This is a genomic window from Patescibacteria group bacterium, from assembly GCA_028707065.1.
Classification (GTDB): Bacteria; Patescibacteriota; Patescibacteriia; order Patescibacteriales; family WJLG01; genus JAQTUZ01.
Genome location: JAQTUZ010000012.1, coordinates 1 through 44,923, shown reverse-complemented (window position 1 = coordinate 44,923; position 44,923 = coordinate 1). Strand labels below are relative to the sequence as shown.

The following is a 44,923-nucleotide window of genomic DNA, read 5'->3' as shown; positions in this document are numbered from 1 at the left end:
CAGCGCCAAAATGTCAACTGATTTTTTATAAATAGACAGCCTGCCCGCCTCGATCCGCGCCACGTCCAGGAGGCCGTTCACCAAGCCGATCAATAGTTCGTTGGAAATAGCCAAATCGCGCAGATACCTTTTTTGCTTATCGCTTAGGCCTTGGGTTTGCGACGACATTGTTTCCAAAATCCATTTTGACGCCGAAAGCGGGGTGCGCAGCTGGTGCGAGGCCAAAGAAAGAAAATCGCTTTTAGCCTGATCCAGCGCTTTTTCTTCGGTGATGTCCCGAAAAACATTAATGGCCCCGATCGTTTCCCCTCCTAAAATAACCGGCGCTACCGCCCGAGAGACCGGAAATTTCTTCCCCCTTTTTCCCACGTAATAATAGGGCGTGATGGCGGAAAAAGTCTGGCCCGTTTTCAGGACAGCGGCGAAATCGCTTTTTTCCAAAGGAAGCTTATTGCCCTTTTCGTCTTCTTTATGCAAAACATCAAACCATTTTTTTCCCATCGTTTCTTCTTCGGTATAGCCCAGCATTTTCAAAGCGGCTTGATTTATCAAAATTATTTTTCCCTCTTTATTCACGGCAATCACGCCGTCGGCAATGCTTCCCAACAGCGCCTCATCCTTGGCCGCTATTTCCTTTAATGATTGCTCCACTTTCTTAATGCTGGTTAGATCGACCAGAATACCCCTGATCCCATCCATTTTATTTTCTTGAACCGCATAGCTGGAATAAACAAGCGCGGGGAAAGTGTTACCGTCTTTTCTTACGGCCAAATATTCATTGGCGCCGATTTTCCTGGTTTTGATCCGCTCTAAGATCATCTTAGCGGCTCTGGTTCGATCTTCTTTGGCGATCAACTCTAGGATTTTTAGTTTTTTTTGGGCCAAATCTTTTTTGGCATATCCGAAAGTTGCAAGACCGTAATGATTGACAAAGGTCAATTTGCCGTTCTTATCCATTTCAAAAACCGTCTGCGGCAGCAAATCGACCAAATTCTTGAATCGCTCGCGGCTTTTGGACAATTCTTGCTCGGCCAGTTTGCGATCAGTGATGTCCCTGACCGATTCGATCGCCCCGGCCAGCTTGCCATTTTCATCATAGAGCGGGGAAGCGACACACCAAAGATAAGCGCCTTTCCCGCCGTAAAGCAAAGGAATAAATATCTCGGAAATAAGCTGATCTTTTTCTTTCTGAATATAAGGATATTTTTTCGCGATCTTTTTATTTCTTTTCAGGACAAGGTCCATCAATACCGGCCGCCGCTTGCCGTAAAAAGGAACGGCGTAAAGATAATTGTCCTTGCCCAAAATTTCATTTTTTTTGACGCCGGTCATCTGCTCTATCTTTCTATTCCAGGCGATCACCCGGCCCGCCAGATTAATGGCCATGGTCGCGTCGGGCAAAAAATTCACCAAATCGGCCAGCCGCTGTTTTGACGCCGCTAATTCTTCCTCGGCCCTTTTTCTCGAGGTCACATCTCGGAAAAAACCGATCATTAATTTTTTTCCATCCACCATTACGGGAGCTGAAACATTTATATCAGCATAAAAAATCCGGCCGGATTTTCTTTTTACCGGAATATTTTTCGCCAGAGAAATTTCCCTTTTTGCCAAACGATCAAAATAGCTCAAAACGCGGGGCAAGACGGCTTGGGGATGAATATCTTTGACTCGCAATTTTTTAAATTCCTTGCGCGAGCGGCCCAGCAGGCGGCAGATCGCTTTATTGCCGGAATAAAACTTCTTGGTTTTTATATCAACCAGCAATACTCCGTCCGGGACATTATCAAAAAAATCAAGAAAGTCTTTTTCCGAATTTTTACAATTATTCATTTGGTTGATTTTCCCCTCCGGCGTAAATTTAAAATTAATCGCCTCTTAAAACTCCCGATTCGCGGCCAAAGCAACGATCTTGCTTTGGCAAAATGATATAAATGAGATTTCTCCGGTCGCTTTAATTATAGCATATGCCGAAATTGGCGTTAAGCTGAATTTTTTGCCAGAATTTTTGCAATAACTGCCATAAAAAAAGCGAATTTCCGGCAATGACCCTCGGTTTTCGCCAAATTCAAAAATTGACATTTAAAGGCGTTTTCTGTTAAGCTGGAAAGTTCACTAAAAGCAGGAAGGCTCATTGTTAATCAAAAAAACCTAAACCCAAGAAAGGGGTGTTTCATGGAAAAGCCGGAAAAAGGCAAAACGCTGGTTGAAGGCAAAACAAAAATGATTTTTGCCATGGTCGGCAACGATGATTTGGTCATCGTTGGAAACAAGAAAGATATCACGGCAATGGATGATCCCGGGCTGACCCGCAAATTCGACAGTAAGGCTGTTTCAGCCACCACCACGACCTGCAATGTTTTCGAACTGCTGAACGCTTGCGGCATTCCTACAGCCTACTGCGGACGGCATTCGGAAACGGAATTCATCATGAAAAAATCAAAGATGGTTCCGCTGGAAGTCGTAGCGCGGCGCCGGGCGGTCGGCAGCTACTTGAGCCGCCATCCGGATTTAAAAACCGCGGACAAAACCAAACCGAAACGGTTTCACCGCCTGGAGATCGAATTCTTCCTCAAGACCACCAAAGGGAAATTCGGCGACGTCTTTTCCAATTTGAAAGAAAGGGACAAGGAGGGCGAATTCAGCGACAAAAGCGAAATCATCGACGATCCGTTGATCATCGATGCCCGCGCGGAAAAATGGCAGCTGGTTCATTCCAAAAAACCCGGCTGGACCAAAGAATCAACCATCAGCGTTTCCGAAATTCCCAGGCAAGTTACGCCGGAGCAGATCGACAAGCTGGAAGAAATAACCCGCCGGACGTTTCTGGTCCTGGAAAAAGCCTGGGCCGTTCTTGGCCTTGACCTGATCGATTTCAAAATCGAATTTGATGATCAGATGCGCGTTTCCGATGTCGTCGATAACGACAGCTGGCGGCTCTGGAAGAACGGCGAACAGTTCGACAAACAGGTCTTTCGCGATTTCGGCGAGAAAAAACTGGAAATAATCGAACGTAATTACCAGTTCATCGCCGAGATGTCCGCGCGTCTGACCCTGCCCAGGCAAGCGCTGGTTTTCTGGCGCGGATCAGAAAGTGATCCGATACCGAAAGAAATTCCGGCCGTACCCGGTGTCGACAATCTTGACATTATTAAGTCGGGTCACAAAAGCACGGTTGATTCGCTGTTGATGCTGGACCGGATCGTTGCCAATTACCCGCAAGGCGGCGTGATCGTCTGTTCGGTCGGGCGCTCCGACGGACTGGGACCGATACTCGCGGCACATACCGCTTGGCAAGTGATCATTTGCCCAGTGAAATTCGAAGAATTTCCGGATGACATCTGGTCAAGCATCCGTCTGGCCTCGGGCGTTCCGCTTTTAACCACCTGGCCGGAAAGCAATGCCTTTGCCGCGGCAATTGGCATTCTGGCGCAAACCAATCCGGCGGCGTACTTGCAACTTCAATCGAAAATTGAAAAATTTGACAATTTCGTCGCCTGACCTCTGTTTCTTGAACATTCAACAAAGGGCTGGCTCATTACGAGACAGTCCTTTTTTAATTGACTTATCGCCGTTATTCTGATAAATTAAAAAGTTCCTGAAAACAGATAGTAAATTACAATAAACCATAAACCTTATAAGGAGGCGTTATGCATGAAAGGTATGTCAATCCAAAAATCGCTGAAATTTTCAGCGATGAACACAGGCTCTCGCTCTGGCAAAAAACCGAGCTGGCCGTTATCGAGGCGCGGGTCAATCTGGGGATGATCGTCAAAGAAATTTTTATCGCCATCAGGGATTGCTGGCTAAATTCGCCAATTGATATTCCGTGGTGGAAAAAACGTGACAAAGAAATTCACCACGACCTCAATGCTTTTATTGACGAACGGCTGCGTGGCCTGCCAATCACTCTTCATCAAAACGTGCACGAAAAAATCACTTCCTATTGCACCGAAGAATCTGCCTTCATCAGAATGCTGATCGAATCTCTGGAGGTAATCGACCTGCTCTTTGATGAGCTGGAAAAAACCATCAAAGGTTTTTGCATTGCTTTTCGCTACACGATTATGAACGCCAGAACTCATGGCCAGGAAGCCGAGCTGCAGACTGAAGGTTCTCGCGGCTTAACCTGGCTGAGGGAACTTCAGGTTGCCCGTGAAACGCTCCGTCAAACCCGTGCAAATCTAAAATATTCGAAACTTTCCGGCGCCATCGGCAAGTATGGCAGCATTCCTCCGGAAGTGGAAAAAGAAGCCCTGCGAATTTTGGGATTTGTTCCGTTCTATGGCGCTACGCAAATTCTGCCCCGTGTCCTTTTTGCGCCAATTGCGAACGCCCTGAGCAATGTCGTTCAAGTGGTGGATAAAATCGCAAATGACATCCGCCTGTCGGCCCGAAGCGGAAATCCGCTGATGCAAGAACCGTTCACTAAAAAACAAAAGGGTTCTTCGGCCATGCCGCACAAAAAAAATACCATTCGTACTGAAGGTATTGAGGGCAATGGTGTAATGGCCAAACGTTATGCGGATATGATCACCGATTGCATTAAAACCTGGGAAGAAAGAGCGATCCACCAATCGCGGATAGAAAGAGTCGCCTGGCCTGATCTCTTCCACACGGTCGCTGATTCTTTAAAAACTTTATCCGGCGTCATTGGCCGCATTAACGTTTACCCGGATAACATGCTTAAGGAAATCTACGAATCGCGCGGAGTATATGCCTCCAGCGAAGTAAAGGAATTCCTGAAAAAGCATTTGTGCAACGAAGAATTCGGTTTAGGCTATGAGGACGTCTACCGGATTGTTCAACTTGCCTCTTTCAACGTTTTTGAACCATCTAAAGAAAGGATGGAAATAAGGGAAACAATAGCTTCCTCCTTTGAAGTATCATTGGAACTTCTCCGAAAAACCGCCCGGATTCTTCAAAAAGAAACGAAGGTTGTCTCAATTGAGGAATTCATCCCCCTGAGTGCCTTGCGCGTTTCCGAATTCCTGGATATCGGCGATGCACAGGTCAAAATATATAATATCGCTCTGGAAAAATTATTCCGTGCCGACCAGATCGGCGATATCAAAATTATGGAAGAGTGGCACGAATTATTCACTCCGGCATTTTTGCTCAAAAACGAAGCAGTCCTTTATCAGGAGATAATCGGACAGTAACCAAACCCCGCTCTGTCGTTGCGACGGAGCGGGATTTTTATTTTAATATATTGGCGGCTACTTGCCGTCTTAACTCCGTTTTTATATTCCAATCTTGACAAAAATAGAAAATAGTTATATACTACGAACATTGAATCGCTCATTATTATAACAATAACAAATATAAACCATTTTTAAAAAGGAGTTTGCTGATGGAAATGATCGTTTACGCCGCCAGATCAATCTTCAGAACCGACTGGATAGCGGCAATTCTGTCTGATTGGCTGAAAAACTTAATCGGAGTATTTTCAACGGTTAAAAGAATTGCTTTGATTGCCGCTTTCCCCCTGGCTTGTCTCGGCGTAATTACGGCCTTTGTCTGGATTGGTTTTGGCGATTATTTTTCGCCGGAATTCCCCCTCGTCTCCGGCAGCCGCAGTTCGTCTTGCGCCGGCGTTTCGGCAGAGACATCATCAAGCCAAAGCGATGATAACTTCTGGGAAATGCTATCAAGTTTTTTTCAGTTCAGCAATTATCTTGATGGCGTCTGGCCTCAGGCCAATCAATTTGAGAGGGCGGATGCAAAAGCAGAAGTCCAATTCACTCCGCCATTTCTTGGCTGGTTGGAAAGAGATCGTAATAAATTTCAACAAGTCGGAAATACTCTTTTTTATTCCGACGGGAACAGGAAAATTACCGTCTTCCAATAAAAAAACAAACCCCGCTCCGGTCATTATGACGGAGCGGGTCTTTTATTTTTAGGCAGCTTGTATAAATTATTTGTTCGGGTTGGAAACTCGGCCGAGGAACAAAATATTTCCGCTATCCTTGTCCTGGATCAAAAAAAGAAATGGATGGTCGGCGCGGAAGACCGGGATCTGGCGCGGTATGGGCATGGCGGATGCGGCGACGGCAACGCCGGTGGCGGCGGCCGCTTCCGTGCCTTCTTCGTCAACCGCCACAAAAGCCTGATGAATTACCAGTTGAATGGCTAAATTTTTCGTGCCATCCATGCCGGAAAAATCAGCCTGACCGGTAAAAGCCGTGGGCATACCCATTTTTGCCAAGGTTCCGTTCAAAGAATATTTAGTATCAAAAGTAAATTTCGGCAGATACACATCAACACGCTGCTCTTGCAATTGGCTTTTCCAGTCACTGATCTTGGCCGATGACAGCGAGCTTTCCAGTCCTGATAAATCGTCATTTTTTGGCAGCAAGATCATCATTGATAATTTATCGCCATCATAAGGCATTTCCAAAATTTGCAAATCAGCTGTCTCAGCGAAATTGAAGTTCGCTTCCTCGCCCGTTAATTGCATCATCTTAACTTTGACTGAATTAGCAGAACTCACCCGAAAATCTTCATCACTAGTCAGCTTCTTATCGAACTGTTTGATCCAGGTTCCCTTGAAATAGATCGCGTCAGTAATGACTAAGCGCGTCAGGGCATTCAAAGCGCCCCGAGGAAATAAATCCTTTATTTTATTATTAGTTTTATCTTCCACCCATTGATTAATGGCAAGCCGCGCCTGTTCGGTGGCATTTTTAAAATCAACATTAGTGGCTTGGCCGGCATAATATTTTTCCAACACATTAAGATACTCATCCAAAAATTTATAATCTTTTTGCGCCCAAAGGGCATTGGCGATACTAAGCTGGTATTTTGCGTCCGGCTGATTGATCTGATTATAAAGCGCCGCGAAAGAAGACTGGCGCGAACTGGCGTCAGCGGGGAAATGAAACACCGATTGTATCTCCTCGGCTGTTTTTCCGCGCGCTCCTTCATCGACCATAGCCAGGGCGGACGAAATGCTAAAGGGCGAGAAGAAAATATTTCCGTCTGCTGTTTTTAATTCAGCGTAAAGATCCAAGGCGAACTGATTATTGGCGCCTACCACCGAATTTATTCCTTCAGGCGTCGCGCCCTTATCGTCGGTAATAACGGGAGGCACAACAACAACCGGGGGTTTTGGCGTGGGCGGCTGCTGGCTTTTTAAATAATAAATGCTGGTTCCGCCGGCAATCAAGATAATTGCCGCTAAAATGATGATGATTTTTTTGGTCATATAATTATAATATTAAAGCGATAAAGTTCTACCGCTTGCCCTGTTTTTTTGGCGAAATTATAACTGACTTTTTTAATATTCTGACTGATCCATTATTCGCATCAACCTCAATCAAATCCCCGTCTTTTAGCAATTTAGTCGCGTTATTCGTGCCGATCACGCAAGGTTTCCGCAACTCACGAGCGCTGATAGCGGCATGAGATAAAATGCCACCGGAATCGGTTACAAAACCGGCCGATTTTTTCAAGAGAGGCAAGAATTCCGGATGGGTCATACCGGCAACAAGAATATCTCCTTCAGAAAATGATAATCGAGGATCAGTAGGATCAAATACGATCTTGACGCGGCCGGTAACCTTGCCTTGATAAGCACTTTGCCCTTCGATCACCGTAGTCGCGGCCGAAGACAGGACCATTCCTTCAATTTTACTTACGTCTTCGCCCGTAAAAATATCAGTGTCTTTATCGTCAAAAATCAAGGCCGCTCCACGATAACGATTATTCAACTGGATACGATCTGGCAATCTCTTGTTCTGGAAATAGGAGCGAAGCTCTTCTTTGGTGGTGGCAATGATCATCTCTTGGGTAAATGATGTTTCCCGGGCGACGCGCTCGGCTATCAGCTCAACATAATTTTCAACCTTCCGATAGATTGGTTCGGCAGCCAAACGCGCTCTTTCGAGCACGGGCAAAATTACTTTCAATTCCGCGGGAGAAACATAATCAACAAGATATTTAACACTGATGTGCGGTAAATAATAATCATAAACAAGATTCCAGAATTCATCAAAATCGGCGAGGCTAAGCTTATTGGCATCATAGGAATCTATGAATTTCAAAACATTTTCGGCGCAAGATTGCAAATCATCCGATATTTTAACAACATAAGATTTATCCTTGCGCGCCAAAGAACTCAATCGATCACCCAAATCGTCTCGGTCTGATTTAGTGGCCCAACAATCCGTGACTCCGTCTTGGTAGATAAAAATAACCTGCCGATACATCGCCTTTCCGGAAATATTTTTTCTTCTTGTCCAAATCTCTCCCAAATGAGAGTCAAAATGCAAACTGCCCTTTGCCGACCACATTTTTACCCAATCGTCGTGTTTTTTAATATTTTTCAAATCCATATGATTTTATTATAACATTAATTGCTTATTTGCGACCAATTTGCCACCGACGGAATTGCGGCGGCAAATTTGTCTCGCTCCTGCCTAGTTCGAATCCCTCTATCGTTCTAAAAATTTTCTCAAATAACCAGCACGCGGTCGGCCGCCGCCGCAATTGCGGCGGCCTCCCTTGTCCAGGGTTGCCGCCGGCCTTTCCCCGAAAGGCCGGCGTCGCTCGCTTATTCGCCGCTCGTTCCCTCGCGGCTCATAGCTCGCTCGCAACCAGTTCGAATCCCTCTGAGCGGAAAATTAAAAAACGGGCGAATGCCCGTTTTTTAATTTTCAGTGCGCTCAGAGGGATTTCCGCGGTCGGCCGCCGCCGCAATTGCGGCGGCCTCCCTTGTCCGGGGTCAGCGCCGACCTGCCCCCGGCAGGTCGGCGGACGTTCGGCTGCCGGCCGCTCGTTCCCTCGCGGCCATTGCCTCACTCCTGACCTGTTCGAATCCACACTTTAAGAACACTAGAAATAAAAACAGTCCCGAAGCTTCGGGACTGTTTTTATTTCTAGTGCGCTCAGAGGGATTCGAACCCACGACCGTCTCCTTAAGAGGGAGCTGCTCTACCAGCTGAGCTATGAGCGCAACACTCAATCACAAATTAAAAATTACGAATTACAAATTACCTAATATAGCCATATTCCACTGAACAAACAACTTTTGTCAATAAAATAATTTTTAATTTGTAATTTGTAATTGATTGTGTGTGGCGGGGGAGAGAATTGAACTCTCGACCTCGGCGTTATGAATGCCGTGCTCTAACCAGCTGAGCTACCCAGCCCTAATTAATCTTGTTTAAATAGACGACTAATTTAAAATGTTGAACTTAACCCATTATCAGTAATTTACGATAACGGTATTTTTATACCAATCGTCCCAGTAAGCATCTTGTCCTACCCAATCAAGGATTTCCTGGGCCGGAACATTTTTAATTATTTCTTCCCAATACTTTTTTATATCTTGAATAATGTTTTTATCATTAATGGCCTTATCATAAAAAGAACATTCTTTATGTATGTAAAAACACTCAATCTCCAAGCCGTTTTCCGTCTTTCTTATTTTTGGATAAAAAGGAAAAGTTATGCAATCGGTAGCACGGATGCCTGGCGGTAAAACGCAGCCGCCATTTTTCCCGAGAAAAATGCATCTGTCTTTCATTACGATATCCTTAGTTTCGCCCCTTTCCCCGGACTGGCTGCTGATTTCAAAATCCTTTCCGGCAAGCGGCAAATCTTTCATTTCCCAGCCAAAAACTGAAAAAACTCCCTTTTTGCAGCATAAGCCATCGCACACCGAACAATATTTTCTAAAATTATTTACTATTTTTTCTTTTCTTGCTTTATTGTCTGTCATACTATCTCCTTCTTAGTCTGCCAAAAAAAGTGCTCCCTGTAGGACTTGAACCTGCAACCTTCTGGTCCGAAGCCAGACGCTCTATCCAGTTGAGCTAAGGGAGCCAGAAAAAATTTATTTTAATTAATGTGCCCGCCCAGCCATTCGACAGGGCGCCCCGCCGAATGGCTGGGGCGAAGCCAGACGCTCCCCGCTACATCGGCCTTTGGCCGTGAGCGGATCCGCGCAGCCGCAAAGCGGCATGTCGCGGATATCCGTTGAGCTACGGGCGCTAAATAATCCTGGGACTTTTTATTTCAAACTAAATTCAACTTAACATAAACAACATATTAAATCAAATTCGAAAGAACACAGATCAAAGATCAAAGAACAAATTTAATCACGCTTCCTGCTCTTTGCTTCTTACTCAATGTTCTTTGCTTTTTGTTCTCTGCTCTCCCACCCTCTAACGCAAAAGGAAGAACGAAAAAATCGTCTTCCTTTTTTGCGTTACGATATGTGAGATATTATTTACCCTTTAATGAATCTTTTAATCTTTTGCCGGTGCGGAATTTGGCCACCTTCACTTCCGGGATCTGGATGCGTTCGGTCGGTTTCTGCGGATTGACGCCGCCGCGGGCATAACGAGTCATGGTTTCAAAAGTGCCAAAACCGGTGATCGAAACATCACTCCCCTTTTTCAACTCCTCAATGATGATGTCCACCATGGAATTGATCATGCTTTCGGCGAGCTTGCGGTTAGCTCCGGTTTTTTCCGCAATCTTCTCGATTAAAGTCGCTTTGTTCATAGTATTGATTTTAAATTATGATGATTTGTTATTTGCTAATATTATAACAAATGGTAAAAAAATAGCAATACCATGAATAAATATATGTCAATAATATGCCTACCCGCCCGCCAGAAGTGAAAGGTATGGCGATTCCGCGCCCGAAAATACTTTTCTACTTTTTACTTTTAACTTTTTACTTTTTTATCTGGCATATTCGATGACGCGATTTTCCCTGATCACATTGACCTTGATCTCGCCGGGATATTTCAATTCGGCCTCGATTTTTTTGGCGATCTCGCGGGCCAGATTCTGCATCGCCAGATCATCGATCTTTTCGGCATTGACAAAAACTCTGACTTCCCTGCCAGCCTGCAAGGCGTAAGACTTTTCCACGCCCTCGAAAGAATTGGTCAAACTTTCCAGCTCTTCCAATCTTTGCAAATAGCGTTCATAGGTATCGCTGCGCACGCCCGGGCGGGAAGCGGAAATGGCATCAGCGACTTTGACGATAACGGAAATCAAGCCGCGCGGATGATCATCATGGTGGGTTTCGATCGGGGCGATGACCTCTTCGGGCAGATTGAATTTCTTGGCGATGTCGCGGCCGATCTCCGGATGCGTGCCCTGCACTTCGTGGTCAACGGCCTTGCCGATATCATGAAGCAAGCCGGCCTTCTTGGCGAGCGGCACATCCGCGCCCAATTCTTCGGCGAGCAAACCGGATAAAATCGCGACCTCCACCGAGTGGCGCAAAGCATTCTGGCCGTAGCTGGTGCGATATTTCAAACGGCCCAAAATTTGGACAAGTTTCGGATCAAAACCGGTAATCCCCAATTCGTAGATGGCTTCCTCGCCGGCTTTCTTGATATCCAAAGCCAAATCTTTCTTGGCTTTGTCGATCGCTTCTTCGATCTTGGTCGGATGGATGCGGCCATCTTTGATCAGCGCGTCAAGCGCCCGCTTGGCCACGTGGCGGCGGATCGGGGAAAAAGCGGAAATGACGATGGTATTCGGCGTATCATCGACAATGATCTCGACGCCGGCCAATTGTTCGATGACTTTGATATTGCGTCCTTCGCGGCCGATGACGCGGCCTTTCATTTCATCGTTAGGCAAATCGACGTTAGTGGTGGAAATTTCCGGAGTATAAGAAGAAACGATGCGCTGCATCGAGCTGGCAATCAGCTCGCGAGCTTTATCGTCAACCGCTTCGTCGTTTTCCCTTTCCGCCTTGTTCATTCTGGCGACCAGATCATCCTTGGCTTCCGCCTCGACGTTCTTGAACAAAACTTCTCTCGCCTCTTCCTTGGACATCTCGGCGATCTTTTTTAATTTTTCCAATTGCTCTTCGCGGATCTGGCGGATCTTTTCTTTCGCTTCCTCGACTTTATTGACGCGGTCATACAGCTCTTGCTGTTTTTCCTGCAGCTCCAATAATCTTTTGGAAAACGAGCTTTCTCGCTGTTCCAAGCGGATCTGCAAGCCGTTCAGTTCTTCACGGCGTTTTCTTTCCTCTTCTTTGGACTCTTCGATGATCTTCAAGGCTTTGTCCTGGGCCTTGAGCAACAGATCTTTTTCTTTGGACCTGGCTTCGTGCAGGATCTTTTCCGCCTTATTTTCGGCGTCTCCGATTTGCTGCGTTACTCTTTTCTTGCGCACCCAATAACCCAACAAAAAAACTCCCGCGGCAGCGATCAGACCAAGTGCAATTTCAACAAAAATCATAAATAATATGAGTCTGCCCCGGGAATTTAAATTGTGAGAAAACCTATTTAATTAGCAATGCCAAACAAGGAAAATTATTTTTTCCCTTCTTTATATATATGAAGTCGTATAAAGCTTGTCGGTTCAATTGCGATCATTTTGCTAATTTTAAATGAATTCTACCAAATTTTTTCAATCCTTAAGGGCAGAAACTGTTTAAATAATATTAACTGAACAAATAATAGCACCAAAATGCTTATTTGTAAATAGTCAGTCTTACTGCGCCGTCGGAGTGTTGCAGGAAGCGCTATCCGATCCGGAAGCGGCGGTCGCAGTGCCAAAACCCGGAGCCGGAGTTTCCGAAGAAAGCTGCGCCTGGCATTCGGCCGGAGCAGTGGTAAAAGCCGAGCAAATGGTTTTGAGCAAGCTGGCAGAATCTCTGGCGGTCGAAATGGTTTCGCCATTGATCACTAAGGTCGGAGAACCGCCGACGCCATACTTGGTATTATCATCCTTAAAAATATTAAATTGCGGGAATTGTCCGTTTATCCAGCTGGATTGGTCGGCAAATCCTGACATAACATTGAATTTCTTGTCCGTGGCGGCGACGCAAGTTGCAATTTTTCCCTTATTAATTTTTACTTTAGCTACGCAATCGGCTGAAACTTTAGCCCACTTGGCCAAAATATCGGCTGACTTGCTTTGGGCTTCACCCTTTTTTTGTAAATCAGTTTCAAAATCAGCCGCCGTTTTTCCGTCTGCCAAATAACAATTTAAATAAGCCGCGAACTTGGCCGGCTCATTTTGCTGGATACAATATTGATTCATCTCTTCTTTTAATTCTTTTTCACCATGCATGGCATAGTCGCAGAACTTTATGGCAAAATCGATCTTTTTGCCCAGGGTAGCCGCGACCGGCAAAATGCCTTTCTCAATCTGCGTGCCATAAGGGCAGGAGCTCATCACGAATAATTCCACGGTCGGCTTGGCGGTTTTGGTATTCACTTCTTGAGTCGTTTCGGCTGGCGTATTGGCGGCGGTGGAAGAAGCGGCGGCTGGTTTCTTTTTCATATCATAAATCTGCGTAAAAAAGAGCGAAGCGTCGCGAGTCATGTAAGCATCGATCTGCTGATCATTAACGCCGATGGACAGCTTGTAGACTCCGCTAATGTCGGAAATGCTGTTTATCGTCGCCTTGTAAGGGGCATCAGCCAAAAGTTGATTATTGATATAATCGGTGATCTGCGCTTTGGCCTCATCAGGAGTCAAGACCTTGGCAGCCTGCGGAACCTTGAAGCTGCAGCCGGTCAAAACCAGAGCCAGCATCAGGCTTAAAATAATCGCTTTTTTCATAAGTTTTAGTTTGAATTGTTAATAATTAATTTTTAATATACTAACTTTATCAAATATGAATAAAGAAGTCAAAAAGAGACATTTGTTACATTGCCATATTGTTATATTGTCAAGATTGCGATAATGCGATAAAAAACTTATAATTAATTTAAGAAACTATTGCGCATAAAACTATCCTCAATGAAAACGAAGATGAAATTAGAAATTAGAAATTGGAAATTAGGTTTTTGCCGATTTTTTCCAAATTTCCAATTTCAAATTTCAAATTTCTGAAACTTATTTTTCCAAACTAAAATTTTTATTTAAACTTCAAATTATAAAATTATGTATGATGTTATAATTATCGGCGGCGGCGCGGCCGCGATGTCAGCGGCGATCTATGCCGCCAGAAGACAGATGAAAACTTTAATGGTCGCTAAAGACTTGGGCGGACAGATGATCTGGGCTTCGATGATCGAGAATTATCCCGGCTATAAATCCATTCCTGCTTCCGAGCTAATTGAAAAATTCACCGAGCAGGTGAAAGACTTGGGCGTGGAAATAAAAATCAGCGAAGTCAAGGAAATAAAAAAATTGGCTGAAGAAAATTTCGAGGTCGCGACGGCGAGCGAAAAATTTTCCGCCAAGACGGTGATTGTCGCGATCGGCGCGGCGCATCGGCAATTGGGCGTGCCGGGCGAGAAAGAATTGGGCGGCCGCGGCGTGGCCTACTGCGCCAACTGCGACGGCCCGCTTTTCCGCAATAAAACCGTGGCCGTGGTCGGCGGCGGCAACAGCGCGCTGGATTCGGCCGGTTTGCTCGCCAAAATCGCCTCTAAAGTTTATTTGATCCACCAATTCGATACTTTCCAGGCCTTCGAAGCTTTGGAAAAAATAGTTCGCGCGACGGCGAACATTGAAATTATCTTACAAAGCAAAGTCGAGGAGATCGTCGGCGAAAAAAAGGTCGCCTCTATTAAAGTACGCAATCTGGCCGACAATTCTTCCAGGGAAATCGCCGTTGATGGAATTTTTGTCGAAATCGGCTTTGAAGTGAAAACCGATCTGGTCGCCGGCCTGGTAAAGATCAATGAAAAAAAAGAAATTATCGTCAATGAAAAATACGAAACATCTTTGCCGGGAATGTTCGCGGCCGGCGACTGCACCAACGGCCCGTTCAAGCAGATCGTCATTTCGGCCGGCAATGGCGCGATTGCGGCGCTCTCGGCTTATAATTATATCCAGATCAAAGAAGGAAACATCAAAAAAATCACCAAATAATTATCAGCATCTTTGCAACTTTTTTTAGAAAAAGTTGCACAAAAAATCGCGCGCTGGACAAATTTCCTATCACTCCGCTAGTCACCCTTTGGGTGATACGCTGCGTGATTACGGAAATTTTCCAATGCGCGCTATAAAAAATTATATACTTTAAACATCTTCCCGTGCCCTGGAATGATGTAGTCGGCGATTGCCAAAATCTTCTTGCGGCTGGCGAGCAAATCTTTTTTATTTTTAACGTAAGGGTCTTTGAGTTTGATTAAACTTTTCCGGTCTGTTTTTTGTTTTTGATTATCTGGCCACCAGAAAACATCGCCGGCCACGGCAACTTTCCCAAATTTTTTGGTTGGCACCAAAACCGAGCAATGGAACTGATCGTGTCCCGGAGTTTTGATTATTTTTATATCGGTTCCGGGAACTTTTCCCTGATGGCCAGCAATTTTTCCGTCCCAGGAAAAAATATCAACATTATCAAGAACTTTTGCTTGGAAAAAAATTCCGGCCAAAAGAATATGATCCGAATGATTATGGGTCAAGATGACAAAATTTATCTTCGCCGCCGGCAAGCCCTCGCTTTTCAAAGCGGCCAAAAGTTTTTTCCTGTCCATCCCCGGATCGACAATCACGTTTATCCCATTTTCCCGGATCAAAGTGACGGTCGAGGACGCGAACTCGCTGCCGTTCTTTTCTTTGGCGTAGCCCTTGACCAAGATTTTAATTTCCGCTGGCATAACTTTTAATAAGTTTATTCTTCAATTCCTCCGGTTTCAGGTTTAATTCCGGCAACTTTTCCAAATCCACCCATTTAATATCGTATTCCCCCTGATAAATTGTTGATCCGGATTGAAACTCCGGCCCCTGGCCGGTGCCGATGACTCCGCCGGTCATCTCGCACAAATAAAAAAATTCCGGCTGGCCGGCCGTTTCCGATTTGGCGGATTTTTCTTCATAGAATAAATCTTTAACGCGAACTTTGATGCCCAGCTCTTCGAGGCATTCCCGCCGGATCGCTTTTTCTATCGTCTCGTTCGCTTCGACGCGCCCTCCCGGTAAAACCCAATAAGATTCGTGATCCTTGAGGCGATTGATCAATAATATTTTTCTCTTGGCAATAATAATCGCCCGGGCGCGTTGCGTTACTTTTTGCGCGATCATTTTTACCACATTGTGCCGGTGCGGTTCGGGGCAGCCCGCGTGGCCCTTATTGTCGGTTGTCTTCTCCTCATACAAAATAATTTCAAAATCGGAAAAAATTTTCATTAATTCCCCCGCCGCGATAAAACAATGTTTATTATCGATTTTTTTAGCCAACGGCTTCTTAATGAAAAAACAGGAAATAATCGCGTATCCCCCGTTTTTCACGGCTTGCTTTATTTGAACCAACGATCGCAACGCGTCTGGCTTGGCCAAAAAATGCAAAGAATTATAGGCGTTGATGGTTGAATATTTATTTGGTTCGATCTTAAAGGTCGCGATATTCTGGCAAAATAGCCTGATCCGGGACAAGGAAAGTTTCTTCGCCGCGATCGCTTCTCTCATCTTCTTGATCCCTTCCTCGGAATTATCTATCGCCGTCACTTTGAATCCTTTTTGCAGCATGAACAAAGCATCGCGACCTTGGCCGCAGCCCAGATCCAAAAATTCCGAACCAGGTTCGAGCTTTTCCAAAATTTTCTGCAAAAGCGGATTGGGCTTTTCCCCCCAAACGTTATGATGTCGATAAATTTGGTCGTATTTTATTGTCGTCACAAAAAATTTAACTACTGAAATTACTCAAATTTTTTATAAAATGCTTTTTCCAAATAGCAAGCAACACCCATCCGGCTCGCGTCAAAGTGCGGCGACGGCAAATGATTCGGGTCAACCCACAACCACTCCTCGCATTTTTCCGGTTCCATATTTTTTAGATCGCCGGAAAATTCCGTTACCAGCAAAATAATCGAAATATAATGCAATCCTTCATCGCGATAAGTTTCCAAATTATTGGTAACCGCGATCACCTTTGGGTCCTTAAGATCCAAATTCATTTCCTCTTTAATTTCCCTGATCGCCCCTGCTTCAAAAGTTTCGCCAGGGTCAAGATGGCCGCCCGGGATGGAATAATAAGGAGCGTGGCTGTTCTTTCTTTTGCCGATAAGTATTTTCCCTTCTTGATTAACAATGATAACGCCCAATCCGACTCTTGGCCTGTTTTTTTGGTCTGACATATTTTTAATATCAAAATTTGTTTTTTCTTGATTCGCCGCGTTCCCGGCGAGAAACACGGCCGGGCTAATTTAAGTTGTGGCGGCCAAAATAACCCAGTCTTTTCTTCCTTTGGCATATTCCGCCAAACTGTTTCCGCGGTCGATGACGATGGCGAGCTCGGCGTATTCCAGCATCGGCTGATCATTGATCGAATCGCCGATGGCGAAGATCGGTTTTATTTCTCGCTGAATTTTATTTTGGATATTGGCGACTTTGCCGCCCGCGATCGGTAAGGGATAAATTAATTTCGCGGTAAGCAAATCTCCGTTCATCACATTCTCAATGCCGATGCATTCGGCTTTGACGTTGGGAAAAAATAATTCCCAGGCCGGCTTGACCATAGATTCCGGCGAAGCGCTGATAACCCAAACGGCAATATTTTTTTTATGAGCATAGGCCAGCAATTCTTTAATTCCCTCGCGAACCTTTAATCCTCGATTGATCGTTAAACTAAATAAAATCCTTTTGGTGACAGCTTCACCTTCGCTCGCCACGGTTTTTTTCACCGCTGCCGCGACTTCCGCCAGAGAAAAACCGGACAAACATTCGCCGATGAAACCAAAAGCCTGTTCGGTTTTACCTTGATCCAAAAGTTGATAATAATGACGAAGGGCGGCGGCGTGATAATCCGATGAATCGAGATGCTTTTTCCCCAATAAAGAAAAATCCTTGAGCAAATTATTCTCGCAAAGATAAGCAAAAGCGGCTTCGGCAACATCGTTAACAACGCAAGTATTATCAAAATCAAAAACCGCGTATTTAAACTCATTATTGGTAATATCAATTTTTTCGATCTGCGCTATTGCTTTTTTTATATTATCCACTATCATTTTTATAAAATTTTAACGATCCCGCTATCCGCGTCTACTTCCACAAAATCGCCATCTTTTAAAATTTTAGAGGCATTTTTTGTTCCGATAATACAGGGAATTTTAAACTCCCGGGAAATAATCGCCGCGTGGCAAGTAATTCCTCCTTCGTCCGTGATGATCGCTGACGCTTTTTTTGTTGCCGCCAACAGGCGAGGCGTAGTCATGATCGATACCAAGATTTCTCCCGCTTGCATCCGCTCCATCTGCGCCTTGGTATTGACCACGCGAACTTTGCCCGTTGCTTTTCCCCGGCAAGCAACCATCCCCTTGATTTCTTTTACCGGCGCTATTTTTTCCGGCGGCACTTGTTCCATTTCCACTTGCCGCGCCTGCTTGCCCAGATAAAATTTCATTCGGCCATTTTGGAGCCACAGTACATAATGTTTCTTCCGTTCTTGCAAAATCTTCTCTCCAACCTTTTTTCCTTCCTGAAGAAACTTGAAAAATTCTTTCGGCAGATAAAACATCAATTCTGCCGGCGAGGTTTTATGCTTTCGCCCCAGCTTTTCAAAAAATGGCATCAGCGCGTCCCAGGCCGCGCTGCTTTCCACCTCGGCTTTTTCATGCCATTCACCAATAGCCAATGTTTCTTTTTTCAGCTTTTTTGATTCAAAAAGTTTATTTAAGTTGTTAGTATAAAATACAATTGATCTGGCGAGCTTATACCATTTGATAAAGATTGAAAAATTTTTAGCCGTACCGTTTGCCAAAACGGCCTTCGTGGATTTTTTAAGCTCCTCCAATTCGCCCGACCAAAGAGGGAAAAATTTTTTCAAATACCCTTGCTGATATTCCGCCCACACCAAATCAAGCCTTTTTGCCGTTTCCGGCAGATAAACATATTGCGAAGTAATCCCGTCTTGGTTGATGACCAGCAAGTTGCCAACTTTTACTTTCGAGGGAGCTCCCAGCATATCCCGATAACCCTCGACCCGAATATACCTTTCCAGCAGCACGGTCTCCCGGGCAACGAGAAGTTTCCATTTGTCCATAAAATTAATGAAAATTTAGTAAAAAATTTCCGCCTAAAATCGCGGCGCTGCTAAAATGTTTTTTAGAAAATGGGGAAGATATTTCTTCCCCTCTTGCCTTAATCCCTATTATCATCCTTCATGCTGCCAGCCCGACTTTTCTCTTGGCTCTTTGGCAAAGCAGGACATTACGTCCGAAAGATCGGCGCGAACCTGCTCTCGCCAAGGACCGGCTGATGCTCCGGGGATAATATTTTTCCCTGATTCTCATTCTTCTCGCCTGCGGCGGGTTACTTCTTTCTATGCCGTTTTTCACGATCAGCCTCCTCAATCGGTTATTGGTTAATGATCAGACACTTGCTAAAAAACATTTTGACAAAGAACATTTAATAATAATCGCTCGGTGTTGTTTTTTATCTTAAAATCAGCTAAAACGATCATAAACCCGCCGAGCAAAAAAATACTTATCGTTAAAATTTAAAACTTCTACTGTCAATATTACAATTAACTGATAAAAAGTCTGGCCGCGAAAATCCCGGGTTCGCGCGAAATAAATCCTTCGCCTGCCTCTCCGGAGCTTCAGCAAAGCGGAGCAACATTTCTCCTAACGTTCGCACATATATGACGTTTTTTATTTTGCCGAAAAGCGAGCGAAGCGCAGCAGACAAAATAAAAAATGTGGCTTTAGCCCGAAGCGACCATCGGGAGCGGAGCATATATGCGCTGTTGTACGCTGATTTTGCTGGACAATATTAAGATTGTTTAATTATTCCAATGGCTGCAAGAAATCCTAATGTACTCATAAGAACGATTAATATAATCAGCGCAATTGAAATAATATTCCATATTTTTTTTGGTCGTCTATACCAATGATATAATCCAAATGAAAAAAGAAATGAAAATATTAAGCCTTCAGGCAAACCAATTAAATGTTCAGATATGGTTAATTTTGTATAAATAAACCCCTCAAATGAGCTTGGTGCGGGAGCCTGAGGAACAAATATTGAAAAACCGGCGACAAGCAGGAATAATGTTAACCAACCATTTTTTCGGTCGATTATCAAACTTCGGATAGGAAAAAGAACAATAGCGATAAAAAATGCATTTATTGATTGAAGCATTGGCCCTAAAGCAACCAACGGTGAGTTCATTGGTCTCATTATCGCTGAAATTGTACCTGCGTCCCAAATAGGCTTATAGTAAATTTGAGCAACAAAAGCAGGAATTAAATACGCTATCATATAAACAGCAATTACTCTCCAACAAAATATTGGAAATGTGATAATGTTCTTTTCGTCAATTGTTATTTGTTCATGTGCCATAAATATATTCTCCTTCAGGAAATATTAATTATTATAAAAATTGTCCAGTAAAACTTGCATACAACGTATCGGCATTATCCGAAGTCCGCCCTGGGCGGATTTGGGTAGAGCGAAGCGGAACCGGATATGCCGTGTTAGGCGGAGTTAAATTTATAAATAAAAAAATGCTTTATTCGAAAACAGTTCTTGATCCCCAAAATGAAAAAAATAATATTGAACTTATCGTGACAATACACATTGTAACTATAGCCGTCGTTATGTTGATGGTATATTTAAGAAAAAAATATAATAAAAAATTAATGGGCAGACTTATAAAAAATCCTGCGATTGCCCATTCGGTCATGCTTTTTTTTGTTCTTTTTCTGGTCGTTTCTCCTATTTCCACCCCCAGACTTCGATGCATCGAGATTAACATCATTCTTAATATCACTCCTAGTGGAACAGCAAACACTAACGATAATGCCGCTTTATTTAATGAATAAATATTGTTTTGATCAATTATCATCCAGCCAAAAAAAATGAACAAAAACAAGAATCCAAAAGATAACATGACAGCACGTTTTCCTTGATATTTATACACTATAACGCCCGAAGCAGTCCAATACAATTCTCGAGATAAAATACTAATAATAAAATAAACGATGAATGTTGAAAAAACTAAATAATAGATCATGTTTTTTTATTTATAAATTTAATTTTGCCTAACAAATTATATACGAAATGATTGTTTTTTGTCTCAAAATTAGCTAAGATAATAACTATCGATACTATATCACAAATTTCCTTAATTTTACAAGAAAACCAATGCTCGATCTGAAAAAGGAAAATTCACTGTTCGCTTCCGGCCTGACGCTCGTCGCCGGAGTGGACGAGGCCGGTAGAGGGCCTTTGGCCGGGCCGGTCGTGGCCGCCGCGGTCACGCTTAAGCCGGAAATGGTAGAAAAATTCTTCGCCGTCAAGGAATTAAAAACCATTAGGGATTCCAAGCTGGTGCCGGAGAAAAAACGCGAAGAGCTTTTTGAAATTATCAAAGATAATTTTTTCGAGGTTGGCGTCGGCGTCTGCGATCATGAAACAATTGACCGGATCAATATTTATCAGGCGACTTTTTTAGCCATGAAAAAAGCCATCGGCGCGCTCAAGACCAAGCCCGATTATATTATGCTCGACGGCCGGGCGCCCATTCCCAATTTAAGCCTACGCCAGGAAAATATCATCAACGGCGACGCCTTCGTTCTCTCGATCGCCGCCGCTTCGATCATTGCCAAAGTCACCCATGACCGGCTGATCGCCGAGCTTGCCGTGCAATATCCGCAATACGGATTTTTAAACCATAAAGGTTATGGCACCAAAGAGCATCTGGAAGCCCTAAAAAAATACGGTCCCACGCCGTTCCACCGCCAGACCTTCGGCCCGGTCAAAAAACTTTTAAAAAAATTGACTTAAAAAAATCAACCTGATAATATGCGCTTATAACACTGAATCAAGGAGGCCATAATGGCAAGCAAAAAATTCTTTTTATTTTACAGCGAAGGAGGTTCAAATGGATAGAACGCTCTTTTTTCTCCACAGCGACCAATCTGAATTTGTACTCATCCATGCAGTGGCGGCTACGACAAAAGAAGAAGCTTTGAACTTTTTCAAAAAATCACTTCCCAGATTTGGATGGAAAAAAGGATTCACTAACAACATTAGGGTTAGTGAATTATTTGAAGCTCATGAATTCTGGGCAAGAGAGCCCAACCTGAAGGCATTGCATGGCAATTGGGATTACACGGTAAAGCAACTCAAAGATGCCTACAAAGAAATCGTAGAAAAAGCCAAGCTGCTCTTAAAAAAGAAAAAGTGCGGCAAAGTCCTTAAAGTCTACTACGACTTTAATCACTGCTAATATCTTGTCTCCAGGAAGCCCCGCCAGGCTTCCCTTTTTATTTGACTCGACCGCAAAAAAGCGGTAGTATTAAAATAATTCTTAGGAATTATTTTTATTTTACATTATTATCATTGGAAACCCACCCCGGCCTTCGGCCACCCCTCCCGCGGAGGGGAATTAACGCCAAGGAAACCCACCCCTTACAACCACCCCTAACCCCTCCTTAAAAAGGAGGGGAAATAATATGAACGTAACCGAATTAGCCAGAATATTAAAGGTCACACCTAACGATCTGAAGGAAAAGCTCCCGCGGATGGGTTTTGATATCGGTTATCGGGCGATCAAGGTCGATCCGAAAACCGCTCAGATGATCATCCGCGACTGGCCGTTTTTATTGAGAAAATTGCAAACCGAAGATGCGGAAAAAACCAAGGCGCAGCGCGAAGAGATGATCGCCGAAGGCGTGGTGAAAAAAGTCATTCCGATCCCTTCAATAATGACTGTCCGCGATTTTGCCGCCTTGACGCATCTGCCGGTCAATAAAGTTTTGGCGGAATTGATGAAAAACGGCGTTTTTTCTTCGATGAACGAAAGAATTGATTTTGATACGGCTTCGATCATCGGCCAATCTTTGGGGATAGAAGTATCGCTTGATGAAACCCAAGGCCAAGCGGCGCAAGCAGCTGTTGGCGATAAAAAAATCGAGGAAATTTTGGCTCGCGAAAAAGAAGGCAACTTAATTATCCGTCCGCCAGTCATCGTGGTCATGGGCCACGTCGATCATGGCAAAACAAAATTATTGGATACGATCCGCAAAACCAATGTCGCCGGCGGCGAGCACGGCGGCATCACCCAGCATATCGGCGCTTACCAGGTCGTCAAAAATAATCGCTTGATCACTTTTATCGATACTCCCGGACACGAGGCTTTCACGGCCATGCGCTCGCGCGGCGCCCGCATCGCCGACGTGGCGATCTTAGTCGTGGCCGCTGATGATGGCGTCCAGCCGCAAACGATTGAAGCTTACAAAATTATCCAGGCCGCGCAACTTCCTTTTATCATTGCCATAAACAAAATCGATAAGGCGGGCGTGGATCTTACCAAAATCAAACAGGAAATGGTCAATAAATTAGGAATTCTTCCGGACGATTGGGGCGGCAAAGTTGTTTGCGCGCCGATCTCGGCTTTGAAAGGAACCGGCATCGAGGAATTATTGGATCTGATCCTGCTCACCGCCGATTCGGAAGCCAAAAGCATGCGGGCTAATCCCCAGGCAGCCGCTTTAGGCACGGTGATCGAATCGCATATTGATAAAAACTCCGGGCCATTAGCCACGATCTTAATTCAAAATGGCACGCTGCGTGTCGGCGATCAATTGATCTTGCACGGCAATATTTACGGCAAAGCCCGGGCGCTGAAAAATTACAAAGGCGAAAATGTCAAAGAGGCCCTGCCTTCCATGCCGGTGATGATCCTCGGCTTGAAAATGGCGCCGGCGGTCGGCGATGTTTTGGAAGTTGGCGAGGGCGAACGCATCAAGGGCAAGATCGAAAAGGTCGCGCAGAATCGCAGCGCCATCCAGATGAAAAATGAAAACGAAGACGCGGTTGACGTGAAACGGCTTAATTTAATCATTAAAAGCGATGTCTTGGGCTCGGCGGAAGCGATCGAGGAATCATTGATGAAAATAAATACCGAGGAAGTTAAAGTTAAAATCTTAAATAAAAGCTTGGGGAATATCATTGAGGGCGATATTGCCCGCGCCGAGGGCTCGAACGCGGAAATCGTCGGCTTTAACGTAAAAATTTCTCCGACCATCGAAGTCTTGATCAGAGAAAAAGGCATCAAGGTCCACGCTTTTAATATCATCTATGATCTGATCGATTACGTGCAGGCAGAAATGAAAAAATTAGTCGTAGCAAAAATCCAGCGCGTCGATCTTGGCCGCGTCAAAGTGCTGAAAATCTTCCGCACCGAGAACAAGAGCCAAATCGTCGGCGGCAAAGTTCTGGACGGCCAAGCGAAAAATAATGTCCACGTGGAAATTCTGCGCAACAAAGTGATGGTGGCGCAAGGCAAGATCACCAAATTGCAAGCGGGAAAAATGGATATGCCGAGCGTGGACATCAATCAGGAATGCGGGATGCAATATGAAGGCAAACCGGTCATCCAAGAAGGCGATATCTTGCAGTTTTTTGAGGAAAAGGAAATAGCCGCCAAATTGTAATACTAATCCACGAATACATACTAATATAACGAATTATTATTTAGCACGCATTCGTCATATTAGTATGTATTCGTATGACATTAGTATTACAATTTTAAAATCTTATGCCGAATATTGATCGCTTAAATGAATCTTTGCGCAAAGAGATCGCGCTGATCATTACCGAAGAAGTGGAATTTCCCAACGGCTTGATCACTATTACCCACGTCGAATGCGACCCGAATTTCTATTCGGCGCGCATTTTATTCTCGGTACTGCCGGATTCGCTGATCGGCACGGCTTTGGAAAAATTAAGAAAAAGTTCGGGATTGATCGCCGAAGAATTAAAACATCGCATCAAGATCAGAAAAATTCCTCATCTGATCTGGGAATTTGACCCGACGGAAAAACAAGCGGGCGCGCTGGAAAAAATCTTCGCCGCAGCGGAAAAAGAAAAAAATCTGCCGGATGAGGAACTCGAAGACATTAACTATAAATATTAAAAAAAGACTCGCTAGCTGGCGAGTCTTTTGCTAAAGAAAGGACATTCTGTTTGATTATGGCGTGGTATTAGGCCGCGGCTGGACAACACCGTCCACTATTACCGTGGCCACTTTGCCGATGATGACCGTGATGTCGACTCCGCCGACTTGCGGGCCGACCCAGGCCAGATTGATCGATTCATTAAGATCAACCCCGGAAATGACATTAATCACTTTCTGACCGGTCCAGAGCAGAGTATCAGCGTCAACCCAGTCGCCGCGAACATTGATCTTGATCGTCGCCGACGTTCCCGGAGTGGGTGAAGCCGGCAAATAATCAAAGTAACTCCGCAAAGTATCGAACGAAGCGTTTTTCCCAAAAACCGAATCGGCCACCAAAACGCCGTTCACGTAAACCTCGACGGAAGTGGCGCTGTCGGAGATCGGGAAAATCTTGGCCACGAACATCGAATAATTCGCCGACAGATTAAGATTCACTCCGACCGTGTCATTCTCCACCACGGCAAAGGTCGTTGAGTCGGCGTGGATTATTTTTTTATTCTGGTCAATCGTCCAGGCTTTGGCTTTCCATGTTTTCACATGGATGTCGCCGAAGATCTTTTCTTTCGACTGCTGGGCCGAGCCGGTCAAATCGAAAGAGTCTTTCAGCGTGTCGGCGCCCGACATAATTTCCAGATAGGCCTTGGTCAAATTAATAGCCGTACCGGCCTGCGTTTTGGCCAAAAATCCCACCGGACCGATAAAGATCTTGGCGGAAATCGCCCCGGTCGGTTCGGCAACGCTGGCCGTCGGGCCCTTGCCGCAGGAGCAGGAATTATAAAAAACTCCGATGGCCGCGAGCAAGACAAAAGAGAGAAGCTTATTCATTCAATCCTCCTTGAAATGGTAGACGGTGATAAGGGAAATTATTTAATCGGCGCTGGCGGGATCGGCGTACCGTCGATAGTGTTCGTGCCGATGCCACCGACAGTGACATTAATCGTTTTTTGCACCTTGGCAGTCGAGGGGCCCTTCCACTCAAGCGTGAAGGCGTATGACACGTCTTCTCCGGCGACTACTTGCGGAATTGAGAAAGTGCCCCAATATAAAATCATTGGGACTCCATTCCAGACACCGCGAATGACAACCTGGATGTTTTGGCTGTATGACTGAACATAAAGCCAGTCATAACGCAATTTTGCCGTATCCGTAGCGGCTCTTTGCTCGATGGCGAAATTGGTATCTGCCCACATATTCCAAAGCTGATTCATGTCACTGCCCTGATAAAGAGTAATTCGGTTACAGCTGTCCGGAATCGGATTGATTCTGGTTACCAGCATACTATACTGGGCGTTGATCGTCAGATTAACCGGGTCACTATTGCCTTCTGCCACGTCAAAACTTGTTGAACCATTATGGATCTGGCGAATATTGGGCGGACATTGCGGACAGCCGGGATTGGGCTCGGTCGCATAGGTTCTGGCCTGCACGGTCCAATTTTTGTTGGCAGCCAATTCAAAATTCTTGGTAACAATCTGCTGATCGTGTCCGGAGATCAAAGTCACGCTATGGATCGGCACTTCGCCGGTCGCCGTCAGATCCAGCGTCAGCGAATCCAGATTGATCTCGGCGGTTTTGGCCATCTTGGCCAGCGCTCCGACCTTGCCCATCTTGATCGACAACTCGACATTGCCCTTGGCTCCCGAAGCATTGTTGGAAACCGGGGAGCGGTTATTCGAACAACCGATCATCCCTGCCACAAAAACAGAAACCGCTAACACTGACATGAGCCTCTTCATGAGGTCCTCCCTTGGAAAATGGTTAAAAAACAAAAAGACCGCCTCGTCCCTTCAATCAACTTAAAAATACAATGAACAAGCCGAAACAGCGACAAATCGAATATTACAACTCTCTCAATCTTTTGTCAAAGAGCGTTCGACGACAGTTTTGGGAATAAAAAATGCTTCGCGCCATAAGGTGCGAAGCAATGGGCAAAGGACATTTGTACCGATTATTCCGGCTCGTAGAGACAAGCTTCGGCCCTGGTCCTCTTCCGCGAGGGCAAAGGCAGACTGGCCGTGGCTCCGGCACTCCGGAAAGCGCGGCGCAACAGAATTTCATTAATTTCCGTGCTTATCCCCTCGTCATAATAAACCTTGAGGCGAGTGAGTTTGTCACAAAGCCCCTGATAACCGGGTGCGGATTTGTTTCCCGGCCCTGATTTACTGAATTTTTCCTCGGCCTTGCGGATCAGCCAATCGATCCGGCCGGTATCAGCCTGCAAAATCGATTTTGCCACTTGTTTGAATTGGCCGATGGAAACGCAGTCATCGATCGTCAAAATCTTGACTGTTTTGGGCACAGCGGCAGGCTTGGGCGCGACATTCTTAAATTGAGCTGCCAAATCCGTGTCCGATGCGTTGCCACTCCGAACTAAAGGTTCTGATAAAGTGAGCATTGAACCAACTCCTGTTGTTAATGGTTAAAGGACCAACAAAATACGCGCAAAAAACATAATACTATATATATCAATTTTATCTTCGCCTGTCAATATTCCGGCCTTCCAGCGCCCTTTTCATTTGCGGAAGATTTATCTATAATGAATTGTTATGGAAATATCATTATTAAAAGACAGGTTCATCGCCGCTTTTGAGAAGATCAGGGCGGCCAAAAACATCCTGTTGGTTACGCATGAGCGGCCGGACGGCGACGGCCTGGCTTCGGTTTGCGCTTTGTCGGTTTTGTTCGACCAGCTGGAAAAGAAGCACGCAATTTTTTGCGCTGACGCGCCGCAGGATTTTTTTTCCTTTTTGCCTAACATTAAAAGATTGACATCGGCTAAGCCGGCAAATTTTTCCGCCTACGATTTAATCATCGTGCTGGATTGCGGCAGCTTGGGGCGAACCAAGCTTGCCGAAGAAATACGCGGCAGAAATAAAGATCAATTCGTCATCGAATTTGATCATCATCCCAAGACTGATGATTATTCCGACCTGGAAATCCGCGCCGTGATGTCTTCCGCCTCAGAATTGCTCTATTATTTTTTCCATTATAATAATCTGCCGTTCTCCAAGGAGATCGCTAATTGCCTTTTGACAGGAATCCTGACCGACACGGGCAATCTGCTTTTCGGCGCGGTCACTCCGGAAACGATCAGGATTTCTTCCATGATGCTTTTGGCCGGCGCGACTTTCCCCAAAATAACCAAACACACTTTGCAGAACAAAAGCCTCTCGGCGATGAAGGCCTGGGGCAGGATTCTGGACAATTTAAAATTAAGCCAAAAATATAATCTGGCCTATTCAGTTTTGACTTTCGAAGAAATCAACCAGTTAAAAAAAGAATTTGGCAATGAAAATCTTTTAGACGCGGCCACGGATATCCTGAATAATATCGATGGCGTCAAAGCCGTGGTATTCTTGCGCGAAGAGATCAAAGGCCAGATCCGCGGCAGTCTGCGCACCAAGGACGATAAGGTCGACGTCTCCCGCCTCGCGACCTTCTTGGGCGGCGGCGGCCACCCGAAAGCCGCAGCTTTCCGCCTCTCGGGCAGCATCGTCAAAACCGAAACCGGCTGGAAAATAATTTAATCCCGCCCTTCAGAGAAAAAAGGCGGGGTAAATCGATCTGCCAAAAATCCACGCCTTTTAAGGCGTGGATTTTTGTTGGTAGCTTTCGATTTAAAATTATTTTATCGCCTTTATTATCTATATAAAGTTTTGACGCCGGTAATATCAGCCGACTCCAGCGTCCTTTTGATGATTTCTCCTTCGGAAGCGTAGCCGTACATCGTCACCAACGAACAAGCGGCATTATATGTATCCTTCATGCCGACGCTATGGCCCAATTCGTGAGTCGCGATATTTTCAAAATCCATTTTATACGCTTCGCCGCTGGCTGACCAGTTAAAATCAACCTCGTCAAAAACCATATCCCATTCCACTATTTTCTGCTGGAAAGTCGGACCGCTGAATATCCCCCAAACGATCGTTACGGCGATAACGCCCGGCTCGTCAATACTGCCGAAATATACCTCGTTCTTATTATCCGGAGCGACCGAATCAGCGCCATCGATGACGCCGGTTGTTTCATTGCCTAAAATATCCTTGCCGGCGGCCGCCTCCCATTTGCCGATGCTGGAAGCCATGATTCCTTTCAAAACAGCAGGATCCAAGCTTCCCGTGCTGGAAGCATTAGAGCCGATGGCATTGAATAAATAAGGTTCAACGGCTTTCCATTTCGCGCCCTTGCCTAAAAAGCCGTAGCAGGTAACCGCGGGCTGCTTGGCCGGATTTACTTTAGCAGATTCATCCTTGTATTTTAAAATCGCATAACCCTCAACCACCCCTTCTTTATCCAGAGCTTGGCCTAAATAATAAACATTGGAGGAAATTTTTTGCGCTTTAGCCGGCAAAGCAAAATGCCTGGCCGCCGCCTCCGGCAGATCCGGCTTGGCCGCCAATGATAAATTGACCCCCGGCGCCATCAACAAACCCGCCAAAACAACCAAAATAATTTTTTTCATAGTTTTTTGATGATTTAATAATTATAAACCTTGAACTTATTTTAGCAAGTTTGGCAAAAAATTTCCATACCCCTAAAATTAGGGCGGAAAATCACAAAAATATGAAAATCCCGCCACTCATTAAGAGGCGGGATTTTATGTCAATTTAAAATTTTGGCGCGGCGCGATCACGTAGCACTCCACCCAAGCCGGCATTGAGAAATCAATGATTTTTAAAATATGTTTTCTTTTCTCCGGAACTGCCGCTTTCTTAAATAACTCAATGTCTCTAAAATCATCGGGTCTTACAAAAAGCAACGGATTTTTGATCGGCGCGATTGCTCGAGGAATATTTCCCTGATAAACCGCGTCACCTCTAAGGGTCTGTCCGTACAGTTTGGCAATGAACTCCGGGGGAAATTCTTTTGCCTCCTTGAGCCTGGTATCGACCCAGTAAACAGTGTGTCTGATATTAAAAACCAATTCTTCCATTCTGCGCTCCTTCCCTTGGCAAAATATTCAGGACGTTGCAGCAAAGATCATTTACCGACGAAGTATCTGCTAGAATATTTTTCCTGGCAATACTGAATAAATGAAAGAACGTCCGGACGATTTCTTTCGCCTGCCAACTTGATGGCAGTAAAAACGTGGACGAATCCAAGGTCTTCCGTCTTGCCGACCATTGCTTTGATTATTTTCACGGTTACAGCCGGTAATTCGGATAATTTTCCGGAGAATATTTTTCTTTCATTCTTGAAAAACGTGCTGATTGCCTCTTGATCAATCTCTAGCATTGCGGTTTGATTATCGCCAACTGAAATAATAGAAAAGCTCATTCTTTACGCTCCTTCTGTTTGCTGTTTTTTTCGCGCCAGGCGCGGATTTTTTGATGATCTCCTTGTAAAAGAACTCTTGGTACTCTATAACTTTTTTGGCCGATTGTCAAGACCTCCGGCCGAGTATACTGCGGATATTCCAAAACTCCTTCGGCTGAATGCGATTCGGAGATGGCGCTTTCGGCATTGCCCAAAACTCCAGGCAAGAGCCGGGTGATCGAATCGATCATCACGGCCGCGCCCAGTTCTCCGCCGGTCAAAACATAATCGCCAATCGATATTTCCTCATCGACAAAATTCAAAACTCTTTCATCAACCCCTTCGTATCTTCCGCAAATAAAAATCACCTCATCAAGCTTGGCAAATTTTCTGGCCATCGCCTGATTCCACCTCTTCCCTTTCGCCGACAATAAAACTATTTTTGTTTTTTCCCTGGCCGCGTCCCGCGTCCGCGGGCAGGCTTTTTTGTTTTTTGTTTTTGTCAAAGCCTTTAAGGCTTTGACAATGGGTTCCGCCTTCATCACCATTCCCGCTCCCCCGCCATAAGGCGAATCATCCACTGATCTATGCTTATCCTCCGTCCAGTCGCGCAAATTATGCGCTTTTATTTTGATAATCTTTTTCCCGATCGCGCGCCTAACCATCCCCTCATTGAAATAAGAGTCCAAAATTTCGGGAAAAATTGTAATTATCTGAAAATTCATAAAAAATTTGTCATCCTGAGCCCCTGGCGAAGGATCTACTTAGTAGAAATGCGACTTTATTCAATCAAAATTTTTTATTAAAAATTAAAAACTTCTCGGATGATAGATCCTTCGCGCGGCGCTCAGGATGACAAAAAAATTTGACTATTTTTTAAATCCATAAAAAATAAAAATTTCTCTTTGATCAATGATGAATTTATTCTTTCCCTGAATTTTTTTATATTCCCGAGTTATTTCCTTAATATACGCTTTCTTTCTTTTTTCCGGCAACATCATATAAGCCGCATTGGTTTTAATCGCCCCGATTTCATCGGCTATAGTTTTATTTTCTTTGAAAGGAATTGAAAAAAATTTATTTCCGATGAAACCCGACTCCTTAAAAAGCTTTTTTAAGCGCGGCAGGTTATCTTTGAATTTCCGGGCCATACTTTTAATAATATATTTGCGCCGGATTTTCAACCAATTGATCGATCCGTTTTCTTTAAAAAATCTCCAAAATACGTAAAACAATCCGCCCCTTTTTAACACTCTATTTATTTCCTTTACCGCTTTCTTCGTGCCGAACCAATGCAGAGCCGTTCCGGCAATTACCGCGTCGAAATAATTATCGGCAAATGGTAATTTTTCCGCCCGAGCTTCAATATATTCTATCGGCAGTTTTAATTTTTCCGCCCTCCGGCGCGCCTCGGCAAGCATTGCTTTGTCCGGATCGCAGCCGATGATTTCGGCGTTTTTAAAAATTTCAGTCAACGGCTCGGTTGATTTCCCTGTTCCGCAGCCGATATCTAAAATTTTATATTGTCTGCTTCTTCCGCCCAGCAACGAGGCCAAAAATTTGTAAGTTCTCAAGTCGTAAGAGCTTCGATGTTTCTGATATTCTTTAGCAACCTGCCCGAATAATTCATTTTGTTTTGCCATATTTATTGAAATAAACGCAAATCGCTTCGACGGCAGCAGTCCCGAGGCGGAGACTGCTGCATGGCGAAAAACCACACCCCGTTACGAGTTATGAGCTATGTGTTACGAGATCTTTTTTCCCACGATCGCTTCGAATTCATCTTTTTCCATCGTCTCCTTGATCATGAGCGCGGCGACGATCTTTTCCAGGTCGGCTTTTTTAGTATTGAGAATCTCGACGGCGGTTTTCACCGCTTCATCGAATAATTTTCCGACTTCGGTGTCGATCGCTTCGGAAGTTTTCTCGCTGTAATCGCGGGCTTCGTGCATTTCGCGGCCCAAGAATACCAATTCATCAGAATTGCCGAAAGTGCGCATCGGCAATTTATCGCTCATCCCGTATTCGGTGACGATTGCTTTGGCCAGATCAGTGGCGATGCGCAGATCCGATGACGCACCGGTGGTGACATCATTAAAAATTAATTTTTCCGCCATCCGTCCGGCAACCAACACGGCCAATTCTTCGACGAATTCTCCTTTGGAATGCAGGCGGCGGTCTTCCAGCGGAGTTTTCAAAGTATAGCCGGCGGCGCGGCCGCGGGAGATAATCGAAATTTTCTGCACCGGATCGACATTTTTCAAATTATGCGCGACCAAAGCATGGCCGGCTTCATGATAGGCGGTGATTTTTTTCTCGCGATCAGTGATGACGCGGCTTTTCCGTTCCGGTCCGATCATTACCTTTTCGATCGAATCAAAAATAGTTTGCATTTTTATTTCTTTCTGATCTGCTTTGGCCGTGGCAATCGCCGCTTCGTTCAATAAATTTGCCAAATCAGCGCCGGAAAAACCAGAAGTGCGCTCGGCGATCTTTTTCAAATCCACGTCAGCGGCTAACGGTTTCTTATCGCAATGGACTTTCAAGATCGCTTCTCTTTCTTTTAGATCGGGAATTTCTAAAACCACTTGGCGGTCAAAACGTCCGGGACGCAACAGGGCCGGATCCAAAACATCAGGACGGTTAGTCGCGGCGATAACGATGATTTCAGTCTCGCCGTCAAAACCGTCCATCTCTACTAAGATCTGATTCAAAGTCTGCTCGCGCTCGTCATGTGAACCTCCCAATCCGGCGCCGCGCCGTCTGCCGACCGCATCGATTTCATCAATAAAGATTATGCAAGGCGCGGTTTTTTTGGCGCGGTTGAACAAATCACGAACGCGGGAAGCGCCGACGCCGACGAACATTTCCACGAATTCTGAACCGGAAATATGGAAGAATGGCACATTGGCCTCGCCAGCCACAGCGCGGGCCATCAAAGTCTTGCCCGTGCCCGGCGCGCCCAAAAGCAAGAAGCCGCGCGGAATGCGCGCGCCGATCTCGCGGAATTTTTTAGGAAACCTTAAAAATTCAATCACTTCTTTCAATTCTTCTTTGGCTTCTTCCGAACCGGCCACGTCTTTGAAAGTCGTTTTATTCTTAGAGTCCTCGCGGAATTCCTTGGCGCCGGATTGCCCGAACATCATCGCTTTGGAATTAGCGCCCGCGACCGACCGCATCATAAAATAGATCAAAAATCCGATGATCAAAACCGGCAGCACGATCGGCAGAATAACGCCTAGCCAATAATCCCCGCCTGAACCATTTTTGACTTGCACATCGATCTTATCAATTTTATCCGAGGGCACATTATAATTTTTCAAGAGCTGCGACAAAGAATCACCCTGCTCTTTCTGCACGATCTTCACTGATTTGTCATTCAAGGTTACGGTCAACTTCGTGCCCTCGACGACGATCGAAGTTACATTGCCATTATTTATTTCCTGCACCAAAGCGCCGACGTTCATATCCGTGCTCTTTGGTTTGCCGGCAAAATTACCGTTGCCGAAAAAACTGAAAATTCCGGCCAAAACTAAAAAAACGGCGAAGAAGATTATAAAATTCTTGATGAGATTCTTCATAAACATATAATCCGAACCTACGAAATATCCGAATACTACGAACATTTTAGATCCGAAATTGAAACATTCAATTAATTATCTTGCGCTCATATCATAACAAAAATAGGGTTTTTGTCAAAGATATATCACGTAGCACATAACACGTAACGCATAACACCGCAACGATAAAAACCTTTGTCATCCTGAGTCGAAAGCCGCCGCGGCTGAAGATGAAGGATCTGTTCCTTACTATTTTCAAGATCCTGAACATTGGAAGAATCAGATCCTTCGCGCGGCGCTCCCTCCCAAAGCGGGCAGGCAGGATGACAAAAAATAAAAAACACCCGGCCAATTTTTCAATTTTGGTCGGGTGATAATACCTGTAAAAAAGATTAGATAGTCCCTTGATCGGCTGCCGAAAAAGCGTGGACAAAAAAGGTACCGCTTTCTTTTTTCGACACTTCCACGGTCATGAACATATGATTTAAATCCTTAAATTCCAGCAAGCCATTAACCTGCTTCAAGGATAAAACCGGTATGTGCAATGTCGCCTCTTCGCCATTGTAAAGCTTGAAGGTGATGTCTGAATGAAGGGGGAAAAATCCCAAGATTGGCAGTCCATTAGACCCGATGCCCACATCTTTCTTCGTGGAGATTATGACAGAACCCCTGTGGACTATCGGCGTCTGATCGCCAGTATAGATCGTCCCGTATTCGATTTCATAATCGACTTTAACTTTTTGCAACACTCCCGCTTCCCGAGCGCATTTGGGCAGGCTTGATTTTTCTACGGTCCTCTCGACAACTGATACCGGCAATGGCCAAGGAGGCACCAAAAGCGATGCCAGGAGAAAAACAAAAAATAATACCAGGCCGACAATACTCTTCATAATAAACCCCTTTTTGTTAAACGTTAACACGAAGAGCTGTCCCAAAAACATCGGGATAGTTAAATATGGACCCAGGCAGACAAATCGGAGATAAAAAGATCGGTGACGCGATAATAAATATGGCCTGAAAAAGTCAGGTGGCCGCTGGTAACGAATCTCCGCAAAACATCTTCGTCGGTATCCTTAAATATACCGTGAATTCTTTCGCAGGTGGCGCAGCGATGATAGGTCTGTTCGGTAAAAGGTTGCCACTCGCTTTTACTGATGCAATTTTGCATCAAAATAATATTCCTGGCAACCCTTTCTTTTTCTTCATCGTTAAGATAAGAGCGGAAAGAATCCATTCGCGACTTTTCAAAATTTAGTGGTTTTATCGTGGCCTCATTATATCCTTTTTTCATAAACACCCTTCTTTCCATAAAATGGTTGATAATGTTCAATCCTAAAACAACTTTACCTTATCCTTTCGTTTGGCCGATGTCAACAATAAAGAAAACCCGGCATTAAGCCGGGCTTTCTTTAATTTATATTAGAAGAGATTATTCTTTTTCTTCCTTGTCCGCCACAGCTTCAGCATCGGCGGGCTTCTTGGCCTTCTTCGCCTTCTTTTCTTTCTTCTCGGCCTTCTCTTCGGATTTTTCCTCCACTTTTTCAGCCTTCTCCTCTTTTATCTCTTCTTTCTTCTCTGTTTTCTCTGTCTTTTTTTTGCCACCTTCCTTGTCCGCCGTAGCTTTAGCGGAGGAGGGCTTCATAACCTGCAAGCCCAGGCGATGCTCTTTCGGTTCGATGGAAGTGATCTCGAAATCCATCACCGTGCCAGCCTTGTAGAGTTCTTCGATTTTTTGTCCGGCAGCCAAACCTAATTGCGAGATATGCGCCAAACCATGGATCAGCTCGTCGAGTTCGACAAACAAACCAAACGGATTGACTTTGAGAATTTTGCTCTTCACGATCTGGCCGACTTTATATTTTTCGGCAACACCGGCCCACGGATCGGTCATTAATTTCTTGGCCGACAAGAAGATCTTCGAACCATTGATGTTGATGATCTCGGCCTTGATCGCATCGCCGACCTTATACAGATCGCTCGGGTTGTCGATCCGCTTCCAGGCCAATTCGGAAATATGGATCAAACCTTCCATGTTCTCGCCAAAGGAAACAAAGACGCCGAAATCGGTAACCGCGGTAACTTCGCCTTCCACGATCGCGCCGACCTGGTATTTGCTGATGACATCTTTCTGATTTTCGCTCCAAGCTTCTTTTTCGCTGAAAATAATTTTATTTTCATTTTCGTCCAAAGTCATGACTTTGGTTTCCATGTCCATGCCGACGAACGATTTCAATTTTTCCAAAATCTTGGATTTGTCGCCGCCCGAAACGCGGGGATAATTTTCCGGCGCCAGTTGGGAAACCGGCAAGAAACCGGAAATCTGGCGGAAGCGGACCAAAAGGCCGCCCTTGTTGCCGTCGATGACTTTGACTTTAACGGTGGTCTTATCCTTATAAGCATCACGCAAAGTGTCCCAGGCTTTTTCCTGACCGGCAATGCGGAAAGACAATTCCAATTCGCCGTGTTCGTTTTCCAGATCAACCACCGTGGCGTCGACTTCGTCGCCCGGTTTCAAGTTGGCATATTCATCAGCTTCGCCGTAAAGTTCCGGCCCGCGGACCACGCCGACTAAAATACCGCCGATGTCCAAGCGGACTTCCGCCTTTGAAGCGGCCAGAACCGTGCCGCGGACAGCTTCGCCCACGCCCGGTACGACCAATTTGTCTTTCTCCAAAAGCTTGGCAAACGCCTCCTGCTCCGGAGTTAAATTTTTCTTTTCTTCCATAAAAATATAATCCTAATCTACGAATGCATCCAAATCTACGAATATTTATTCGGATTATCTATTTTCGGATACATTCGCAACAAAAAAAGGACCTTAACCCCAATGAATAAAACCTTATTCGGATTACCGATATTCGTAGCATTAGTAGTTCGGATTACCGATATTTGGATTCATTCGTAGTAGAGTCCCCTGACCACCTTAAATCAAGGGTTTTGTTATAGGTGATATAAATTTAAATAACTAAGGTTATATTAATACATATCCCCAAAAAACGCAAGAGGTAATGCTTTAATGATAGATGATAAATGATTAATGATAAATTTATCATCTATCATTTATCATCATTTTATAAACATCGCGTCACCGTAACTGTAAAAGCGGTATTTTTTCTTGATCGCCTCGCGATAAGCGTGATCAATATTTTTCTTGCCGGCCAAAGCCGAAACCAGCATCAATAAAGTCGATTTGGGCAGATGAAAATTAGTGATGAGCGCGTCAACTACCTTGAATTTATATCCCGGGTAAACAAAAATATCCACCCACGATTTAAATTCCCCTCTTGCCTGCCCCGCAAAGCGGAAGCGTGCGTGGGAGAGGGGTGCCGAGCCCGGCGTGTCCGCCTTGGGCGTGGACGAGGCGGGGTGTGTTAAAACTGAAAAGCACGCTTCCAAGCTTCTCGCGCTCGTCGTCCCCACCGCAATTATTCTACCCGATTTGTTCTTTGATCTTTGTTCTTTGTTCTTTTTGATTTCTTCGATAACCTTGCCGCTTATCTCGACAAATTCTGAATGCATCACGTGCTTTGTTATGTCCTCCGTTTTCACCGGCGCGAAAGTTCCCATGCCGACATAAAGAGTGATTTCCAAAATCTTCACGCCTTTTTTATTAATCTTTTTCAAAAGCGCCGGCGTAAAGTGCAGTCCCGCCGTCGGCGCGGCCACGCTCCCCGCCTTTTTTGCATCAGCATAAACGGTTTGGTATTCTTTTTTGTCTTCCTTGTTTATTCTTTTTTCTCTTTTATTTTTTCTTTGATTTTCAATGTACGGTGGCAGCGGCACTTCCCCGATTTTTTCAATCGTCTTCATCAGCGCCGCGCCGGATTTATTAAATTTCAAATCCCAAGTACCGTCGTGATTATTTTTCATGATTGACGCCCGCAGCAATCCCCCCTCCTTTTCAAGGACCCCCCCTCCTGCCCGAGGAGGGGTTTGGGGGTGGTGGGAGGGGGTGGTTTGCCGATCGCCTTCGGCAACCATTTTTAACACACCCCGTCCGGCCGAGGCGGCCGTCCACCCCTCTCGAGAGGGGAATAAAATTTCCAAACCTTCTTGCACTCGTCCGCCTAAAAGGCACTGCCAAACATTTGCGCTTAATTTTTTGTGCAATAAAACTTCAACTTTTCCACCAGTCAATTTCTTCCGCGCCCAAAGCCGCGCCGGAATAACTTTGGAATTATTTAAAACCAAAATATCGCCAGCGCGCAAATAATCAATAATATCGTAAAAATGCTTATGCTCGATCTTCCCCGTCTTTTTGTCCAGCACTAAAAGCCGCGAACTGTCTCGCGGCTCGGCCGGATGCGTGGCGATCAACTCGTCCGGCAAAAAATAATCGTAATCACTCAACTTCGCATAACGCATAACTCACAACGCGTAACGTTTTTTTAAAAAAGTCCCCTCCTCGGGAGGGGTGGCCGCGCCTCGCGGACGGGGTGGGTTTATTACTGACATTATTTCAAACATCTTTGCCACTTTTTTTAAAAAAAGTGGCGCAACCTGCCTGCCGGCAGGCAGGAAAACGCGCGCTGGACAAATTTTGGGACGCTCCGCTATGAAACCTAGCAAAATTGCTATACTTGTCCCGCTTTTGTTTATTAAAATTATAATAAAGAAGCGAGGCTTCGAACAACGCAATTTTACACGGTTTCTACGCTGCGCGTCTTGTCCAAAATTTTCCAATGCGCGCAATAAAATTTTATAAATTACTCATTTCATCTTGGCCACATTGCAACCAAAATAGGAAAAATTTGAATAACCAATCCAACGACTAACACTATCGTGAGTCCGACAATCCAGCATGTCAAAATCAACAATTTTGAAGTTTGTTCTGAAGATTTTTCGTTAAATATCTGAATGGTTTTTTGTAAACTATTCAGTGAACGAATTGCCAATTCTGTAAGAGGTAAATTGGCCATCTCCCATGATTGTTTATCAACACAATTTCTCAACTCTTCCTCTGTCATCTCTTTTAAAGGTTTTCCAAAATTACTCATATATTTTATATCTTTTCTTTTATGTCCTTTGTTAGCTGATCGATCACAGTAATAATGTTTATTTTTCCTGCACGCATTTTATCTAAATCTTGAATTAAATCTGCTGGATTTTCTCCCGCCGTCGCTCCAGCCGAAATAATAATTTGGGCATCACTATCTAGCTGTATAACTCTTTGTATTGCCGCAGTCAAAGATATTATTTTACCACTCAATATACCGAGAGTTTTTCTATCGTTATTATATTTAGAATAAACCCTTACCCATAATTCTTCAGGGTTTGAATTGTTTAATATTTTTATATAGGTGTCGTCTTTCGAACTTTCAATTAAATTTTCTAACGACCTTTTTACTTTTTCAACGTCAATGAAAATCTTCTTTATTGCTATTTTGCGTAAATAAACAATCAATGCATAAATTGCAACAACAACTATAATGATAAATAAATATATCATATTTTTAAAATAATTTTTTATCTCTTCTCTCTTCTCTGCCTAAATGTTTATAGGCGTGTGGAGTGGCAATCCGGCCGCGAGGTGAACGGTCAAGAAAGCCGAGGCGGATGAGGTACGGTTCGTAGACATCTTCGATAGTTTCCATTTCTTCGCCGGTGGCGGCGGCAATGGTGTTGAGGCCGACCGGACCGCCGGCAAATTTATCGATGATGGTTTCTAAAATTTTCCTGTCTACCCAATCCAAGCCGAGTTCGTCAATTTCCAGCATCCCGAAAGCGTCGCGGCAGGTATTATCCGACAAGCAGCCATCGCCTTTGACGGCCGAATAATCGCGGACGCGCTTTAATAATCGATTGGCCACGCGAGGTGTTCGGCGGGCGCGCGTGGCAATCGCTTTCAAAGCGGCGGGATCGATTTCCACGCCTAAAATCTTGGCGCTGCGTTCAACAATTTTTTCAATATCTTCATTTTCGTAAAAATCCAAATGATGATGATGACCGAAACGATCACGCAACGGCGCGGAAAGCATGCTGACTTTAGTTGTCGCACCGATCAAAGTGAAGCGCGGCAAATCGATCCGCACGGTGCGCGCCGCCGGACCTTTACCCAAAATAATATCCAAAGCATAATCTTCCATGGCCGGATACAATATTTCTTCCACGGTCTTGTTCAAACGATGGATTTCGTCGATGAACAGAACATCGCCTTCTTCCAAATTAGATAGGATCGCTGCCAAATCGCCGGATTTTTCAATCGCCGGACCGGTCGTCACGCGGATGTTAGCGCCCATTTCTTTGGCAATCAAATGCGCCAAAGTAGTTTTGCCTAAACCCGGCGCGCCGTATAACAAAACATGTTCGATCGATTCTTTTCTCCCCTTCGCCGCCTGGATCGTAATTGCCAAGCTATCCTTGACTTTATTCTGCCCGATATAATCGGCGAATTTTTGCGGCCGCAAAGTCAAATCCAGCGAGCTATCCTCGCCTTCTTCTTTCGGACTGATTATTCTTTCAATTTTTTCTTCATTCATATATCGTTTTGTCATCCTGAGCGCCGCGCGAAGGATCTATTTTGTATGAAGCGCGAACATCGTCGACAAAAATTTTTATCGTAGCAACACGGGCTTCTGAGACAATAGATCCTTCACTCCGCTCCGCCAGCTGGCGGAGCTCCGTTCAGGATGACAAAAAAGTGTTTACAAATTTCCAATTTCTAATTTCCAATTTCGTTTTCTATCCACTTCATTATTATATCAATAATATACCTAATTTCCTCATCATTCAAGGCTTTGTTTTTGGGAATCTTGTGCCGTTTTTCCAAACAGCCGCGGCAGCAGGTGGCGGTGGCATGTTGGGCCTAGGGTCTATCGCCTCTGCCGTATTTGTCCTAAATCTCCAAATTTCGGTAAATTTTTTTAAAAATATTTTCAACGATACAATTGTATCGCTTCAAAAATTTTTAAAAAAATTTCCTCAAAATTTGGAAATTTATGCCTAAATGAGCAGAGGCGACAGACCCTTGAAAACCGGGTGCCCCCTAAACGGCGTCTGTTTTCCGTCATTTTTCGGAGCAGCTGGCGCCAATCTTTCCTTAATGAATTCTTCCGCATGCATTCTAATTTCTGCCAACCCCTTCTTGTTAATATACTCCAAATCTTTCAGCTTAAGTTTGAAACTCGAACGAAATTTAGATTTAGCCAATCTTATTTTTAATTCATCCCATCTATACATGAGGAATCTTTAAATTACTAATTCCTTATAGCGAGCATTGAAAAATTTTGGAAATGACGCGCAGCGTAGAAGCCGTGCAAAATTGCGTTGTCCGAAGTCCAGCCCCAGTTTTATTAAAAAATAGAACAAAGCAGAATATAGCAATTATTCTTTAAAAAGAATTACTTTTGTTTTTTCACAAAAACTGGGGCTGGGCGAGTATAGCAATTTTGCTAGGCTTCATAGCGGAGCGGCCCAAAATTTTTCCTGCGAGCAGTTTTTGCGCCACTTTTTTAAAAAAGTGGCAAAAATAAACTTTTTTATTTCTCAAATTTCTTCTGGCAATCAATCGCCGATTTGATGCACTCTTCCGGGTCATAGCCAAGATCATCGCAAAAACGGATGCCTGAAAAAATCACATTACCTAATTCTTTTTTTAATTCTTCGTCAGTATGGATAGCTTTGTCTTTTTCCGCGTTCCGTTCCCAGCGGCAGAGGTCGCCAAAAACTTTGCCCATCCGCACGATGATTTGCGCCAGGGATAATTTTTCCTCGGCCCAAATTTCTTTTGATTGTTTTAATAATTGTTTGATTTCCATATTTATAAAATTAATAATATCAAGAATAAACCCACCCCGTCTCGCGCGGCGCGAGCCACCCCTCCCAAGAGGGGAATTTTTTATAATTTTCTAAATTCGCAGATACCGTTGTAGTCGCAGAATTTGCATTGCTGACCGGGGGTCGGCGGGAATTCGCCTTTTCTTATCGCGCGGATGGTTTCGGAAATTTTTTCATCAAGCTTGGCAAAATCTTTTTCTTTGCCCAAAAATTCTATCTCGCTATTATCATTCAAGTAGCGAAAGCAAAGCGCGCCAACTTCCTGGCGGAATAATTCTTTCACCGCTTGCTGATAGATCAATAATTGCGCTTTTTCGTTGAATTCTAATTTTTCTTTCGGCTTGCCGGTCTTATAATCGACAATTTTCAGTTTGCCGTCGGGCATTTCGTCGATGCGGTCAATCTTGCCGGCAATCGTGATCCCCTCGCCATCGACTTTCATCCGCAAGGCAAAAGCTTTTTCCAGGAATAAAACCTTGGGCCAATTATTTTTATGCTCTTCAAAAAAAGCCTTGGTCATCTCTTTGCCTTTTTCATGATATTTTTTCTTGTTGGCTTCGGTCTCATACCATTCGTCAATCCAGGATTCTTCGTAAATTTTTAGACACTCCTCTAAACTAATCTGCTCTTTCTTGTCCTCCGGCTTTAACACACCTCCGACTTCGCTCCGCGGCGGAGCTTCGTCGGACAAAGCCGTCTCGCGCGGCGCGCCACCCTTCGCCTTGCCGAAGCCTCTGGCGAAGGCAGGCCTCTCGAGAGGGGACTTTTCAACCGGTACACCAAACAATGAGTCTTGCTTTTTTTCGCCGGCTTGTTGAACGGTTTGCAAAATTTTCTGCAAGGTCGAGTGCATGGTCTTGCCAAAAGACATCTGAAAATTGCCGCGCTTGGGCACGCGCAGAATGTTATCGAAACGATATTGATACGGGCAGCGCTCGTAAGCTTCGAATTGCGAATAGGAAAACCTTTCCGGCGCTGGCGGTATTCCCCTCCTTTCCAAGGAGGGGCTAGGGGTGGTTTGCCGCAAATTTTTCAGCAAACCGCTTACCGAACCACCCCCCAGAACCACCCCCAAACCCCTCCTTGAAAAGGAGGGGGGGTCCTCCTTCGGAAGGAGGGGGGAGACTTCGGATTTTTCGTCCGCATTGCTGATGTCCAAATCTTCCACAAGTTTTGTTTCAACTAAGAATCGGGAGGCGCGGCGTTCGCGCTTGCCGCCCGCGTCCGACGACCAGGAAAAATAAATTCCTTTTTTGGCGCGGGTGATCGCCACATAAAATAAGCGTCGCTCTTCTTCCAGATGATGATCGCCTTCGGGAATTATCTCATCGAGCAAAGCATCGGGAATCTTAATCGATTCGGAACGCTCGATCGACGGGAAGCGTTTATCAATCAGATTTATCACGAAAACATATTTGAATTCCAAACCTTTGGCGGCGTGGACAGTCATAATTTTGATCATCGCCGGATCTTCCTCGTCGCTGATTGGTAATGTCCCCTGCTCGCCGGCTTCGATTTCCACTTGCAATTCATTCAAAAATTCACGCACCGATTTATCAGCCGAGCCGGTTTCAAATTCCTTGATCCGCTTCATAAATTGATTAAGCTGGTTGGTCGCTAAAATCGTTTCGCGTTCCGGTTGAGAATATAAAAATTTCAAATAGCCCGTATCCTCAAGAAAATCGGAAAAAATTTCCGAAACCGGCTTATAACGCGCGTCCGCTGAATGCTTGCGGAAGATCGCCAAAAATTTATTGATCTTTTCCAAGGCCGCCGCGCCCAAGCCCAGAGCCGATGCCTCGTTCAAAACCTTATAAAGCGACATGGCTTTGCGATAAACGATATAATTCATCGCCGCTAATTCTTCAGCCGTAAAATTAAAAACCGGCAAAGTCAAAACCTTATATAAGGCCACACCATCATATTGATCCGCGACGGCCGTCAGATAACTGATCGAATTGATGATCGGTACTGTGCCGTAAAGCCCGCGTGAAGAAAATAATTTATAAGGAAACCCCGCCTCGTCAAGATAGACGCAAATTTCCTTGCCCGCATCATTCGAGCGAGCCATGATCGCGAAATCCCCCCAGTTCGCTTCTTTGTCGGCCGCCTTGAGTTCGGCGATTTTGCTAACCACCCGCACCATTTCATCAGCCGTGTCAGCGCCGCGGATAACTTCGATCTCGCCCACATCTTTGAAATTTGCCTTTAACTTTTTAGATAATTTTACATTGACAAGTCCCCTCTCGAGAGGGGTGCCCGAGCCTTTAGCGAGGGCGGGGTGTGTTAATTGCTCTTCCAAACGGTTTGGATTATTCAATTTGATGAATTCATAGGCGAGATCCAAAATATTCTGCCGGTTGCGGTAATTCTCAATCAAAAAAACCTGCTCGGCGGCCGGATAATCTTTTTTGAATTCCAAGATATTGGCCATGGCCGCGCCGCGGAAACGGTAAATCGCCTGATCATCGTCGCCGACGACCGTGATATTATTTTGCGGCGCCGCCAATAATTTCACTAATTCATATTGCGCCCAGTTGGTATCCTGAAATTCATCGACCAAAATATATTTAAATCTGGTTTGATAGCGCGCCAAGACATTCGGCCGCTCGCGGAAAAGCTTCAGGCAATAATTGATCAAATCGCCGAAATCCAACGCATTATTTTCCAAAAGCAGATTTTGATAGACATGGTAGGCATTGGCCACTTCCTCGATCTTTTTAACTTCGAATTCGGCGACCTCCTGGTCAAATTCACCCTTGGCATTTAAAAACGTCCCCTCCTCGGGAGGGGTGGACGGCGCCTCGCCGGACGGGGAGGGTCTATGCCCCTTCTTTTTTCCAACTTTTCCAGATAGCATCCCGTCCAAATTCTGTCTTAACTCCTCGGCATACTGCAAATATTCCAGCGGCGTGATATCCTCATCTTTGCAGCGGGAAAAATGTTTCAGCAAATCGCGGATGAATTTAGTCGGGTTGCCCATCGGCCGATAATAATCCAAACCAAAACGGTCCAAATGCTTTTTAAACAAGGCATACTGCTGATATTCGTCCAATAATTTATAATCGGTCGGCAAACCGATATCCAATCCGGCTTCGGTCAAAATTTCCTGGCAGAAAGAATGAAAAGTAGAAATTGATAAATCGAAAAATGCGCCATAAGGCAAAAGCCGGTCAACGCGCTCTTCCATTTCGCCCGCCGCTTTCTCCGTAAAAGTCAGTGCCAAAATTTCTTCAGATTTCGCCTTGCCCGAATTGATCAAACCGACGATGCGTTCGGAAATCACGCTGGTCTTGCCCGTGCCCGCTCCGGCTACGATCAAAAGCGGCCCCTCGCCAAACGCGACAGCCCCGGCTTGCTCTTTGTTTAATTGAGTTTTTTTCATTTCCATATCTTCATCTTATCTTAAAATTTATAATTTAACACTATTGACAATTAACCAATAAAATGCTAATATTTATATTCATTCTTATAAAATGAAATATTC

42 protein-coding genes, 3 tRNA genes and 2 pseudogenes are annotated in these 44,923 nt (G+C 44.7%); 10 read left to right on the top strand and 37 right to left on the bottom strand.

What is annotated here, in order from left to right; translation table 11 throughout:
* Positions 1 to 1,830 (bottom strand): PAS domain S-box protein (locus PHE24_04710; GenBank protein MDD4902409.1); only part of this gene is annotated, 1,830 nt, incomplete at its 3' end.
* 342 nt (positions 1,831 to 2,172) lie between these two features.
* On the opposite strand from PHE24_04710, the gene PHE24_04705 reads away from it, so the two are divergent.
* The 3 genes from PHE24_04705 (at position 2,173) to PHE24_04695 (ending at position 5,848) form a co-directional block, all read left to right on the top strand.
* Positions 2,173 to 3,498: a phosphoribosylaminoimidazolesuccinocarboxamide synthase gene (locus PHE24_04705; GenBank protein MDD4902408.1), complete on the top strand. Its 1,326-nt coding sequence runs from the start codon at positions 2,173 to 2,175 to the stop codon at positions 3,496 to 3,498.
* Positions 3,499 to 3,647: 149 nt separating this feature from the next.
* Complete coding sequence (locus PHE24_04700) at positions 3,648 to 5,159, top strand: lyase family protein (GenBank protein MDD4902407.1); 1,512 nt, start codon at positions 3,648 to 3,650, stop codon at positions 5,157 to 5,159.
* A gap of 191 nt (positions 5,160 to 5,350) precedes the next feature.
* Positions 5,351 to 5,848, top strand: a complete 498-nt coding sequence (locus PHE24_04695) for a hypothetical protein (protein ID MDD4902406.1) — start codon at positions 5,351 to 5,353, stop codon at positions 5,846 to 5,848.
* 66 nt (positions 5,849 to 5,914) lie between these two features.
* On the opposite strand, the gene PHE24_04690 is transcribed toward PHE24_04695, so the two are convergent.
* From PHE24_04690 to PHE24_04650, 9 genes are all read right to left on the bottom strand, one after another.
* Positions 5,915 to 7,204 (bottom strand): serpin family protein, encoded by a 1,290-nt coding sequence (locus PHE24_04690; protein MDD4902405.1) that lies wholly within the window; start codon positions 7,202 to 7,204, stop codon positions 5,915 to 5,917.
* Positions 7,205 to 7,232: 28 nt separating this feature from the next.
* Positions 7,233 to 8,333, bottom strand: a complete 1,101-nt coding sequence (locus tag PHE24_04685) for a PEP-utilizing enzyme (protein ID MDD4902404.1) — start codon at positions 8,331 to 8,333, stop codon at positions 7,233 to 7,235.
* 547 nt (positions 8,334 to 8,880) lie between these two features.
* Positions 8,881 to 8,953: transfer RNA gene (locus PHE24_04680), tRNA-Lys, on the bottom strand.
* 122 nt (positions 8,954 to 9,075) lie between these two features.
* Positions 9,076 to 9,149 (bottom strand) — tRNA-Met (locus tag PHE24_04675).
* A gap of 56 nt (positions 9,150 to 9,205) precedes the next feature.
* Positions 9,206 to 9,721 carry a hypothetical protein gene (locus PHE24_04670; protein MDD4902403.1) on the bottom strand — a complete coding sequence of 172 codons (516 nt, stop codon included), beginning with the start codon at positions 9,719 to 9,721 and terminating at the stop codon, positions 9,206 to 9,208.
* Positions 9,722 to 9,751: 30 nt separating this feature from the next.
* Positions 9,752 to 9,825: transfer RNA gene (locus PHE24_04665), tRNA-Arg, on the bottom strand.
* 402 nt (positions 9,826 to 10,227) lie between these two features.
* Positions 10,228 to 10,509, bottom strand: coding sequence for an HU family DNA-binding protein (locus PHE24_04660; protein ID MDD4902402.1), 282 nt, complete (start codon positions 10,507 to 10,509; stop codon positions 10,228 to 10,230).
* A gap of 183 nt (positions 10,510 to 10,692) precedes the next feature.
* A complete protein-coding gene (gene rny / locus PHE24_04655) occupies positions 10,693 to 12,216 on the bottom strand; it encodes a ribonuclease Y (GenBank protein MDD4902401.1) in 1,524 nt (507 codons plus the stop codon).
* A gap of 255 nt (positions 12,217 to 12,471) precedes the next feature.
* Entirely contained in the window at positions 12,472 to 13,548 is a 1,077-nt protein-coding gene (locus PHE24_04650; GenBank protein MDD4902400.1) for a hypothetical protein, read from the bottom strand.
* A 324-nt stretch (positions 13,549 to 13,872) separates the two neighbouring features.
* On the opposite strand from PHE24_04650, the gene PHE24_04645 reads away from it, so the two are divergent.
* Positions 13,873 to 14,808, top strand: coding sequence for an FAD-dependent oxidoreductase (locus PHE24_04645; protein MDD4902399.1), 936 nt, complete (start codon positions 13,873 to 13,875; stop codon positions 14,806 to 14,808).
* A 131-nt stretch (positions 14,809 to 14,939) separates the two neighbouring features.
* Here PHE24_04645 and PHE24_04640 read toward each other — a convergent pair whose 3' ends face one another.
* The 7 genes from PHE24_04640 to PHE24_04610 all read right to left on the bottom strand — a co-directional run bounded on the left by PHE24_04640 (position 14,940) and on the right by PHE24_04610 (position 20,220).
* Positions 14,940 to 15,539: an MBL fold metallo-hydrolase gene (locus tag PHE24_04640; GenBank protein MDD4902398.1), complete on the bottom strand. Its 600-nt coding sequence runs from the start codon at positions 15,537 to 15,539 to the stop codon at positions 14,940 to 14,942.
* Positions 15,523 to 16,557: an NUDIX domain-containing protein gene (locus PHE24_04635; protein MDD4902397.1), complete on the bottom strand. Its 1,035-nt coding sequence runs from the start codon at positions 16,555 to 16,557 to the stop codon at positions 15,523 to 15,525. Before PHE24_04635 ends, PHE24_04640 begins: the two co-directional genes overlap by 17 nt.
* 20 nt (positions 16,558 to 16,577) lie before the next feature.
* Entirely contained in the window at positions 16,578 to 17,015 is a 438-nt protein-coding gene (locus tag PHE24_04630; GenBank protein MDD4902396.1) for an NUDIX domain-containing protein, read from the bottom strand.
* Between the two features lie 69 nt (positions 17,016 to 17,084).
* Positions 17,085 to 17,885 (bottom strand): HAD family hydrolase, encoded by an 801-nt coding sequence (locus PHE24_04625; protein ID MDD4902395.1) that lies wholly within the window; start codon positions 17,883 to 17,885, stop codon positions 17,085 to 17,087.
* 2 nt (positions 17,886 to 17,887) lie between these two features.
* Positions 17,888 to 18,919 carry a PEP-utilizing enzyme gene (locus PHE24_04620; GenBank protein ID MDD4902394.1) on the bottom strand — a complete coding sequence of 344 codons (1,032 nt, stop codon included), beginning with the start codon at positions 18,917 to 18,919 and terminating at the stop codon, positions 17,888 to 17,890.
* A gap of 118 nt (positions 18,920 to 19,037) precedes the next feature.
* Positions 19,038 to 19,214 carry a hypothetical protein gene (locus tag PHE24_04615; protein ID MDD4902393.1) on the bottom strand — a complete coding sequence of 59 codons (177 nt, stop codon included), beginning with the start codon at positions 19,212 to 19,214 and terminating at the stop codon, positions 19,038 to 19,040.
* A gap of 436 nt (positions 19,215 to 19,650) precedes the next feature.
* On the bottom strand, positions 19,651 to 20,220 hold the full coding sequence (locus PHE24_04610; protein ID MDD4902392.1) for a hypothetical protein: 570 nt from the start codon (positions 20,218 to 20,220) through the stop codon (positions 19,651 to 19,653).
* Positions 20,221 to 20,384: 164 nt separating this feature from the next.
* Here PHE24_04610 and PHE24_04605 point away from each other — a divergent pair, with 164 nt between their 5' ends.
* The 5 genes from PHE24_04605 (at position 20,385) to PHE24_04585 (ending at position 24,802) form a co-directional block, all read left to right on the top strand.
* A complete protein-coding gene (locus PHE24_04605; protein MDD4902391.1) occupies positions 20,385 to 20,702 on the top strand; it encodes a hypothetical protein in 318 nt (105 codons plus the stop codon).
* Positions 20,703 to 21,024: 322 nt separating this feature from the next.
* Positions 21,025 to 21,666, top strand: coding sequence for a ribonuclease HII (locus PHE24_04600; GenBank protein MDD4902390.1), 642 nt, complete (start codon positions 21,025 to 21,027; stop codon positions 21,664 to 21,666).
* A gap of 97 nt (positions 21,667 to 21,763) precedes the next feature.
* Entirely contained in the window at positions 21,764 to 22,111 is a 348-nt protein-coding gene (locus PHE24_04595) for a hypothetical protein (protein ID MDD4902389.1), read from the top strand.
* Positions 22,112 to 22,337: 226 nt separating this feature from the next.
* Positions 22,338 to 24,320: a translation initiation factor IF-2 gene (gene infB, locus PHE24_04590; GenBank protein ID MDD4902388.1), complete on the top strand. Its 1,983-nt coding sequence runs from the start codon at positions 22,338 to 22,340 to the stop codon at positions 24,318 to 24,320.
* 104 nt (positions 24,321 to 24,424) lie between these two features.
* Entirely contained in the window at positions 24,425 to 24,802 is a 378-nt protein-coding gene (locus PHE24_04585; GenBank protein ID MDD4902387.1) for a ribosome-binding factor A, read from the top strand.
* A 54-nt stretch (positions 24,803 to 24,856) separates the two neighbouring features.
* Here the strand turns inward: PHE24_04585 and PHE24_04580 are convergent, their stop codons facing one another.
* The 3 genes from PHE24_04580 to PHE24_04570 all read right to left on the bottom strand — a co-directional run bounded on the left by PHE24_04580 (position 24,857) and on the right by PHE24_04570 (position 27,239).
* A complete protein-coding gene (locus tag PHE24_04580) occupies positions 24,857 to 25,669 on the bottom strand; it encodes a hypothetical protein (protein MDD4902386.1) in 813 nt (270 codons plus the stop codon).
* 38 nt (positions 25,670 to 25,707) lie between these two features.
* Complete coding sequence (locus PHE24_04575; GenBank protein ID MDD4902385.1) at positions 25,708 to 26,580, bottom strand: hypothetical protein; 873 nt, start codon at positions 26,578 to 26,580, stop codon at positions 25,708 to 25,710.
* A 212-nt stretch (positions 26,581 to 26,792) separates the two neighbouring features.
* Positions 26,793 to 27,239, bottom strand: a complete 447-nt coding sequence (locus PHE24_04570) for a hypothetical protein (protein ID MDD4902384.1) — start codon at positions 27,237 to 27,239, stop codon at positions 26,793 to 26,795.
* Positions 27,240 to 27,390: 151 nt separating this feature from the next.
* On the opposite strand from PHE24_04570, the gene PHE24_04565 reads away from it, so the two are divergent.
* The gene (locus tag PHE24_04565; protein ID MDD4902383.1) at positions 27,391 to 28,371 is read left to right on the top strand and encodes a bifunctional oligoribonuclease/PAP phosphatase NrnA; all 981 of its coding nucleotides are present in this window, start codon (positions 27,391 to 27,393) and stop codon (positions 28,369 to 28,371) included.
* Positions 28,372 to 28,484: 113 nt separating this feature from the next.
* Here PHE24_04565 and PHE24_04560 read toward each other — a convergent pair whose 3' ends face one another.
* From PHE24_04560 to PHE24_04480, 17 genes and pseudogenes are all read right to left on the bottom strand, one after another.
* On the bottom strand, positions 28,485 to 29,306 hold the full coding sequence (locus PHE24_04560; protein ID MDD4902382.1) for a matrixin family metalloprotease: 822 nt from the start codon (positions 29,304 to 29,306) through the stop codon (positions 28,485 to 28,487).
* Positions 29,307 to 29,441: 135 nt separating this feature from the next.
* A complete protein-coding gene (locus PHE24_04555; GenBank protein ID MDD4902381.1) occupies positions 29,442 to 29,777 on the bottom strand; it encodes a hypothetical protein in 336 nt (111 codons plus the stop codon).
* A gap of 47 nt (positions 29,778 to 29,824) precedes the next feature.
* Positions 29,825 to 30,121 (bottom strand): hypothetical protein, encoded by a 297-nt coding sequence (locus PHE24_04550; protein ID MDD4902380.1) that lies wholly within the window; start codon positions 30,119 to 30,121, stop codon positions 29,825 to 29,827.
* Positions 30,118 to 30,825 (bottom strand): tRNA (guanosine(37)-N1)-methyltransferase TrmD, encoded by a 708-nt coding sequence (gene trmD / locus PHE24_04545; GenBank protein ID MDD4902379.1) that lies wholly within the window; start codon positions 30,823 to 30,825, stop codon positions 30,118 to 30,120. Before trmD ends, PHE24_04550 begins: the two co-directional genes overlap by 4 nt.
* Before the next feature lie 144 nt (positions 30,826 to 30,969).
* On the bottom strand, positions 30,970 to 31,743 hold the full coding sequence (locus tag PHE24_04540; GenBank protein MDD4902378.1) for a class I SAM-dependent methyltransferase: 774 nt from the start codon (positions 31,741 to 31,743) through the stop codon (positions 30,970 to 30,972).
* A 102-nt stretch (positions 31,744 to 31,845) separates the two neighbouring features.
* A complete protein-coding gene (gene ftsH, locus PHE24_04535) occupies positions 31,846 to 33,681 on the bottom strand; it encodes an ATP-dependent zinc metalloprotease FtsH (protein ID MDD4902377.1) in 1,836 nt (611 codons plus the stop codon).
* Positions 33,682 to 34,052: 371 nt separating this feature from the next.
* Positions 34,053 to 34,550 (bottom strand): hypothetical protein, encoded by a 498-nt coding sequence (locus PHE24_04530; protein MDD4902376.1) that lies wholly within the window; start codon positions 34,548 to 34,550, stop codon positions 34,053 to 34,055.
* A 59-nt stretch (positions 34,551 to 34,609) separates the two neighbouring features.
* A complete protein-coding gene (locus PHE24_04525; GenBank protein ID MDD4902375.1) occupies positions 34,610 to 34,969 on the bottom strand; it encodes a hypothetical protein in 360 nt (119 codons plus the stop codon).
* A gap of 120 nt (positions 34,970 to 35,089) precedes the next feature.
* Positions 35,090 to 36,385, bottom strand: a complete 1,296-nt coding sequence (locus PHE24_04520) for a S1 RNA-binding domain-containing protein (GenBank protein MDD4902374.1) — start codon at positions 36,383 to 36,385, stop codon at positions 35,090 to 35,092.
* Between the two features lie 341 nt (positions 36,386 to 36,726).
* Entirely contained in the window at positions 36,727 to 38,025 is a 1,299-nt protein-coding gene (locus PHE24_04515; GenBank protein ID MDD4902373.1) for an S-adenosylmethionine:tRNA ribosyltransferase-isomerase, read from the bottom strand.
* A 350-nt stretch (positions 38,026 to 38,375) separates the two neighbouring features.
* Complete coding sequence (locus tag PHE24_04510; protein ID MDD4902372.1) at positions 38,376 to 38,657, bottom strand: hypothetical protein; 282 nt, start codon at positions 38,655 to 38,657, stop codon at positions 38,376 to 38,378.
* A gap of 5 nt (positions 38,658 to 38,662) precedes the next feature.
* The gene (locus PHE24_04505) at positions 38,663 to 39,109 is read right to left on the bottom strand and encodes a hypothetical protein (GenBank protein MDD4902371.1); all 447 of its coding nucleotides are present in this window, start codon (positions 39,107 to 39,109) and stop codon (positions 38,663 to 38,665) included.
* Between the two features lie 4 nt (positions 39,110 to 39,113).
* Entirely contained in the window at positions 39,114 to 40,139 is a 1,026-nt protein-coding gene (gene ruvB / locus PHE24_04500) for a Holliday junction branch migration DNA helicase RuvB (GenBank protein MDD4902370.1), read from the bottom strand.
* A 182-nt stretch (positions 40,140 to 40,321) separates the two neighbouring features.
* A pseudogene (locus tag PHE24_04495) lies at positions 40,322 to 40,465 on the bottom strand (DUF4186 family protein).
* Between the two features lie 164 nt (positions 40,466 to 40,629).
* A pseudogene (locus tag PHE24_04490) lies at positions 40,630 to 40,839 on the bottom strand (DUF4186 family protein).
* 299 nt (positions 40,840 to 41,138) lie between these two features.
* Complete coding sequence (locus PHE24_04485; GenBank protein ID MDD4902369.1) at positions 41,139 to 41,417, bottom strand: hypothetical protein; 279 nt, start codon at positions 41,415 to 41,417, stop codon at positions 41,139 to 41,141.
* A gap of 80 nt (positions 41,418 to 41,497) precedes the next feature.
* Positions 41,498 to 44,827 (bottom strand): ATP-dependent DNA helicase, encoded by a 3,330-nt coding sequence (locus tag PHE24_04480; GenBank protein ID MDD4902368.1) that lies wholly within the window; start codon positions 44,825 to 44,827, stop codon positions 41,498 to 41,500.
* Positions 44,828 to 44,923: the final 96 nt, after the last annotated feature.

Excerpts from the sequence above, each read along its gene's own strand:
- PHE24_04640 (MDD4902398.1), bottom strand. The coding sequence starts at position 15,539 with ATGCCAGCGGAAATTAAAATCTTGGTCAAGGGCTACGCCAAAGAAAAG.
- PHE24_04595 (MDD4902389.1), top strand. The coding sequence starts at position 21,764 with ATGGATAGAACGCTCTTTTTTCTCCACAGCGACCAATCTGAATTTGTA.
- PHE24_04610 (MDD4902392.1), bottom strand. The coding sequence starts at position 20,220 with ATGGCACATGAACAAATAACAATTGACGAAAAGAACATTATCACATTT.
- PHE24_04705 (MDD4902408.1), top strand. The coding sequence starts at position 2,173 with ATGGAAAAGCCGGAAAAAGGCAAAACGCTGGTTGAAGGCAAAACAAAA.
- PHE24_04580 (MDD4902386.1), bottom strand. The coding sequence starts at position 25,669 with ATGAATAAGCTTCTCTCTTTTGTCTTGCTCGCGGCCATCGGAGTTTTT.
- PHE24_04510 (MDD4902372.1), bottom strand. The coding sequence starts at position 38,657 with ATGAGTAATTTTGGAAAACCTTTAAAAGAGATGACAGAGGAAGAGTTG.
- trmD (MDD4902379.1), bottom strand. The coding sequence starts at position 30,825 with ATGAATTTTCAGATAATTACAATTTTTCCCGAAATTTTGGACTCTTAT.
- PHE24_04480 (MDD4902368.1), bottom strand. The coding sequence starts at position 44,827 with ATGGAAATGAAAAAAACTCAATTAAACAAAGAGCAAGCCGGGGCTGTC.
- PHE24_04695 (MDD4902406.1), top strand. The coding sequence starts at position 5,351 with ATGGAAATGATCGTTTACGCCGCCAGATCAATCTTCAGAACCGACTGG.
- PHE24_04645 (MDD4902399.1), top strand. The coding sequence starts at position 13,873 with ATGTATGATGTTATAATTATCGGCGGCGGCGCGGCCGCGATGTCAGCG.
- PHE24_04685 (MDD4902404.1), bottom strand. The coding sequence starts at position 8,333 with ATGGATTTGAAAAATATTAAAAAACACGACGATTGGGTAAAAATGTGG.
- ftsH (MDD4902377.1), bottom strand. The coding sequence starts at position 33,681 with ATGAAGAATCTCATCAAGAATTTTATAATCTTCTTCGCCGTTTTTTTA.
- PHE24_04690 (MDD4902405.1), bottom strand. The coding sequence starts at position 7,204 with ATGACCAAAAAAATCATCATCATTTTAGCGGCAATTATCTTGATTGCC.
- PHE24_04550 (MDD4902380.1), bottom strand. The coding sequence starts at position 30,121 with ATGAGCTTTTCTATTATTTCAGTTGGCGATAATCAAACCGCAATGCTA.
- PHE24_04530 (MDD4902376.1), bottom strand. The coding sequence starts at position 34,550 with ATGAAGAGTATTGTCGGCCTGGTATTATTTTTTGTTTTTCTCCTGGCA.
- PHE24_04625 (MDD4902395.1), bottom strand. The coding sequence starts at position 17,885 with ATGATAGTGGATAATATAAAAAAAGCAATAGCGCAGATCGAAAAAATT.
- ruvB (MDD4902370.1), bottom strand. The coding sequence starts at position 40,139 with ATGAATGAAGAAAAAATTGAAAGAATAATCAGTCCGAAAGAAGAAGGC.
- PHE24_04560 (MDD4902382.1), bottom strand. The coding sequence starts at position 29,306 with ATGAAAAAAATTATTTTGGTTGTTTTGGCGGGTTTGTTGATGGCGCCG.
- PHE24_04505 (MDD4902371.1), bottom strand. The coding sequence starts at position 39,109 with ATGATATATTTATTTATCATTATAGTTGTTGTTGCAATTTATGCATTG.
- rny (MDD4902401.1), bottom strand. The coding sequence starts at position 12,216 with ATGATTTTTGTTGAAATTGCACTTGGTCTGATCGCTGCCGCGGGAGTT.
- PHE24_04600 (MDD4902390.1), top strand. The coding sequence starts at position 21,025 with ATGCTCGATCTGAAAAAGGAAAATTCACTGTTCGCTTCCGGCCTGACG.
- PHE24_04670 (MDD4902403.1), bottom strand. The coding sequence starts at position 9,721 with ATGACAGACAATAAAGCAAGAAAAGAAAAAATAGTAAATAATTTTAGA.
- PHE24_04585 (MDD4902387.1), top strand. The coding sequence starts at position 24,425 with ATGCCGAATATTGATCGCTTAAATGAATCTTTGCGCAAAGAGATCGCG.
- PHE24_04555 (MDD4902381.1), bottom strand. The coding sequence starts at position 29,777 with ATGGAAGAATTGGTTTTTAATATCAGACACACTGTTTACTGGGTCGAT.
- infB (MDD4902388.1), top strand. The coding sequence starts at position 22,338 with ATGAACGTAACCGAATTAGCCAGAATATTAAAGGTCACACCTAACGAT.
- PHE24_04660 (MDD4902402.1), bottom strand. The coding sequence starts at position 10,509 with ATGAACAAAGCGACTTTAATCGAGAAGATTGCGGAAAAAACCGGAGCT.
- PHE24_04515 (MDD4902373.1), bottom strand. The coding sequence starts at position 38,025 with ATGCGTTATGCGAAGTTGAGTGATTACGATTATTTTTTGCCGGACGAG.
- PHE24_04575 (MDD4902385.1), bottom strand. The coding sequence starts at position 26,580 with ATGAAGAGGCTCATGTCAGTGTTAGCGGTTTCTGTTTTTGTGGCAGGG.
- PHE24_04485 (MDD4902369.1), bottom strand. The coding sequence starts at position 41,417 with ATGGAAATCAAACAATTATTAAAACAATCAAAAGAAATTTGGGCCGAG.
- PHE24_04565 (MDD4902383.1), top strand. The coding sequence starts at position 27,391 with ATGGAAATATCATTATTAAAAGACAGGTTCATCGCCGCTTTTGAGAAG.
- PHE24_04525 (MDD4902375.1), bottom strand. The coding sequence starts at position 34,969 with ATGGAAAGAAGGGTGTTTATGAAAAAAGGATATAATGAGGCCACGATA.
- PHE24_04520 (MDD4902374.1), bottom strand. The coding sequence starts at position 36,385 with ATGGAAGAAAAGAAAAATTTAACTCCGGAGCAGGAGGCGTTTGCCAAG.
- PHE24_04570 (MDD4902384.1), bottom strand. The coding sequence starts at position 27,239 with ATGCTCACTTTATCAGAACCTTTAGTTCGGAGTGGCAACGCATCGGAC.
- PHE24_04540 (MDD4902378.1), bottom strand. The coding sequence starts at position 31,743 with ATGGCAAAACAAAATGAATTATTCGGGCAGGTTGCTAAAGAATATCAG.
- PHE24_04700 (MDD4902407.1), top strand. The coding sequence starts at position 3,648 with ATGCATGAAAGGTATGTCAATCCAAAAATCGCTGAAATTTTCAGCGAT.
- PHE24_04605 (MDD4902391.1), top strand. The coding sequence starts at position 20,385 with ATGCTTTATTCGAAAACAGTTCTTGATCCCCAAAATGAAAAAAATAAT.
- PHE24_04650 (MDD4902400.1), bottom strand. The coding sequence starts at position 13,548 with ATGAAAAAAGCGATTATTTTAAGCCTGATGCTGGCTCTGGTTTTGACC.
- PHE24_04620 (MDD4902394.1), bottom strand. The coding sequence starts at position 18,919 with ATGGACAAATGGAAACTTCTCGTTGCCCGGGAGACCGTGCTGCTGGAA.
- PHE24_04630 (MDD4902396.1), bottom strand. The coding sequence starts at position 17,015 with ATGTCAGACCAAAAAAACAGGCCAAGAGTCGGATTGGGCGTTATCATT.